This is a genomic window from Nocardioides halotolerans DSM 19273 (assembly GCF_000422805.1).
GTDB lineage: Bacteria > Actinomycetota > Actinomycetes > Propionibacteriales > Nocardioidaceae > Nocardioides > Nocardioides halotolerans.
Genome location: NZ_KE383924.1, coordinates 185,772 through 241,713 on the forward strand (window position 1 = coordinate 185,772; position 55,942 = coordinate 241,713).

Annotated in this window: 57 protein-coding genes, 2 tRNA genes and 1 other RNA gene (1 of these 60 running past the window's edge); 25 read left to right on the plus strand and 35 right to left on the minus strand. The window is 72.4% G+C overall.

All coding sequences use genetic code 11. From position 1 onward, the window contains the following. Window positions 1-682: 682 nt before the first annotated feature. A complete protein-coding gene (locus tag G514_RS0119390) occupies window positions 683-1,387 on the minus strand; it encodes a Fic family protein (RefSeq protein WP_245582276.1) in 705 nt (234 codons plus the stop codon). A 66-nt stretch (window positions 1,388-1,453) separates the two neighbouring features. Between G514_RS0119390 and G514_RS27880 the strand changes: the two genes are divergently transcribed. From G514_RS27880 to G514_RS0119445, 11 genes are all read left to right on the plus strand, one after another. Further along, window positions 1,454-2,308 (plus strand): class I SAM-dependent methyltransferase, encoded by an 855-nt coding sequence (locus G514_RS27880; protein WP_036565562.1) that lies wholly within the window; start codon window positions 1,454-1,456, stop codon window positions 2,306-2,308. Window positions 2,309-2,370: 62 nt separating this feature from the next. Beyond that, entirely contained in the window at window positions 2,371-4,065 is a 1,695-nt protein-coding gene (locus G514_RS0119400; protein ID WP_028653098.1) for an L-lactate permease, read from the plus strand. Window positions 4,066-4,093: 28 nt separating this feature from the next. Next, window positions 4,094-5,212 (plus strand): sensor histidine kinase, encoded by a 1,119-nt coding sequence (locus G514_RS0119405; RefSeq protein WP_342662596.1) that lies wholly within the window; start codon window positions 4,094-4,096, stop codon window positions 5,210-5,212. Beyond that, window positions 5,209-5,943 (plus strand): LytR/AlgR family response regulator transcription factor, encoded by a 735-nt coding sequence (locus G514_RS0119410; RefSeq protein WP_028653100.1) that lies wholly within the window; start codon window positions 5,209-5,211, stop codon window positions 5,941-5,943. The genes G514_RS0119405 and G514_RS0119410 overlap by 4 nt, the downstream gene beginning before the upstream one ends. Continuing rightward, a complete protein-coding gene (locus G514_RS0119415; RefSeq protein WP_028653101.1) occupies window positions 5,940-6,314 on the plus strand; it encodes a membrane protein in 375 nt (124 codons plus the stop codon). Before G514_RS0119410 ends, G514_RS0119415 begins: the two co-directional genes overlap by 4 nt. Next, a complete protein-coding gene (locus G514_RS0119420; protein WP_028653102.1) occupies window positions 6,311-7,792 on the plus strand; it encodes a sodium/solute symporter in 1,482 nt (493 codons plus the stop codon). The genes G514_RS0119415 and G514_RS0119420 overlap by 4 nt, the downstream gene beginning before the upstream one ends. Window positions 7,793-7,939: 147 nt before the next feature. Then, window positions 7,940-8,317, plus strand: coding sequence for a DUF485 domain-containing protein (locus tag G514_RS0119425; RefSeq protein WP_036565564.1), 378 nt, complete (start codon window positions 7,940-7,942; stop codon window positions 8,315-8,317). Further along, a complete protein-coding gene (locus G514_RS0119430; RefSeq protein WP_028653104.1) occupies window positions 8,314-9,924 on the plus strand; it encodes a solute symporter family protein in 1,611 nt (536 codons plus the stop codon). The genes G514_RS0119425 and G514_RS0119430 overlap by 4 nt, the downstream gene beginning before the upstream one ends. Before the next feature lie 127 nt (window positions 9,925-10,051). Continuing rightward, window positions 10,052-12,052 (plus strand): acetate--CoA ligase, encoded by a 2,001-nt coding sequence (acs, locus tag G514_RS0119435; RefSeq protein ID WP_028653105.1) that lies wholly within the window; start codon window positions 10,052-10,054, stop codon window positions 12,050-12,052. Between the two features lie 77 nt (window positions 12,053-12,129). Then, entirely contained in the window at window positions 12,130-13,302 is a 1,173-nt protein-coding gene (gene nhaA / locus G514_RS27885; RefSeq protein ID WP_245582277.1) for a Na+/H+ antiporter NhaA, read from the plus strand. 9 nt (window positions 13,303-13,311) lie between these two features. Beyond that, window positions 13,312-13,740: a phage holin family protein gene (locus tag G514_RS0119445; protein WP_028653106.1), complete on the plus strand. Its 429-nt coding sequence runs from the start codon at window positions 13,312-13,314 to the stop codon at window positions 13,738-13,740. A 206-nt stretch (window positions 13,741-13,946) separates the two neighbouring features. Here G514_RS0119445 and G514_RS0119450 read toward each other — a convergent pair whose 3' ends face one another. From G514_RS0119450 to G514_RS0119470, 5 genes are read right to left on the minus strand one after another with little or no spacing between them, the layout of a single operon-like run. Continuing rightward, window positions 13,947-15,131 (minus strand): MarP family serine protease, encoded by a 1,185-nt coding sequence (locus tag G514_RS0119450; protein WP_028653107.1) that lies wholly within the window; start codon window positions 15,129-15,131, stop codon window positions 13,947-13,949. Continuing rightward, complete coding sequence (locus tag G514_RS27890; protein WP_051247807.1) at window positions 15,128-15,853, minus strand: NUDIX hydrolase; 726 nt, start codon at window positions 15,851-15,853, stop codon at window positions 15,128-15,130. Before G514_RS27890 ends, G514_RS0119450 begins: the two co-directional genes overlap by 4 nt. Beyond that, window positions 15,850-16,464 (minus strand): TlpA family protein disulfide reductase, encoded by a 615-nt coding sequence (locus G514_RS27895; protein ID WP_051247809.1) that lies wholly within the window; start codon window positions 16,462-16,464, stop codon window positions 15,850-15,852. Before G514_RS27895 ends, G514_RS27890 begins: the two co-directional genes overlap by 4 nt. Next, entirely contained in the window at window positions 16,461-17,165 is a 705-nt protein-coding gene (nth, locus tag G514_RS0119465; RefSeq protein ID WP_028653108.1) for an endonuclease III, read from the minus strand. The genes G514_RS27895 and nth overlap by 4 nt, the downstream gene beginning before the upstream one ends. A gap of 9 nt (window positions 17,166-17,174) precedes the next feature. Further along, window positions 17,175-17,651, minus strand: a complete 477-nt coding sequence (locus G514_RS0119470; protein ID WP_028653109.1) for a CBS domain-containing protein — start codon at window positions 17,649-17,651, stop codon at window positions 17,175-17,177. A 106-nt stretch (window positions 17,652-17,757) separates the two neighbouring features. Between G514_RS0119470 and G514_RS0119475 the strand changes: the two genes are divergently transcribed. Further along, entirely contained in the window at window positions 17,758-19,035 is a 1,278-nt protein-coding gene (locus tag G514_RS0119475; RefSeq protein ID WP_028653110.1) for an ArsB/NhaD family transporter, read from the plus strand. Between the two features lie 121 nt (window positions 19,036-19,156). Beyond that, complete coding sequence (locus tag G514_RS0119480; RefSeq protein ID WP_028653111.1) at window positions 19,157-19,834, plus strand: Crp/Fnr family transcriptional regulator; 678 nt, start codon at window positions 19,157-19,159, stop codon at window positions 19,832-19,834. A 140-nt stretch (window positions 19,835-19,974) separates the two neighbouring features. Here the strand turns inward: G514_RS0119480 and G514_RS0119485 are convergent, their stop codons facing one another. The 8 genes from G514_RS0119485 to G514_RS0119520 form a co-directional block, all read right to left on the minus strand. Then, on the minus strand, window positions 19,975-20,895 hold the full coding sequence (locus tag G514_RS0119485; protein ID WP_051247811.1) for an endonuclease domain-containing protein: 921 nt from the start codon (window positions 20,893-20,895) through the stop codon (window positions 19,975-19,977). A 130-nt stretch (window positions 20,896-21,025) separates the two neighbouring features. Continuing rightward, window positions 21,026-21,838 carry an MBL fold metallo-hydrolase gene (locus tag G514_RS0119490; protein WP_028653113.1) on the minus strand — a complete coding sequence of 271 codons (813 nt, stop codon included), beginning with the start codon at window positions 21,836-21,838 and terminating at the stop codon, window positions 21,026-21,028. Further along, window positions 21,835-22,704 carry an NUDIX hydrolase gene (locus tag G514_RS27900; protein ID WP_157545040.1) on the minus strand — a complete coding sequence of 290 codons (870 nt, stop codon included), beginning with the start codon at window positions 22,702-22,704 and terminating at the stop codon, window positions 21,835-21,837. The genes G514_RS0119490 and G514_RS27900 overlap by 4 nt, the downstream gene beginning before the upstream one ends. A gap of 28 nt (window positions 22,705-22,732) precedes the next feature. Next, window positions 22,733-23,191 carry a RidA family protein gene (locus tag G514_RS0119500; RefSeq protein WP_028653114.1) on the minus strand — a complete coding sequence of 153 codons (459 nt, stop codon included), beginning with the start codon at window positions 23,189-23,191 and terminating at the stop codon, window positions 22,733-22,735. After that, window positions 23,188-23,346: a Sp36 family protein gene (gene sp36 / locus G514_RS30495; protein ID WP_157545042.1), complete on the minus strand. Its 159-nt coding sequence runs from the start codon at window positions 23,344-23,346 to the stop codon at window positions 23,188-23,190. Before sp36 ends, G514_RS0119500 begins: the two co-directional genes overlap by 4 nt. 30 nt (window positions 23,347-23,376) lie before the next feature. Beyond that, complete coding sequence (locus tag G514_RS0119510) at window positions 23,377-24,054, minus strand: VOC family protein (RefSeq protein ID WP_028653115.1); 678 nt, start codon at window positions 24,052-24,054, stop codon at window positions 23,377-23,379. A 35-nt stretch (window positions 24,055-24,089) separates the two neighbouring features. After that, on the minus strand, window positions 24,090-24,716 hold the full coding sequence (locus tag G514_RS0119515) for a CoA transferase subunit B (protein ID WP_028653116.1): 627 nt from the start codon (window positions 24,714-24,716) through the stop codon (window positions 24,090-24,092). After that, a complete protein-coding gene (locus G514_RS0119520; RefSeq protein ID WP_028653117.1) occupies window positions 24,713-25,501 on the minus strand; it encodes a CoA transferase subunit A in 789 nt (262 codons plus the stop codon). The genes G514_RS0119515 and G514_RS0119520 overlap by 4 nt, the downstream gene beginning before the upstream one ends. A gap of 47 nt (window positions 25,502-25,548) precedes the next feature. Here G514_RS0119520 and G514_RS0119525 point away from each other — a divergent pair, with 47 nt between their 5' ends. Next, the gene (locus G514_RS0119525; RefSeq protein ID WP_157545044.1) at window positions 25,549-26,709 is read left to right on the plus strand and encodes a hypothetical protein; all 1,161 of its coding nucleotides are present in this window, start codon (window positions 25,549-25,551) and stop codon (window positions 26,707-26,709) included. A 127-nt stretch (window positions 26,710-26,836) separates the two neighbouring features. Here the strand turns inward: G514_RS0119525 and G514_RS0119530 are convergent, their stop codons facing one another. Both G514_RS0119530 and G514_RS0119535 read right to left on the minus strand, forming a co-directional pair. Beyond that, window positions 26,837-27,403 carry a hypothetical protein gene (locus G514_RS0119530; protein ID WP_028653119.1) on the minus strand — a complete coding sequence of 189 codons (567 nt, stop codon included), beginning with the start codon at window positions 27,401-27,403 and terminating at the stop codon, window positions 26,837-26,839. A gap of 96 nt (window positions 27,404-27,499) precedes the next feature. Next, complete coding sequence (locus G514_RS0119535) at window positions 27,500-30,202, minus strand: AAA family ATPase (protein WP_084152243.1); 2,703 nt, start codon at window positions 30,200-30,202, stop codon at window positions 27,500-27,502. 13 nt (window positions 30,203-30,215) lie between these two features. Between G514_RS0119535 and bagA the strand changes: the two genes are divergently transcribed. The 4 genes from bagA to G514_RS27905 all read left to right on the plus strand — a co-directional run bounded on the left by bagA (window position 30,216) and on the right by G514_RS27905 (window position 35,643). After that, entirely contained in the window at window positions 30,216-31,256 is a 1,041-nt protein-coding gene (gene bagA, locus G514_RS0119540; protein ID WP_425411450.1) for an ATPase BagA, read from the plus strand. Beyond that, a complete protein-coding gene (gene bagB / locus G514_RS0119545) occupies window positions 31,253-32,446 on the plus strand; it encodes an ArsA family ATPase (RefSeq protein ID WP_051247813.1) in 1,194 nt (397 codons plus the stop codon). The genes bagA and bagB overlap by 4 nt, the downstream gene beginning before the upstream one ends. Before the next feature lie 402 nt (window positions 32,447-32,848). Next, window positions 32,849-33,142, plus strand: coding sequence for a WhiB family transcriptional regulator (locus tag G514_RS0119550; RefSeq protein WP_028653123.1), 294 nt, complete (start codon window positions 32,849-32,851; stop codon window positions 33,140-33,142). 347 nt (window positions 33,143-33,489) lie between these two features. Then, window positions 33,490-35,643, plus strand: a complete 2,154-nt coding sequence (locus G514_RS27905) for a transglycosylase domain-containing protein (protein WP_245582285.1) — start codon at window positions 33,490-33,492, stop codon at window positions 35,641-35,643. A 108-nt stretch (window positions 35,644-35,751) separates the two neighbouring features. On the opposite strand, the gene G514_RS0119560 is transcribed toward G514_RS27905, so the two are convergent. Next, window positions 35,752-36,210: a GatB/YqeY domain-containing protein gene (locus G514_RS0119560; RefSeq protein ID WP_028653124.1), complete on the minus strand. Its 459-nt coding sequence runs from the start codon at window positions 36,208-36,210 to the stop codon at window positions 35,752-35,754. A 26-nt stretch (window positions 36,211-36,236) separates the two neighbouring features. Between G514_RS0119560 and G514_RS0119565 the strand changes: the two genes are divergently transcribed. The 3 genes from G514_RS0119565 to G514_RS0119575 all read left to right on the plus strand — a co-directional run bounded on the left by G514_RS0119565 (window position 36,237) and on the right by G514_RS0119575 (window position 37,682). Further along, on the plus strand, window positions 36,237-37,175 hold the full coding sequence (locus G514_RS0119565; protein WP_036565567.1) for a metallophosphoesterase: 939 nt from the start codon (window positions 36,237-36,239) through the stop codon (window positions 37,173-37,175). A gap of 63 nt (window positions 37,176-37,238) precedes the next feature. Further along, a tRNA-Pro gene (locus G514_RS0119570) sits at window positions 37,239-37,312 on the plus strand. A gap of 118 nt (window positions 37,313-37,430) precedes the next feature. Beyond that, a complete protein-coding gene (locus G514_RS0119575) occupies window positions 37,431-37,682 on the plus strand; it encodes a hypothetical protein (protein WP_028653126.1) in 252 nt (83 codons plus the stop codon). Window positions 37,683-37,697: 15 nt separating this feature from the next. On the opposite strand, the gene G514_RS27910 is transcribed toward G514_RS0119575, so the two are convergent. After that, complete coding sequence (locus G514_RS27910) at window positions 37,698-38,066, minus strand: AsnC family protein (RefSeq protein WP_051247818.1); 369 nt, start codon at window positions 38,064-38,066, stop codon at window positions 37,698-37,700. Between the two features lie 244 nt (window positions 38,067-38,310). Between G514_RS27910 and G514_RS0119585 the strand changes: the two genes are divergently transcribed. Further along, entirely contained in the window at window positions 38,311-38,910 is a 600-nt protein-coding gene (locus G514_RS0119585; protein ID WP_028653127.1) for a hypothetical protein, read from the plus strand. 106 nt (window positions 38,911-39,016) lie between these two features. Here the strand turns inward: G514_RS0119585 and G514_RS0119590 are convergent, their stop codons facing one another. The 8 genes from G514_RS0119590 to ffs form a co-directional block, all read right to left on the minus strand. Continuing rightward, a complete protein-coding gene (locus G514_RS0119590; RefSeq protein ID WP_028653128.1) occupies window positions 39,017-40,084 on the minus strand; it encodes an aspartate-semialdehyde dehydrogenase in 1,068 nt (355 codons plus the stop codon). Beyond that, window positions 40,081-41,352, minus strand: a complete 1,272-nt coding sequence (locus tag G514_RS0119595) for an aspartate kinase (RefSeq protein WP_028653129.1) — start codon at window positions 41,350-41,352, stop codon at window positions 40,081-40,083. Before G514_RS0119595 ends, G514_RS0119590 begins: the two co-directional genes overlap by 4 nt. 46 nt (window positions 41,353-41,398) lie before the next feature. Next, on the minus strand, window positions 41,399-42,049 hold the full coding sequence (locus G514_RS0119600; RefSeq protein ID WP_245582278.1) for a DUF5063 domain-containing protein: 651 nt from the start codon (window positions 42,047-42,049) through the stop codon (window positions 41,399-41,401). After that, window positions 42,046-42,642, minus strand: a complete 597-nt coding sequence (recR, locus tag G514_RS0119605) for a recombination mediator RecR (RefSeq protein ID WP_028653131.1) — start codon at window positions 42,640-42,642, stop codon at window positions 42,046-42,048. Before recR ends, G514_RS0119600 begins: the two co-directional genes overlap by 4 nt. Before the next feature lie 15 nt (window positions 42,643-42,657). Further along, window positions 42,658-43,056: a YbaB/EbfC family nucleoid-associated protein gene (locus G514_RS0119610; protein ID WP_028653132.1), complete on the minus strand. Its 399-nt coding sequence runs from the start codon at window positions 43,054-43,056 to the stop codon at window positions 42,658-42,660. Between the two features lie 22 nt (window positions 43,057-43,078). Further along, entirely contained in the window at window positions 43,079-45,154 is a 2,076-nt protein-coding gene (locus tag G514_RS0119615) for a DNA polymerase III subunit gamma and tau (protein ID WP_028653133.1), read from the minus strand. Between the two features lie 51 nt (window positions 45,155-45,205). Then, entirely contained in the window at window positions 45,206-45,574 is a 369-nt protein-coding gene (locus G514_RS0119620) for a metallopeptidase family protein (RefSeq protein ID WP_028653134.1), read from the minus strand. A 61-nt stretch (window positions 45,575-45,635) separates the two neighbouring features. After that, an RNA gene (ffs, locus tag G514_RS30000) (signal recognition particle sRNA small type) lies at window positions 45,636-45,726 on the minus strand. A gap of 99 nt (window positions 45,727-45,825) precedes the next feature. Here ffs and G514_RS0119625 point away from each other — a divergent pair. Continuing rightward, a tRNA-Ser gene (locus tag G514_RS0119625) sits at window positions 45,826-45,914 on the plus strand. A gap of 16 nt (window positions 45,915-45,930) precedes the next feature. Here G514_RS0119625 and G514_RS0119630 read toward each other — a convergent pair. Further along, on the minus strand, window positions 45,931-46,467 hold the full coding sequence (locus G514_RS0119630; protein WP_028653135.1) for a P-loop NTPase family protein: 537 nt from the start codon (window positions 46,465-46,467) through the stop codon (window positions 45,931-45,933). A 40-nt stretch (window positions 46,468-46,507) separates the two neighbouring features. Further along, window positions 46,508-47,884, minus strand: coding sequence for a helix-turn-helix transcriptional regulator (locus G514_RS31220; protein WP_051247820.1), 1,377 nt, complete (start codon window positions 47,882-47,884; stop codon window positions 46,508-46,510). 110 nt (window positions 47,885-47,994) lie between these two features. Between G514_RS31220 and G514_RS0119640 the strand changes: the two genes are divergently transcribed. Next, complete coding sequence (locus G514_RS0119640) at window positions 47,995-48,612, plus strand: hypothetical protein (RefSeq protein ID WP_028653136.1); 618 nt, start codon at window positions 47,995-47,997, stop codon at window positions 48,610-48,612. Window positions 48,613-48,734: 122 nt separating this feature from the next. Next, window positions 48,735-49,283 (plus strand): DM13 domain-containing protein, encoded by a 549-nt coding sequence (locus G514_RS0119645; RefSeq protein WP_028653137.1) that lies wholly within the window; start codon window positions 48,735-48,737, stop codon window positions 49,281-49,283. Here the strand turns inward: G514_RS0119645 and G514_RS27920 are convergent. From G514_RS27920 to G514_RS0119680, 7 genes are all read right to left on the minus strand, one after another. Next, window positions 49,211-49,708, minus strand: coding sequence for a ribonuclease H family protein (locus G514_RS27920; RefSeq protein WP_051247822.1), 498 nt, complete (start codon window positions 49,706-49,708; stop codon window positions 49,211-49,213). The two genes, G514_RS0119645 and G514_RS27920, sit on opposite strands and share 73 nt — an antisense overlap. 35 nt (window positions 49,709-49,743) lie before the next feature. Beyond that, window positions 49,744-51,021: a S8 family serine peptidase gene (locus G514_RS0119655; RefSeq protein WP_028653138.1), complete on the minus strand. Its 1,278-nt coding sequence runs from the start codon at window positions 51,019-51,021 to the stop codon at window positions 49,744-49,746. Beyond that, complete coding sequence (locus G514_RS0119660; protein WP_028653139.1) at window positions 51,018-52,460, minus strand: type VII secretion protein EccB; 1,443 nt, start codon at window positions 52,458-52,460, stop codon at window positions 51,018-51,020. The genes G514_RS0119655 and G514_RS0119660 overlap by 4 nt, the downstream gene beginning before the upstream one ends. A gap of 5 nt (window positions 52,461-52,465) precedes the next feature. After that, window positions 52,466-53,824 (minus strand): type VII secretion integral membrane protein EccD, encoded by a 1,359-nt coding sequence (gene eccD / locus G514_RS0119665; protein WP_028653140.1) that lies wholly within the window; start codon window positions 53,822-53,824, stop codon window positions 52,466-52,468. 137 nt (window positions 53,825-53,961) lie between these two features. Beyond that, window positions 53,962-54,270 carry a WXG100 family type VII secretion target gene (locus tag G514_RS27925; RefSeq protein ID WP_051247824.1) on the minus strand — a complete coding sequence of 103 codons (309 nt, stop codon included), beginning with the start codon at window positions 54,268-54,270 and terminating at the stop codon, window positions 53,962-53,964. Window positions 54,271-54,298: 28 nt separating this feature from the next. Further along, on the minus strand, window positions 54,299-54,628 hold the full coding sequence (locus G514_RS27930; protein ID WP_084152245.1) for a WXG100 family type VII secretion target: 330 nt from the start codon (window positions 54,626-54,628) through the stop codon (window positions 54,299-54,301). Between the two features lie 125 nt (window positions 54,629-54,753). Next, on the minus strand, window positions 54,754-55,942 hold the 3' portion of the coding sequence (locus G514_RS0119680) for a ubiquitin family protein (RefSeq protein WP_028653141.1). 179 nt of this gene lie beyond the right edge of the window; only the last 1,189 of its 1,368 coding nucleotides appear in the window; the start codon falls outside the window, past its right edge — the gene reads right to left on this strand; it ends in the stop codon at window positions 54,754-54,756.

The following is a 55,942-nucleotide window of genomic DNA, read 5'->3' on the forward strand; positions in this document are numbered from 1 at the left end:
ACCCCGCGCCGGGTCGACCGGGTGCCTCCGCTGCGGAGATCTCGACAAGCTCGATCAGCGGTGGGCCAGTCCCAGTCCCGGCTCACGAGGCTTCGCGCGGGCGAGGCAGCCGCGCAGCGGCTGACGAGCCCGCCCACCCCACCCCGTGATGACGCAGCGAGGGCGGTGCGCGGAGGCCCCGGGGGATGGCGCCCCCTCGGAGCGTCAAGGGGCTTGGCCGCGGCGCGGCCGACGCAACGCAATGAGAGCCGGAGCCGCGCGCCGCGACGCCTGTCCTGAGGTGCGAGCTTGCGAGCCTCGAAGGGCGCCGCCCCAGCCCGAAGGGGGCGCCAGCCCCCGGGGCCCCACGACCGGCACCACGAGCGCAGACCCAGACCCACCACGTGCAGGTGGCACCCGGGGTTCTGGACCTCGAGTGCCACCGCTGACACGTGAACCCGGCTACCAGGCGTGCAACATCCAACTACTGCCGCGGAAGGTTTCCGCAGGCGAGCGCCCTCTGCGAAGGGTAGATCGCCGCGTGGGTACCCGGTTCACGTGCTGATCTGGAGTTCTCGTCCTCATGTCTACGCCGGATCGGCGGGACACTCAAGGCCTTGATATTCCGGGCGCAACGGAGGATCTTGAGAGGTGGGTGCGGCCTCCTCGGAGGCCGTTTCTGCTTGTGTAGAAGGCGATCCGGCTACTCAGCCTCGCGCCGCAGGGGGCTCGCCTCGGCCGCCGCGGCGTAGGCCTCGGCGGCGTAGAGGAGCCACGCGTGCACGCCGTTCGGGCCGCCGTCGCGGTAGGCGCGCAGGTTGGACTCGTACGCCGGCCGCAGCGCGAGGTGCGCCGCCTCGGGCACCGTCAGCGACTTCTCGTCGACACCGCGCGCGACCAGCACGAGCCGCTCGGCGGCGCGGGCGACGAGCCCGTTGTGGGAGGCGAACGGCGCCGCGGTCGCGAGGTCGGCGTGCACCACGGCGGCGAGCAACAGGGCCGGCACCGACGCCGGTCCGCTGAGCAGCCGCGCGACGCCTTGCAGCCGCTCGGCCGACGTCGCGTCGCGCGGGCGGCCGAGCCCGGCCTCGTCGACGGAGCCCGCGGCGGCCAGCGTGTGCAGGCGGGCCAGGGCCTGCAGGGGCGAGCGCGTCAGCGTCGGCGCCAGCCGCAGCAGTCCGGTCGAGACCCGCACCCCGTCCGTCGCGATCGAGTCGCCCGCGCCCGACCGCACCTCGACCAGCGACGACCCCGATCCCTCGAGCACCGCCGACGCGTGCGCGCCGCGCAGCAGCGACTCCGCCGTGGTCTCCGGCGAGGTGCGCCGCAGGCCCCGGTCGCGGAGCACCACGTCGATGCCGTCGCGCGCCGCGGCGAACGCCGACGGCACGCCCTCAAACGACGCCAACCACGCAAGGGGATCGTCGGAATGGCTCACGGCCGTGAGGCTATCCAGCGGGTAACTTGGCGAGTCATGAGCATCCACGACGAGGGCACGCCCCAGCCGGCCCGTTCCTTCGGCGGGGTCGCGGACGCCTACGACCGCGGCCGGCCCACCTACCCCCGTGAGGCGGCCGTGTGGCTGACCTCCGACCGGCCGCTCACGGTGCTCGAGCTGGGCGCCGGCACCGGCAAGCTCACGGCACAGCTGGTGGACCTCGGCCACGACGTGCACGCCACCGAGCCCGACCCCGCGATGCTCGCCGTCCTCTCGAAGCGCCTCCCCGACGTCCGCGTCTCGCAGGCCACGGCCGAGGAGATCCCCGCCGGCGACTCGTCGTACGACGTCGTGGTCAGCGCCCAGGCGTTCCACTGGTTCGACCCCGACAAGGCACTGCCCGAAATCGCGCGCGTGCTGCGGCCGCGCGGCCACCTCTCGCTGGTCTGGAACCAGCGCGACGAGCGCATCCCATGGGTCAAGCGGCTCGGCAGGCTCATCGGCAGCCAGGACCAGCTGCGCGACCCGGCCGAGGTGCTCGGGAGGAGCGCGCTGTTCGGCGAGGTCGACCAGGAGTCGTTCCGCTTCTGGCAGCTCGTCGACCGCCACTCGATCCAGGACCTCGTCCGCTCGCGCTCCGCGGTCGCCACGCTCTCCGCGCCCGAGCAGGAGGCCAAGATGGCCGAGGTGCTCGCGTTCTACGACGACTTCGGCCGCGGCATGGACGGCATGCAGCTGCCCTATACGGCGAGCTGCTTCCGCGCCGAGGTGCTCGACCGGGTGACGCCGACGTTGACCGACCGGAGCACCGGCAGCGAGGGCGGCGCGACCGGCGAGAACGTCGTCTCGGACGGGTCGTCGACCGACATGCTGCTCATCGACTTCCGCTAGGGGTCACGCGCGCGGTCACCCCGAGGGGTGTGACCGCGGCCACATCGGGCAACCGTCGGGTCATGTTCCAACAAGAACTGCAGCCCGTCGGTGACTCCCTCGCCCTGAGCGCACTGTGCGGAGCGCTGCCGCTGATCGCCCTCTTCGTGCTCCTGGGCGGACTCAGGCTCAAGGCCTGGGTCGCTGGCCTCATCTCGCTGGCGGTCGCGCTGCTGGTCGCCGTGACCTTCTTCGAGATGCCGGTCGACCAGGCGCTCCTCGCCGGCACCGAGGGCGCGGCGTTCGGCTTCTTCCCGATCCTCTGGATCGTCATCAACGCGATCTGGGTCTACAACCTCACGGTGTCGTCGGGGCACTTCGACGTGCTCCGGCGTTCGTTCGAGAAGGTCAGCCCCGACCAGCGCGTGCAGGCGATCATCATCGCGTTCTGCTTCGGCGCGCTGCTCGAGGCGCTGGCCGGCTTCGGCACGCCGGTCGCGATCACCGTCGTGATGCTGATGGCGATGGGCTTCCAGCCGATGAAGGCGGCCGTCGTCGCGCTGGTCGCCAACACCGCGCCCGTCGCGTTCGGTGCCCTGGCCACGCCGATCGTCACGCTCGGCACGGTGACCTCGGGCGCCGGCGACGACCCCGGCCTCAACACCGAGACGCTCGGCGCGATGGTCGGCCGGCAGACGCCGCTGCTCGCCGTCGTCGTCCCGCTGATCCTCGTGATCATCGTCGACGGCAAGCGCGGCGCGAGGAACGCTTGGCTGCCCGCGCTCACCTGCGGCGTCGCGTTCGCGCTGGCGCAGTACGTCGCCTCCAACTACATCTCCGTGCAGCTCACCGACATCATCGCCTCGCTGGTCGCGGCCGGCGCGGTCGTGCTGCTGGTGCGGGTCTGGCAGCCCGCGGAGGTGCTCACCGCGGACGCGGCCGACGTCCGCGAGCCGGTCTCCGTCGGCTCGGGTGGTACGTCGTCCGGCGGCGCGGCGGGCAACGACCTCACCGACCCCGACCACGTCGACACCCGCGCGGACATCCTGCGCGCCTACGCGCCGTACCTCGTGATCATCGCGATCTTCTCGATCACCAACATCACCGCGGTGAAGGAGCAGCTCGCGAAGGAGCCGTGGACCAAGGTCTTCGCCTGGCCCGGCCTCGACGTCCGCAACACCGCAGGCGACCCGGTGAGCACCACCAGCTTCGCGCTCGGCTGGCTGCCCGCCGCGGGCACCCTGATGATCATCGCCGGGCTGATCACCGCGCTGATCCTGGGCGTCAAGCCACGCGAGATGGCGCGGACCTACGGCAAGACCTACGTCGACCTCAGCTCCGCGATCGTCACCGTGATGGCGGTGCTCGCGCTCGCCTACGTGATGAACCTGTCGGGCCAGACCGGCTCGCTCGGCGCCTGGCTCGCCGGGGCGGGCAGCGCGTTCGCCATCCTGTCGCCGATCATCGGCTGGCTCGGCGTCGCCGTCACGGGCTCGGACACGTCGTCCAACGCGCTGTTCGGGGCGCTCCAGGTGCAGACCGCCGGCTCGGCCGGGCTCGACCCGGTGCTGATGGCGGGCTCCAACTCCTCGGGCGGCGTGCTCGGCAAGATGATCAGCCCGCAGAACCTCGCCATCGCCGCGGCGGCCGTCGGCCTCGCCGGCAAGGAGGGCGACATCTTCCGCAAGGTGATCGGGTGGAGCCTGCTGCTCCTGGCGCTGATGTGCCTGATCGTCTGGCTGCAGTCGACCGCGGTGCTCGAGTGGATGGTGCCCTGACGACGGGCTCGTCTGTGATGCTGGCTCCATGCCCATGCGCGTGTGGCAGCGGACGCACCTCGGCTCGGAGTCGGACCGCGCGACGTTCCGCACCCTGCACACCGCGTCGCTCGCCTCGCCCGCGCTCCGCGAGGGGCTGACCGCGGCCAGCGCGGAGCGGGCGGTGCGCCACCTGCGCGACCTGCTGGGCACGCCGGCGCTGGCGGTCACGGACACCGAGGGCTGCCTCGCGTGGGACGGCCAGGGCGACCACCACGAGGGCCAGGTCGGCGCGCTCGTGGCGAGCGCGGTGGAGAAGGGCCGCACCCAGTCGTTCGGACGCAGCGACCTGCCGTGCCAGGTGCCGGGCTGCCCGGTGCGCACGGCGGTGGTGAGCCCGCTGGTGGTCGAGGAGCGGATCGTCGGCACGCTGGCCGCCTTCGCGCCGTACCCCACCGCCGGCCTCGCCCTCGCCGCCGACGAGACCGCGCAGTGGGTGTCGGGCCAGCTCGAGCTGGCCGAACTCGACGCCAGCCGCACACTGCTGATGGAGGCCGAGGTCCGTGCCCTGCGCGCGCAGATCAGCCCCCACTTCATCTACAACTCGCTCAACGCCATCGCGAGCTTCGTGCGCACCGACCCCGACCGCGCGCGCTCGCTGCTGCAGGAGTTCGCGGACTTCACGCGCTACTCCTTCCGCCGGCACGGCGAGTTCACGACGCTGGCCGAGGAGCTGCGGTCGATCGAGCGCTACCTGCTGCTCGAGCAGGCGCGCTTCGGCGACCGGCTGTCGGTCAGGCTCGGGATCGCGCCCGAGGTGCTGCCCGTGGCGGTGCCGTTCCTGTGCATCCAGCCGCTGGTCGAGAACGCCGTCCGCCACGGTCTCGAGGGCGCCGCCGGCTCGGGCACGATCACCATCCAGGCGCACGACCGCGGCCAGGAGTGCGTCATCGAGGTCGAGGACGACGGCGCCGGCGAGGACCCCGACAAGGTGCGGCGCGCGCTGGCCGGCGACGTCAGCCTCGACGCGGTCGGGCTCGGCAACGTCGATGCCCGCCTCCGCGCGACGTACGGCGACGAGTACGGCCTGGTCGTCGAGACGGCACCGGGCGCGGGCACCAAGGTGACGGTGCGGGTGCCGAAGTTCGCTCCGGGGGTGAGCGCGTGACGCCCCTGCGGGTGCTGGTGGTCGACGACGAGCGACCCGCCCTCGACGAGCTCCAGTACCTCCTCCACCAGGACGACCGCGTCGGCGAGGTGGTCGCGTGCGACTCGGCCACCGAGGCGCTCCGGACGCTGCACGAGCGCGAGGTCGACGCGGTGTTCCTCGACATCCAGATGCCCGGGCTGACCGGGCTGGAGCTCGCCCAGGTGCTCAAGCGGTTCCGCGTGCCGCCTCCGGTCGTGTTCGTCACGGCCCACGAGGGGCACGCCGTCGACGCGTTCGAGCTGCGGGCGATCGACTACGTCCTCAAGCCGGTGCGCACGGAGCGGCTCGCCGACGCGCTGAGCAGGATCATCGAGGGCGGCGACCGGGCGCCCGCCCCGGTCGAGGACGTGCAGATCCCGGTCGAGCTCGGGGGCGTCACCCGCTTCGTCGACCGCTCCGACGTGACCCACGTCGAGGCGCACGGCGACTACGCGCGGCTGCACACCGGCGAGGGCTCCCACCTGATCCGGGTGCCGCTGACCACGCTCGAGGAGGAGTGGGCGGCCGCCGGGTTCGTCCGCATCCACCGCTCGCTGCTGGTCTCGCTCGGCCACGTCACCGAGATCCGCATGGAGTCCGGGCGCTGCACCGTGGCGGTCGGGCCGCGCGACAGCACGGTCGACCTCGTGGTGGCGCGGCGCCACACCCGCCAGCTGCGTGAGCTGCTCGGCCGGCGGGCGGGCTCGTGAGCGACCACCGGCCGGTCCGGGTCCGCGTCACCGGTCCCCCGCTGCGCCGGCACGCCCCGCGCGCCCGCACCGGCGACATCGACGAGCAGACCGCGCTCGGCGACGTCTTCCTCAGCAGCCTCCTGCGCGAGCAGCTCGCGCTCGCCGTGCGCATCCTGGCGCTGCTGGCGCTCACGGTCGGGTCGCTGCCGCTGGTCTTCCATCTCTTCCCCGGCCTGGCGGACGTCGAGGTGCTGTGGGTGCCGGTGACGTGGCTGCTGCTGGGCGTCGTCGTCTACCCGTGGCTGGTCCTGCTCGGCCTGCGGTTCGTGCGCCGCGCGGAGCGCAACGAGCGCGACTTCGCCCTTCTGCTCGAGGTGATGGAGGAGTGACCACCGACGGGGTCCCCGGGCTGGTCGCCCTGGTCGTGGTGAGCCTCGCCACGCTCGCCATCGGCACCTACGGCCTGCGGATCTCGCGCACGACCAGCGACTTCTACGTCGCCTCGCGCTCGGTCCGGCCCCGGCTCAACGCCTCGGCGATCGGCGGGGAGTACCTCTCGGCCGCCAGCTTCCTCGGCGTCGCCGCGCTGGTGCTCACCGCCGGAGCGCAGATGCTGTGGTACCCGATCGGCTGGACCGCGGGCTACCTCGTGCTGCTGGTGCTCGTCGCCGCACCGCTGCGCCGCAGCGGCGCCTACACGCTGCCCGACTTCGCGGAGGCCAGGCTGGGGTCGCGGCGGGTGCGGGCGCTCTGCTCGGTGCTGGTCGTCGCGATCGGCTGGCTCTACCTGCTGCCGCAGTTCCAGGGCGCCGGGCTCACGCTGACGGCCGCGGTCGACGCTCCCGAGTGGGTCGGCGCGGTCGTGGTCGGCGCGGTCGTCGTGCTCAACGTCGGCAGCGGCGGCATGCGCAGCATCACGTTCGTCCAGGCGTTCCAGTACTGGCTCAAGCTCACCGCCCTGCTCGTGCCCGCGGCGGTGCTGCTCGTGATCTGGGCCGGCGACGGCGCCCCGCACCCGTCCGGCGGCGGCCCGCGGTGGTCGCTCCCCCTCGGCGAGGGCGGCCAGGGCCTGTACACGACGTACTCCATCGTGCTCGCGACGTTCCTCGGCACGATGGGGCTGCCGCACGTGGTCGTCCGCTTCTACACCAACCCGGACGGGCGCGCCGCACGACGCACGACGCTCGTGGTGCTCGCGCTGCTCGGCGTGTTCTACCTGCTCCCGCCGGTCTACGCGGCGCTCGGCCGGGCCTACGGCGCGGACGCCGACGACACGCTCGTGCTCGAGCTGCCCCGGCTGATGCTCGACGGCCTCGGCGGCGACCTGCTCACCGGACTCGTGACGGCCGGCGCCTTCGCGGCGTTCCTGTCCACCTCGTCGGGGCTGGCGATCGCGGTCTCCGGCGTGCTCGCGCAGGACGTGCTCCGCGGCAACTACTCGGGCATCACCGCCTTCCGCATCGGCGCGACCGTCGCCGTCTGCGTGCCGCTCGCGGCGGCGGTGCTCGCGCCCGACCTGTCGGTCGCACGGGCCGTCGGGCTCGCCTTCGCCGTCGCCGCGTCGACGTTCTGCCCGCTGCTCGTGCTCGGCATCTGGTGGCGCGGGCTCACCCCCGCCGGAGCGCTCGCCGGGCTGGTCTGCGGCGGCGTGGGCGCGGGATCCGGCGTGGGCTGGACGCTCTACGACGGCGTCCCCCAGAGCTGGGTCGACGTGCTGCTCGGCCAGCCGGCGGCGTGGAGCGTGCCGCTCGCGTTCGCGGCGATGGTCGTCGTGTCGCTGCTCACCCGCGGCGCGGTGCCCCGCCACGCCGGCCGGTTCATGGTCCGTCTGCACACCCCGGAAGTGGTCCCGCTCGACCGGGGCTGACCCCGAGGTCAGGCCGCTCGTCGTACGAAATCGACCGTTCGGCGACCGCACGTCCCCACCCGGCGCATCCGGCGCGCGCACCCGACTGAGCAGCGCCCACCGCTCCTTACTGTGCGGTGCATCACATCGTTCTCGAGGGGGATCTTGATGACCACCGATGCATCGAACACGCCGGCGGCGCGTGACCAGGCCGCCCGGCACGATCCGTTCTACGACGAGCTCCACGACTCGGCGGACTTCGTGGAGCTGCGCCGCCGGTTCCGCAACTTCGCCTTCCCGGCCACCGCGATCTTCCTGGCGTGGTACCTGCTCTACGTCGTGATGAGCAACTGGGCCGTCGACTTCATGAGCAAGAAGGTCGTCGGCAACATCAACATCGCGCTCGTCTTCGGGCTGCTCCAGTTCGCGTCGACGTTCTTCCTCGCCTGGCTCTACTCGCGGTACATGAACCGCAACGTCGACCAGCTCGCGCGCGACGTCGAGCTCCGCTTCAACAACGAGAGCAACGGAGGTGCCGGACGATGAGCTCGGAGACCCTGGCCACGATCCTCTTCATCGTGGTCGTCGGCATCACCGTCGCGATCACGTTCTGGGCGAGCCGGCAGAACAAGAGCGCCGCCGACTACTACGCGGGCGGCCGCTCCTTCAGCGGGTTCCAGAACGGCCTGGCCATCTCCGGCGACTACATGAGCGCGGCGTCGTTCCTCGGCATCTCGGGGCTGATCGCGCTCGCCGGCTACGACGGCTTCCTCTACTCCATCGGCTTCCTCGTCGCCTGGCTGCTCGCGCTGCTGCTCATCGCCGAGCTGCTGCGCAACTCCGGCCGGTTCACGATGGCCGACCAGCTGGCGTTCCGGATGCGGCAGCGGCCCGTCCGGACGGCGGCGGCCACCTCCACGGTCGTGGTGTCGATCTTCTACCTGCTCGCGCAGATGGTCGGCGCCGGCGCGCTGGTGACGCTGCTGCTCGGCGTCGAGGGCGAGTTCGCCAAGGGCGTCACGATCGTGCTGGTCGGTGCGCTGATGGTCTTCTACGTCACCGTCGGCGGCATGAAGGGCACCACCTGGGTGCAGATCGTCAAGGCCGTGCTCCTCATCAGCGGCACGATCCTGATCACCGTCCTGGTGCTCGCGAAGTTCGACTTCAACCTCAGCGAGCTGCTCGGCGGTGCCTCGGAGCACACCGGCAAGGGCGAGGCGTTCCTCCAGCCGGGCCTCAAGTACGGCGCCACCACCACCAGCCAGATCGACTTCCTGTCCCTCGGCCTGGCGCTGGTCCTCGGCACGGCCGGGCTGCCGCACATCCTGATCCGCTTCTACACGGTGCCGACCGCCAAGGACGCACGGACGTCGGTCAACTGGGCCATCGGCATCATCGGCGGCTTCTACCTGATGTCGCTGGTCCTCGGCTTCGGTGCCGCGGCCCTGCTCGACACCGGCCCGGGCAGCCAGGTGGCGGCGACCACCGGTAACCTGGCCTCGCCACTGCTGGCCCAGGAGGTCGGTGGCGGTGACGGCACCGCCGGCGGCGCGATCCTGCTGGCGTTCATCTCCGCCGTCGCCTTCGCGACGATCCTCGCGGTGGTCGCGGGCCTGACCCTCACCTCGGCGTCGTCGGTCGCCCACGACCTCTACGCGACGGTGTGGAAGCGCGGAACGGCCACGGAGAAGGACGAGGTCCGGGTCGCGCGCATCGCGGCGTTCGCCATCGGCGGCATCGCGATCGTGCTGGCCATCCCGGCGCAGAAGCTGAACATCGCGTTCCTCGTGGCGCTCGCCTTCGCGGTCGCGGCCTCGGCCAACCTGCCGTCGCTGATCTACAACCTCTTCTGGCGGCGGTTCAACACCCGTGGTGCGGTCTGGGCGATCTACGGCGGCCTCATCGTGTGCGTGGGCCTGGTGTTCTTCTCGCCGGTCGTCTCCGGACCGGACACCGGGACGGCGCTGTTCGCGGACCACGACTGGTCGTGGTTCCCGCTCAGCAACCCGGGGATCATCTCGATCCCGGCCGGCTTCTTCTTCGGGTGGCTCGGCACGGTCACCTCGAAGGAGCCGGAGACCGCTGAGCGCTATACCGAGCTCGAGGTCCGCTCGCTCACCGGGGCTGGCATGGAGCGCGCCGCCATCCACTAGGCATCTCGGGGGTTCGGGTGCCGGAGGGCGTATACGTGGGGAGCGTCCTCCGGCACACGACTCGCGTCCAGGCGTGTCCTACTGTGGCGACAAGACGTAGCTCTGCGCCAGGACGAGGAGAGGTTCGTTGACCAGCACCGAGGAGACCCTGTCCAACCTGCTCAAGGAGGACCGACGCTTCGAGCCGCCCAAGGAGCTCGCGGCCGAGGCCAACCTCAAGGAGGAGGCCTACGCGCGGGCCGACAGCGACCGCGAGGCGTTCTGGGCCGAGCAGGCCGAGCGGCTGCACTGGGACACGAAGTGGGACCAGGTGCTCGACTGGTCGAACCCGCCCTTCGCGAAGTGGTTCGTCGGCGGCACCCTCAACGCGGCGTACAACTGCCTCGACCGCCACGTCGAGGCCGGCCTCGGTGACCGGGTCGCCCTGCACTGGGTGGGCGAGCCCGAGGGCGACAGCCGGTCGGTGACCTACGCCGAGCTCAAGGACGAGGTCTGCCGGGCGGCCAACGCGCTGACCGCGCTCGGCGTGGAGAAGGGCGACCGGGTCGCCATCTACATGCCGATGATCCTCGAGACCGTCGTCGCGATGCTGGCGTGCGCCCGCATCGGCGCGCCGCACACGGTCGTGTTCGGCGGGTTCTCCTCCGACGCGCTCGCGACCCGCGTCGTCGACTGCGGCGTGAAGGTGATCATCACCGCCGACGGCGGCTACCGCCGCGGCTCGGCCTCGGCGCTCAAGCCGGCGGTCGACGAGGCGCGCGCCAAGTGCCAGGACCGCGATGGGCACATCGTCGAGAAGGTGCTCGTGGTCAGGCGGACCGGGCAGGACGTCGACTGGGACGGCCCTGAGACGGGGGGGCCCGACGTGTGGTGGCACGACGTCGTCGAGCAGGCGTCGACCGAGCACGAGTGCGAGTTCTTCGACTCCGAGCACCCGCTCTACGTCATGTACACGTCCGGCTCGACCGGCAAGCCGAAGGGCATCCTGCACACCACGGGCGGCTACCTCACCGGCGCGGCGTACACCCACTGGGCGGTCTTCGACCTCAAGCCGGAGACCGACGTCTACTGGTGCACCGCCGACGTCGGCTGGGTCACCGGCCACAGCTACCTCGTCTACGGCCCCCTCGCCAATGCCACCACCGGCGTCATCTACGAGGGCACGCCGGACACCCCCGAGAAGGGCCGCTGGTGGAAGATCGTGCAGGACCACAAGGTCTCGATCTTCTACACCGCCCCGACCGCGATCCGGTCGTTCATGAAGCAGGGCCACGAGATCCCCGACCGCTACGACATGTCGTCGCTGCGCGTGCTCGGCTCGGTCGGTGAGCCGATCAACCCCGAGGCCTACGTGTGGTACCGCCACGTCATCGGTGGCGACCGCACGCCCGTGGTCGACACCTGGTGGCAGACCGAGACCGGCGCGATCATGATCAGCCCGCTGCCCGGCGTCACGCACGGCAAGCCGGGCTCGGCGATGATCCCGATCCCGGGCGTCTCCGCCGACGTGGTGACCGAGGAGGGCGAGTCGGTGCCCAACGGCTCCGGCGGCTACCTCGTGCTCACCGAGCCGTGGCCCTCGATGCTCCGCACGATCTGGGGCGACGACGACCGGTTCCGCGACACCTACTGGTCGAAGTACAGGAAGGAGGGCTGGTACTTCGCCGGCGACGGCGCCAAGAAGGACGAGGACGGCGACCTCTGGGTGCTCGGCCGCGTCGACGACGTCATGAACGTCTCCGGCCACCGGCTCTCCACCACCGAGATCGAGTCGGCGCTCGTGTCGCACCCGAAGGTCGCGGAGGCCGCGGTCGTCGGGGCGAAGGACGAGGACACCGGCCAGGCCGTGGTGGCGTTCGTCATCCTGCGCGACGAGGCCGGGGACGGCGGCGAGGACATCGTCGCCGACCTGCGCCAGCACGTCCGCAAGGAGATCGGCCCGATCGCCACGCCGCGCCAGATCATGATCGTCCCCGAGCTGCCGAAGACCCGCTCGGGCAAGATCATGCGGCGGCTGCTGAAGGACGTCGCCGAGAACCGCGAGGTCGGCGACGTCACGACGCTTGCCGACAGCTCGGTGATGGACCTGATCTCCGACGGGATCAACGCCGGCAAGGCCGAGGACTGAGCCGCCACCAGCCGTCCTCACGCCTCGGACGGCTGTTCGCGCCGTCGTCGTTCCTGGAGTCCTCGCGCGTCGCCGAGGTGCTGCGGGCCGAGACGGTCGGCGGCCTGCTGCTGCTCGTCGGCGCCGCCGCGGCGATGGTCTGGGCGAACTCGCCCTGGTCGTCGTCGTACGCCGACCTCCGCGACCTCACCATCGGGCCGCACTCGCTGCACCTCGACCTGACGCTGGGCGGCTGGGCGGCCGACGGGTTGCTGGCGATCTTCTTCTTCGTGGCCGGGCTCGAGCTCAAGCGCGAGTTCGTGGCGGGAGAGCTGCGCGACCCCCGCCGGGCCGCGCTGCCGGTCGCGGCCGCGGTGGGCGGGATGGTCCTCCCCGCGGTCCTCTACGTCGCCGTCAACGCGCGCGACGGCGCCCTGGGCGGCTGGGCGATCCCGACCGCGACCGACATCGCGTTCGCCGTCGCCGTGCTCGCCGTCATCGGCTCGCACCTGCCCAGCGGTCTGCGCACGTTCCTCCTGACCCTGGCCGTGGTCGACGACCTGCTGGCGATCGTGGTGATCGCGGTCTTCTACACCGACGAGCTCCACGTCGCCTACCTGGCGCTGGCGGCGCTGCCGCTGGCGCTGTTCGCGTGGCTGGCCCACCGACGGCTGCGCAACGCGTGGGTGCTGCTGCCGCTCGCCCTCCTCGCCTGGGGTCTCGTGCACGCGTCGGGGGTGCACGCGACCGTGGCCGGGGTCCTGCTGGGCTTCGCGGTGCCGGTCCTGCGTCCGGCCGAGGGCCGCGAGCACGGGCTCGCAGAGCACCTCGAGCACCTCGTGCGCCCGATCTCCGCGGGGCTGGCCGTCCCGGTGTTCGCGTTCTTCGCCTCCGGCGTGGACGTCGGCGGGCTCTCCGGCCTGGTCGACGCGCTGAGCGACCCGGTGGCCGCGGGCGTCGTCGCCGGCCTGGTCGTCGGCAAGAGCCTGGGCGTGGCGGGCTCGACCTGGCTGGTCGCGCGGTTCACCCGGGCCGAGCTCGACGAGGGGCTGACGTGGGTCGACGTCATCGGGATGTCGTTCCTCGCCGGCATCGGCTTCACCGTCTCGCTGCTCATCGGCGAGCTCGCGTTCGGCGCCGGCAGCATGCGCGACGAGCACGTCAAGGTCGCGGTCCTGACGGGGTCGGTGCTGGCTGCCCTCCTCGCCGCCGTCGTCCTCGGCGTTCGCAACCGGGCCTACCGACGAATCGAGGAGCGCAGCGGTGGGTAGTGTCGGACCATGGCCATCGACGCTGCGGGGAGCAGCCGGACCCCGGTGCGCGGGCCGGCACCCGACGACCCCACGATCGGGCGGCTGGTAGCCGACGCCACCCGCGACATCTCGACGCTGGTCTCCAAGGAGATCGAGCTCGCGAAGTCGGAGCTCAAGGTCAGCGTCAAGGCCGGCGGGCTCGGCATCGGGCTGCTCGCCGGTGCGGCGTTCATCGCCGTCCTCGGCGTGATCATGCTGTCGTTCACGATCGTCTACTTCATCGCCTGGGCGGGGCTCGGACTGCACTGGTCGTTCCTCATCGTGACCGGGTTCTGGTTCCTGGTCACCGCCCTGCTCGGCTTCATCGGCGTGAAGAAGCTCAAGCAGGTCGGCCCGCCCGAGAAGGCGATCGAACAGGGCCGCGAGATCCCGAAGGCGCTCAAGGGAAAGAGCTGACCCGCTCCGCCTCAGGGGCCGGAGCGCGGGGGTAGTTGGGAGCGCACTGGGAGCGTGGGAGCGCAGCGACCCGGTAGTTCCGAGCGCAGCGAGGCGCCCCGCGATCGGCCTCCGGGCCGTGGCGCCTGCGCCGCAGCGAGCGCCAGCGAGTCAGGCGCCGCGAAGCTGGCGCCACGGACTGGGGGCCGAAGCTCGCGGGGGTAGAGCTACCGCGCGCAGCCCTCGGTCGACTTCTCGGTGCCGCTGGTGCGGCCCTCCTCGGCCGCGTCGCGCACCTGGTCGGCGGTGAGGGCGTAGCCCGTGTCGTCGTCGGTGACCGAGGCGGCGAAGACGACCCCCACCACCTGGCCGGCGGAGTCGACGATCGGGCCGCCGGAGTTGCCGGGGCGGACCAGCCCGCGGATCGAGAACACGTCGCGGATCACGGCGCCGTCGCCGTAGATGTCGGGCGAGCGCAGCGTCTGCTTCGCGCGGATGCGGCCGGCCTCGATGTCGAAGGGCCCGTCCTGGGGGTAGCCGAGGATCGCGATCGAGTCCTTGGGCTCGGCCGGGTCGCCGTCCGGCGTGAACGGCAGCACGGGGATCGAGCCGCTGTCGAGCTCGAGGACGGCGATGTCGAGGTTGTGGTCGTAGAAGACGACCCGGGCGTCCATCGTGTCGTCACCGACCACGACCTGCGGGTCGTCGACGCCGGCGACCACGTGGGCGTTGGTCATGAGCCGGTCCTGGGCGTAGAGGAACCCGGACCCCTCGATGCCGCGGCCGCAGTCGTTGGTGCCGCGCACCTTGAGCACGCTGCCGCCGGCGCGCGTCACGTCGGGGTCGCGGAGCATCCGCCGGTCGCCGGCCTTGACGTCGACGATCCGCTCGGGTGAGAACGGCTCGAGGTAGCGCGGGAAGAAGCTGGTGCCGACCACCTCGTTGAACGCGTCGAGGACCCCGGCGGCGCGCTGCGGCAGCACCTCGTTGACCTTGGCGAGGACCGCGGAGCTCCGGACCATCGGGGTCACGCCGTCGATGCGCGATCCCGAGACCGCGACGCCGAGAGCCCAGGCGACGATCAGCACCGCGCAGGCGCTGAGGGCGGCGCCGCCGATCGCGTCGAGCGCGCGCACCGGCTGCCAGGTGATCCGGTCGCGCAGCTTGGCGCCGCCCCACTGCATCAGGCCCTGCCCCAACGACGCCGCCAGGATCACGATGAAGAGCGCGCCGAGCGAGACCAGCAGCGACGGGTCGGCGTCGCCCAGGGCGACCGGCGCGAGCCAGACGCCCAGGAGCCCGCCCAGCAGCAGCCCGGCGGTGGCGAAGGCGCCGGTGACGAAGCCCTGCCAGTAGCCGGACACGGCGTACGCCAGCACCAGCACGATGAGCAGCCAGTCGAGGAGGTTCATCGGCGTCGCCGGCGGTCGAACTCGGTGTTGGGCCGGACCGGTGGGCCCGGGCGACGACCGACCATCATGTACGCCGGCAGCTCCTGGTCGGGGGCGTCGGGGAGGTCCTCGATCCAGCCGAGGTACTCGAAGAGGCGGGCGATCACGCCCGCGGTGAACCCCCAGCAGATGACGTCCTTGTCGGGACCGATCAGGAAGCCGGGGCTGCGCCAGCCGCCGGGCCCGCCGACGGTGATGCGGTGCGCGGGGTCGCGCAGCTCGGCGATCGGGACGCGGTAGACCGCGTGCACCTCGTCGGCGGAGACCGCGTGGACGGCGCTGGGCTCACGCCACCAGGCGAGCACCGGCGTGACGGAGTAGTTGCTCGGCGGGAGCCACAACGGCGGCAGCTCCGCGAACACCTCCACCCCCGACGGGGTCAGGCCGGTCTCCTCCTCGGCCTCGCGCAGCGCGGTCTGCTGCGCGGTCTCGCCGGGGTCGACGGACCCGCCGGGGAACGACACCTGACCGGGGTGGGAGCGCATCGTGTGGCTGCGCTCGGTGAGCAGCAGGTCGGGGCCGTCGGGCCCCTCGCCGAACAGCATCAGCACCGCGCTGGCGCGGGGGTCCTCGTCCTCGGGCGGCATGAAGCGGGTCAGGTCGTGGACGGTGATCGAGCGCGCGGCCTCCTCGACCGGCCGCAGCCAGTCGGGCAGCCCGGGTCGGTCCGCCCCCGCCGTCACAGGTCGACCCCGAGGTGCTCGCGCACCAGGTCGGCGATCTGCCGCTCGGAGTCGAGGCCGCCGAACTCGACGTAGGAGATGGCGCCCTTCGCGTCGAGGAAGTACATCGCCGGCAGGCCGGTGCGGACCTTCGCGAACTCGTCGGTGCCCATCAGGTCGCCGCCGGGGTCGGCCAGCGAGGGGTAGGTCACGCCGCGCTCCTCGGCCGTCTGGAGGGCGCTGCCGGGGTACTGGTCCTGGAAGTCGATGCCGAGCACCGGCACCCGGTCGCCGTGGTCGTCGTAGAAGGCCTGGAGGGCCGGCATCTCCTTCTTGCACGGCTCGCACCCGGCGAACCAGAAGCTCAGCACCATCGGACCGGTGAGGCTCGCGAGGTCGACGGGCGTGCCTCCGCCGAGGCACTCGAGCGTGACGTCGGGCAGCGCGCCTCCGCCGGGGCCGGGCCGGCAGTCCTCCATGCCGGTCTCCGCCTTGAGCGCCCGCAGCTCGGGAGTGTCCACCTCGACCTTGCTCGGACCGGGTCCGGGGATGAACGGCGTCTCGTCGTCGTCGCAGGCGGCGAGGGTGCCGACGAGCAGCGCGGCGGCGAGGACCGCCACGGCCTTCCTCACGCGCGTCCTTCGGTGCGCAGCAGCGTGGCGGCGGTCTCGGGGTCGGTGGGGCCGGCGCCGTACGACGGGCACCAGCGCGCGACCGGGCAGGCCCCGCAGGCCGGCTTCTGGGCGTGGCAGCAGCGGCGACCGTGCCAGATCAGGTGGTGGCTGAGCAGCACCCAGTCCTTCTTGGGGAACAGCGCACCGACGGCGTGCTCGGCCTTGACCGCGTCGGTCTCCTCGGTCCAGCCGAAACGGCGCGCGAGCCGGCCGAAGTGGGTGTCGACGGTGATGCCGGGGATGCCGAAGGCGTTGCCGAGCACGACGTTGGCGGTCTTGCGACCCACTCCCGGGAGCTTGACGAGCTCGTCGAGCGAGCGCGGCACCTCGCCGTCGTGGTGCTCGACGAGGTAGGCGCTCAGCTTGAGCAGCGACTCGGTCTTGGCCCGGAAGAACCCGAGCGGACCGACGATCGTCTCGAGCCTGTCGCGGTCGCCGGCGGCCATGGCGCGCGCGTCGGGGTAGGCGGCGAACAGCGTGGGGCGCACGGCGTTGACCCGCTTGTCGGTCGTCTGGGCGCTGAGCACCGTGACGACGAGGAGCTCGAAGGGGTTGTCGAAGTCGAGCTCGCAGCGGGCGTCGGGGTAGGTCTCGCCGAGCACCCGGTTGATCTTGCGCGCACGCCGCACGAGCGTGGTGGGCGCCTGGGCCACGGTCACGGCGCCAGCCTACGGTCCGCCCTCGACATCGCTCCTCGGCAGGATCCTCCCGAGGAGGTCGTAGACGCTCACCGCGCCCAGGAGGGCGGCCTTCTCGCCCTTGCCGTCGAGCACGGCGACGAGCGGGGACCGGTTGGCGGCCATCATCGCCGCGATCTCGAGCACCGTGTCGTCGTCGTTGGCGACGGGCAGCGGCGCCCGGTCCTTGGGCACCAGCTCCTCGACCGTGTGCTCTGCGAGCGTGTCGCAGATGGCGTCGGAGAAGCCCTCGTCGAGCACCCGGGCCAGGGTCGGGTCGTCCTGGATGTAGCTCGGGATCAGGGCCCGGAGCACCTGCGACCCCGGGAGCACGGCCAGCGGGTGGTCGCGCTCGTCGACGACGATCAGCCCGGGCCGGTTGTGCTCGGTGAGCAGGCGTGCGGCGGTCAGCGCGTCGGTCTCCATGCGGACGGTGGGGTACGGCACGGCGAGATCTCGGGCCTTCACCGGGTCGAGGCTAGTCGGCGGGACCGGCGACCTTGCCTCTACAGTGGGGCGCGGTGTGCCGGGAAGTCTGGTCGGCGAGGTAGTCAGTCACCCCGAACGGAGCCTCGTGGACGCCACCCTCGCCGTCGCCGTCTTCATTGGCGCCTACGTCTTCCTGGTCGCCGACCGGGTGGATCGCACCAAGGTCGCCCTCGTCGGCGCCGGGTTGATGCTGCTCCTGCACGTGACCGACTCGGGGTCGGCATTCTTCAGCCCGGAGAGCGGCATCGAGTGGGACGTCATCTTCCTGCTGCTGGGGATGATGGTCATCGTCTCGGTGCTGCGGCGCACGGGCGTCTTCGAGTACGTCGCCATCTGGTGCGCGAAGCGGTCCCGCGGCAAGCCCTACCAACTGATGGTGCTGCTCGTCGTCCTGACCGGGGCGGCGTCCGCGATGCTCGACAACGTCACGACGATCCTGCTCATCGCCCCGGTGACGTTCCTCGTCTGCGACCGGCTCGCGCTGCAGCCGGTGCCGTTCCTCATCGCCGAGGTGCTCGCCTCCAACATCGGGGGCGCGGCCACGCTGGTGGGCGACCCGCCGAACATCATCATCGCCAGCCGAGCCGACCTCTCCTTCAACGACTTCCTGGTCAACATGGCGCCCTGGGTGGTCGTCCTGATGGCCGTGCTCTGCCTCATGTGCCGGTTCCTCTTCCGCTCCGCGTTCGTCTTCGACGCGGAGCGAGCCGAGGCGGTGATGGCGCTGGACGAGCGGGAGGCCATCAAGGACCGCGGACTGCTGGTGAAGTCGCTCGTGGTGCTGGCGCTGGTGGTGGCGGCGTTCGTCCTGCACCCGGTGCTCCACTACGAGCCGTCGGTCGTGGCCCTGCTGGGCGCCGGCCTGCTGATGCTGATCACCGACGTCGAGGTCGGCGACGCGCTGGCCGACGTCGAGTGGTCGACGCTGGTCTTCTTCGGCGGCCTGTTCGTCATGGTCGGCGCGCTGGTGGAGACGGGGGTCGTCGCCGACATGTCGGAGACGCTGGCCGACGCGACCGACGGCAAGCTCGGGCTGGCCTCGATGACGCTGCTCGGCGGCTCGGCGGTGCTGTCGGCGATCGTCGACAACATCCCGTACGTCGCGACGATGTCGCCCGTCGTCCTCGGTCTGGCCTCCACCATCCCGGGCGACGACCACGCGCTGTGGTGGTCGTTGGCGTTCGGGGCCGACCTGGGCGGCAACGCCACCGCGGTCGGTGCCTCCGCCAACGTGGTGATGATCGGGCTGGCCCGCCGGGCCGGCCACCCGATCGGCTTCTGGGAGTTCACCAAGTACGGCCTGGTGGTCACCGTCGTGACGGTCGCGCTGACCGCGCCGTACATCTGGCTGCGCTACCTCTGAGCGACCACACCTGCGGGTGCGGGCGCGACGGGCCCGGCGATGCCGGTTGTTCCTGTGACCCATCCCACTGGATAGGATTCCCACGGCTCGGCACCGAGCGAGCCGTGAGGCGGAGGATCCCGTGGACAACGACGTGCTTCGTCAGGCACCGCTCTTCAGCGCGCTCGACGACGAGGCGGCGACCGCGCTGCGGTCCTCGATGGGCGAGACGCGGCTGCGTCGCGGCGACGTGCTGTTCCACGAGGGCGACTCGGGCGACAAGCTCTACGTCGTCCTCGACGGCAAGGTGAAGCTCGGCCGCACCTCCTCCGACGGCCGCGAGAACCTGCTGGCCATCCTCGGTCCCGGCCAGATGTTCGGCGAGCTGTCGCTCTTCGACCCCGGGCCGCGCTCCGCGACGGTCACGGCGGTCACCGACACGACGTTCGCCTCGCTGTCGCACGAGGACCTCCTGCGCTGGCTCGAGGGTCGCCCGGTCGTCGCCCGCGGCCTGCTCACCCAGCTGGCCGGCCGTCTCCGCAAGGCCAACGACGTCGTCGCCGACCTGGTGTTCTCCGACGTGCCCGGCCGCGTCGCCAAGGCCCTGCTCGACCTCGCCGACCGCTTCGGCCGCACCGCCGACGACGGCGTGCACGTCCATCACGACCTCACCCAGGAGGAGCTCGCCCAGCTGGTCGGCGCCTCCCGCGAGACCGTCAACAAGGCGCTGGCCGACTTCGCCTCCCGCGGCTGGCTGCGCCTGGAGCCGCGCTCCGTCGTGATCATGGACGTCGAGCGGCTGGCCCGCCGCGCCCGCTGACTGCGCGCTCTGCCCGTCAAGCGGGCCTGACAAACCCGACCAAATCAGCGCAAAGGCGCTGGATCGGTCTGGTTTCACGCGTGAAACACGACCCATCGGGCGCGATTGCGCTGATTTGGTCTTAGCGGCGGCCCCAACGTTCAGGCGGCGAACTCGCGACGCCACGTGTCGTTGATCGGTGGTACGTCGCCCCAGCCACGAAGGATCAGGTGGCGGCGAATCTGCTGCAGGGTCGCTTCGGGAGTCACGTAGATGTCTTCGGCCTCGTACGGGAGGATCAGGTAGCCCTCGGGCTCGAGCTCGCTCGCCCTCGCCTCGTCCGAGGCGCGCTGCGCCTCCTTCCGGTGGTGCCGGCCGTTGTACTCCACCACCAGCTTGATCCTCGGGTAGCAGAGGTCTAAGCGACGCCTCCACGACCCGTCCTCGTGCACCAGCACGAGGTTCACCACGGGCTCCGGTAGACCGGCAAGGACGATCAGCATGCGCAGCCGCGTCTCCATCGGAGAGTCGACGCCCTTACGTACGTATTCAGCGGCCCTCCTCGCGGCTGCGGCGTAGTAGTCGCTGCTCGCTCGCGCCGCCTTGAGGAGTCGCGCCGGCGCGATCCGGTAGCGCCGCACGATCGCGTCTCCCAGGACCACCAGGTCGACGAGGGAGAGGTGCCCGGCCATCTGGAGGAACGTCGTGATCGGGTCGGTGACCGGGATGTCGCGCACGACCATCACGCCTCGTTCGCGGATCGTCACGTGCGGTTTGATCCAGGGCCGGTATCGACGGTCCTCCTTCTCCCGCACGGTCACGTGCTCGAACGGGTTGTCCGGCACCGGGAGCCCCAGCACCCGAGCGGCACTCCAGTGGCTCGCGAAGGCGCCCTCAGGATGGATCATCAGCGCAGCGCGAACCCGCGAGTCGCTGTCGTCTTGATCTCGGTCGACGAAGACCGCCTTGACGATCTCTCGAAACCGCGCACCTTTCAGCGCACTCCGACCTCCACCGGCCGCGAGGTACTCCGCGCGCGTGAACGGACGATCGAACTGGACCAGCTTGGGCTTCTTCCGCATGCAAACGATCTGCCCGCTCCAAGGCGGTCCTGACGGTCATCCACAGGGCACTTTCAGCGCAATTGCGCTGGATCGGTCTTGTTTCACGCGTGAAACCAGACCAATCTGGCGCGATTGCGCTGATTTGGTCTTAAACCGGCCGCTCCGCGAGGTAGGCGAGCTGGGCGCGGACCGACCACTCGGCGGCGCCCCAGAGGGACTCGTCGACGTCCTGGTAGACGATCTCGACGACCCGGCGGGGCAGGTGGTCGTCGTCGGGGTCGGGTACGGCGACTCCGAGCCGGGCGAGTGCGGACTCGACCTGCCCGAGGCGCTGGCGGCGGTGGACGAGGTAGTACTCCAAGGTGCCAAGGGCGTCGTCGAGCACCGGGCCGTGAGCGGGCCAGATCGTGGCGACCTCGCCGGACGCGGCGAGTGACCTCATCCGCTCGATGGACTCGAAGTAGGCGCCGAGCTGGCCGTCGGGGTGGGCGACGACCGTCGTGCCGCGGCCGAGCACCATGTCGCCGGACAGCAGGGCCCCCTCGGCGGGGACAACGAAGGACACCGAGTCGGCGGTGTGGCCGGGGGTGGTGACCACGCGCAGGCGGAGCCCGTCGACGTCGATCACCTCCTCGTCGGCGAGCGGGTCGCCGTCGAAGCAGTACGCCGGGTCGAGGGCCCGGACCGGGCAGTCCTTGCGGGTCGCGAGGTCGACCGCGACCTCGGAGTGGTCGTAGTGGTGGTGGGTCAGCAGGACCAGCGCGACGTCGCCGGTCTGCTCGTCGAGCTCGTCGACGTGACCGTCCTCGATCGGGCCCGGGTCGACGACCACCGAGCGCGAGGCGCCGGGCTCGGTCAGGACCCAGCTGTTCGTGCCGTCGAGCGTCATCAGGCCGGGGTTGGGCGCGAGCAGGCAGCGCGCCCGCTCCCCGAACGACCCGCCGGCCCAGGGCTCGCTCATGAGCCCGCGCGGCCCGCGAGCACCGACCGCAGGTGGTCGGGGATCGACAGGGTCCAGCCCTCCTCGAGCGGCTCGATCGCCGGCATGTGCATCTGGACCGTCCGGCCCTGCGCGGCGTCGACGACCTCCGCGGGCGAGCCGTGGCCGGCGACCTCCAGCGAGGTGAGGTACGTCGGCGGCAGCATCAGCATCTCGCCGCGCTCGGCCATCGCCACCGCGTCGGCCGCCGGCAGCCACGTCACCTCGGAGGACTCCGACGACACGTCGCGGGTCCGCTGGCCCTCGGGCAGCAGCGCGACGAAGAACCACGTCCGGTAGCGCTTCGGCTCGAAGATCGGCGTCAGCCAGGCGCCCCACGCGCCGAGCAGGTCGGTGCGCAGCACCAGCCCCCGGCGGGTGAGGAACTCCGTCATCGCCAGCTCGCGCGACTCTAGCGCCGCGCGGTCGGCCTCCCAGTCGGCACCGGTCGTGTCGGCGACGACCTCGTGGGCGTGCGGCCCGGCCAGGAGCACGCCGGACTCCTCGAACGTCTCGCGCACCGCCGCGCACACCAGCGCCCGCGCCATCTCCTCATCGCAGCCGAGCCGCGTGGCCCACTCGGCAGGCGAGGGCCCGTCCCACGCGACGTCGCGGTCGAAGTCGCGCGGGTCCACGCCACCACCGGGGTAGACGAACATGCCGCCCGCGAACTCCATCGAGACCTGCCGCCGCAGGTAGTAGACGGCCGGCCCGTGCGCCGAGGGTCGCAGGAGGATCACCGTCGCCGCGTCGCGCGGCTCGACGGGCGCCCGGCGCCCCTCGTCGTACTCCCGGGCGACCTCGACCAGGTGGTCCGGCAGCGGGACCGGCGGGATCGGGACCCTCATGCGAGGCGACGTCGGGTCGGGCGCGAGGTCACAGCTCGACGATGACGTCGACCTCGACCGGGGCGTCGAGCGGCAGCACGGCGACGCCGACCGCGGCCCGGGCGTGCACGCCCGCGTCGCCGAAGACGTTGCCGAACAGCTCCGACGCGCCGTTCGCGACCTTCGCCTGCGCGGTGAAGTGCGGCGCGGACGCGACGAAGACCCCGACGCGGACGATGCGCCTGACCAGCGACAGGTCGCCCACCTCGGCGTTGATCGCCGCGATCGCGTTGAGCGCGCACTGCTGCGCGCACGCGTAGGCCTCCTCCTCGGTCACCTCGACACCGACCTTGCCGGTGGCGAGCAGCTCGCCCGAGCGCATCGGCAGCTGGCCGGAGGTGAAGACCTGGTCGCCGCTGCGCACCGCGGGGACGTACGCCGCGACCGGCGCCGCGACCTCCGGGATCGCGAGGCCGAGCTCGGCCAGCCGCTCCTCGGGGGTGCTCATGAGGCGAGCGGGCGCTTGAAGTAGCCGACCAGGTTCTCCGGGTTCATGCCCGGCGCGATCTGCACGAGCTCCCAGCCGTCGGCCCCGAAGTTGTCGAGGATCTGCTTGGCCGCGTGCGTGAGGATCGGCGCGGTGAGGTACTCCCACTTGGTCATGCTCGGCACCCTACTCGCGAGCGGAGGAGGTCAGTCGCGGGGCGTGAACGCGCAGAACTCGTTGCCCTCGGGGTCGGACATGATGGTCCAGTAGACGTCGCTGTCGCGGGCTCGCAGGACGTGCGCACCGGCGTCGAGGAGCGGCTGCAGGTCGGCGACGTCGACGTCCCAGTGGATGCGGTTCTTGACCGTCTTCGGCTCGGGCACCGAGACGAACACGAGGCTCTCGAACGGCACGCCCGGCAGCCCGTCGAGCCATGCCCAGCCCTTCTCCTTGTCGCCGCCGAGCTCACCACCGAGCACGCCGTGCCACCACTCGGCGACGGCGAACGGGTCGACGCTGTCGACGACGATCTCGTAGAGCCGGTAGTCGGGCACCTTGCGGCGGGTGAACACGCACAGCTCACCGCCCTCTGGGTCGCGCACGACGTCCCAGGCGAAGGAGGCGGTGTCGAGCGGGGTCGCGCCGCGCGCGAGCACGTCGTCGGTGCTCGCGGCGTGGACGTCGAGGTGCACGCGCTGCTTGACGGTCACCGGCTCCGGCACCCGGTTGACCCAGATGGCGTGCTGCGGCGTCAGCCCGTCGAGCCGGACGTCGCCGTCCTCGAGCCTGGTCACCTCGAGCCCGAGCGTGGGTCCCCAGAAGTCGCCGACGGCGAACGGGTCGACGGCGTCGATGCAGAGGTCCTTGAACGTCGCGATGGCCACCCGCACAACCTAGGCGGCCGCGCCGACACCTGGCCTCAGACGAGCTGGGGCTCGGTCTTCTCCCGCGCCTCGTCCTCGGTCACGCCCGGCGCGAGCTCGACGAGCGAGAGGCCGGCGGGGGTGATGTCGATGACGCACAGGTCGGTGATGATCCGCTGCACCACGCCGCGGCCGGTGTAGGGCAGCGAGCACTCCTCGACGATCTTGTAGGACCCGTCGCGCGCGACATGCTCCATCAGCACGATGACCCGCTTGGCGCCGTGCACGAGGTCCATCGCCCCGCCCATGCCCTTGACCATCTTGCCGGGGATCATCCAGTTCGCGATGTCCCCCTTGGCCGAGACCTGCATCGCGCCGAGGATCGCGGCGTCGATCTTGCCGCCGCGGATCATCCCGAACGACGTCGCGGAGTCGAAGAACGACGCACCGCGACGCAGCGTGACGGTCTCCTTGCCGGCGTTGATCAGATCGGGGTCCTCCTCACCCTCGAACGGGTAGGCGCCCACCCCGAGGATCCCGTTCTCCGACTGCAGCACCAGCTCGACGTCGTCGGCGACGTAGTTGGGCACCAGCGTCGGCAGCCCGATCCCGAGGTTGACGTAGGACCCGTCGGTCAGCTCGGAAGCGGCCCGGGCCGCCATCTCCTCGCGCGTCCAGCTCACGAGCCCGCCCCTTCCTGACGCTGCCTCACGGTCCTCTTCTCGATCCGCTTGTCGGCCGCCTGCTCGGGTGTCAGCGCGACGACGCGCTGCACGAACACCCCCGGCGTGTGCACGAGGTTGGGGTCGAGCTCGCCGGGCTCGACGAGCTCCTCGACCTCCGCGATCGTCACCCGCCCGCACATCGCCGCGAGCGGGTTGAAGTTGCGTGCTGAGTCGCGGTAGACGAGGTTGCCGTGCCGGTCACCCTTCGCGGCCCGCACCAGCCCGTAGTCGGCGACGATCGCCTCCTCCAGCACGAACTCCTTCGGCCCGTCCTTGGTCTCGAACGTCCGGGTGTCCTTCGGCGGGCTCGCCAGCACGACGTTGCCCTCGCTGTCGTAGCGCCACGGCAGACCACCCTCGGCGACCTGGGTGCCGCCGCCGGTCGCGGTGTAGAACGCCGCGATCCCCGAGCCGCCCGCCCGCATCCGCTCCGCCAGCGTGCCCTGCGGGGTCAGCTCGACCTCGAGCTCACCGGAGAGGTACTGGCGCGCGAACTCCTGGTTCTCCCCGACGTACGACGCCACCATCCGCCGCAACCGCCCGGCCCCGAGCAGCATCCCGAGGCCCCACCCGTCGACCCCGGCGTTGTTGGACACCGCCTCCAAGTCACCCGTGCCCGCCTCCAGCAGCGCCGCGATCAGCACCGAGGGGATGCCGCACAGGCCGAACCCACCCACCGCGATCGTCGCGCCGTCGGGGATGTCCGCCACCGCCTCGGCAGCGGAGCTCACCACCTTGTCCATGACCACGCACCGTAGTCCCCCGCGCAGATTGCACTTAGGGTGCCCGGGTGAAGGCACGCCCGACGTTCGCTGCCATGACCGGCGTGCTGGCCACGGTGCTGACCACGGTGCTGGCCGTGGTCCTGCTGGCACCGGCCGCGCAAGCGGCTCCGACGCTGCCACCGCCGTCGTTCGGTGGCCTGACCATGGTGTGGGACCTGCCCATCAGCTACCCGCGCCAGGTCCCCCTCGCGGGCAGCGGTCAGACCACCAGCATCTCGGTGGTCGTCCTGTCCGACCAGCCGGTGACGATCAACGCCCGGAGCGACGACGACGGGCTGCAGATCATGGACCCCCAGCGCACGTTCGGCGCGCTGACCGTCCCCACCACCGTGACGTTCCAGGTCTCCGCGCTCAGCCCGGGCTTCCACCCGTTCTCGGTGCAGATGGACGGGAGCGTCGGCCCGCCCTTCCACAGCGTCGGCGTGCAGTACTCCGCGTGGACGAGCGGGTCGCCACTGCCCGAGGGGCCCAGTGAGGGGTCCCGGCTCGCGGTCTACGGCTACCAGGCGCCGGGCTCCGCGCCGCAGCTCCTGACCTTCGCGTCGCGCGACTACGCCTACCTCGGCCTGCCTGCCCGCGGCCGGCCGAGCTGCACGCAGGAGGGCGCCGGCTGCATCCCCTACTGGGTCGACCCCGGCCCGGCGGCGACCGTGCAGATCGGCACCGGCATCGTCGGCGCCTTCCACCGCGGCGGGTTCTACACCGATGGGCTGGTGCCTCCCGGACCGACGACGGGCACGCCGTTCGGCCGCCACGACTTCATCAACCCGCTCTACTTCATGGAGCCCCGCACCGGCCTGAGGGGGACCTACGCGTACGCCGACCGGTCGCGCACCTCGGGGCTGACCCGCCAGAAGGTCACGTTCCTCAAGCGCGCCGGCGAGCTCACCGGTGACTACCGCCTGACCTACGCCTACGCCGGCGGCAGGAAGCACGAGCTCCGGGGGACCTTCCGGGTCGACAGGTCCGGCGGCATCACGTTCCGCAACGCCCGCGGCCGCGTCGTCCAGCGCGGGACCGTCCTCGGCGTCGGTCGTGCCCTCCCGTGCGCGATCAAGGGCACCTGCCGGTCCGGCGAAGGGGCCGGCAAGCGCGGGATCTGGCTCGTCCTCAGCGGCCGGAAAGGCACACGTCCCGACGGCAACCTCCTCCACGTCGTGCGCTGACGCGGCGACGGCGCGCCGGGCCACCGCATCTCACGGAGGCCCGACGCGCCGTCCCAGGGACCGCGAACCACCGACGCGTGAGCCCGCGTCCCGGTCCGGGGTCGTGCCGCACCAACGAGTGGCGTCCTCAGGGCCGGTCGAGGCAGAGGATCACGACGGAGAAGTTGTCAGCCACGCCGTGCTTGTTCACCCGCACCTTGAGGCTGTTCGGCGGACCCGCCGTCGGGAACGACTCGACCATGTCGGAGGTCGCGGAGAGGTTCGCCGGCCCGCCGGTGAGCAGGATGTCGCCGGGGTCGCAGCTGATGATCTGCGCGGCCGTGCCGTCGCCCAGGTCGGTGCCGGGGGCGACCGCCGACTCCTTCTGCACGACGGTCCCGCGGAGGTACGACGAGGCCGGCGTGCCGCCGAGCGATGCCGCGTCGGGGACGGTGTCGAGCTTCGACTCGTCGATGTCCGCGCCGGTGAGGGCGTTGACGGCCACCTGGTCGGTGCCGACGGCGCCGGCGGCGAGGTCCGCGGCGCGGACCTGGCCGTTCTTGATCGACTTGCTGACCACGGTGTTCTTCGCAACGGTCTTCGCGAGGGTCTTCCCCGAGGTCGCCGCGAGTGCCGTGCCGCCGGTCAGCACGACCAGGAGGGCGAGCAGACCGAGGAGCTGGGTCCGCAGGAGATGGGTGAGTGAGCGCATCATGGAGCTGTCCTTGCGTCGGTGCCAGCGCCCGATGCGCTGACCTGCGACGACGCTAGGAACGCGGCCGGGAGCCCTCAATCGAGGAAAACCCCGGCGTTATCGGCCGAGCTCCCCGAGCCGGACCGCGAGCTGGGCGCGCGAGCGGACGCCGAGCTTGGCGTAGGCGCGGGTGAGGTGGGCCTCGACCGTGCTGACCGAGACCTGCAGCTGGCGGGCGATCGCCTTGTTGGGCAGGCCCTCGGACGCCAGGCGCGCGGTCTCCAGCTCGGCGCCGCTGAGCTCGCCCTCGGCCGCCGGACGCCGCCCGCCCACCCGCTCGAGCTCGCCGCGCGCCGTCCGCGCCCAGCCGGCCGCGTCCAGGGCGTCGAACAGCTCGGCGGCACGGGCGAGCTGGTCGCGCGCCAGGCCCCACTGCCGCTGCCGGCGCAGCGCGGAGCCGACGACGAGATGGGCGCGGGCTGCGTCGTGGGCCAGCCCGAGCGCACCCAGGTCGGCGGCCACGCCGTCGACGGTCGCGGCCGCCTCCGTGGGCGCGAGCGCCCCGTCCAGCAGGTCGAGCAGGACCCGTCCGCGAGCGGTCATGGCCGAGCCCCACGGGTGGCCCTGCTCGACCGACACCTCGTCGAGCCAGGCGAGCACGGTGCGCGCCTCGTCGGTGCGGCCCAGCACCGCGAGCGCCTCGACCAGCTCGGGCGCGACCGGGAACATGCCCGGCTCGCGGACCCCGGCCGCGACCACGTGGTCGAAGACCGCGCGCAGTCGGGCGGAGGCGTCCTCCGGGTCCCCCGACTGCAGCGCCGCCATCGCGAGCGCGCGGTCGGCCTCGAGCCGGATCCACACGTGGCCGAGCGCGTCGGCCCGGTCCCGGGCCTCGAGGGCCCACGCGCGGGCCGACTCGGGGTCGCCGTACCTCACGTCGATCTCGGCACGCAGCAGCTCGAGGTCCGGGGTCTCGCGCATGGTCAGGTCGAGGTCCTCCTGCGCCGACGCGAACTCACGCGCCTCGGCCAGGCGGCCGCTGCGGACGAGCACGTCGGACAGGCTGACCGTGAGGAGACTCGCCTCCTGGTGGCGCCCACCCTCCTCGGCCGCCGTGATGGCGTCGCGGACGAGCCGCTCCGCCTCGGCCATCTCCCCCCGCCAGATCAGCCGCTTCCAGTACGCCGGACCCTCGGCCGGCCGCGGCTCCTGCCCGCTGTGCACGAGGCACCAGTTGACCGCGTCGCTCAGGTTGCGCCACTCGCGGTCGCCGGGCCGTCCGGGGCCGCTCTGGTCGAGCGCCATCGCCTCGTCCGCCCAGGCCCGCGCGGCCCCCACCCCGGACACCCTGATGCCGGCCGCGATGACGGACCTGACCTCCAGCGCCCGGCTGAGGACGTCGCGGTCGTCGCCGCACTCGGCCAGCGCCCGCTCGACGAGCCGCTCGGCGTGGTCCACGCTCCCCCACATCCCGTCCAGCAGCATCAGCAGGGCGTGCCCGCGCTCGGGTCCGGGCGGGATGTGCTCGATCTCGGGCGCCAGGACGTCCGTCAGGCGCTGCGCCTCGCCGGCCGAGGCCAGCCGCGACGCCAGGTCGAGCACCCGTGCGACCCGCGCCGGCGACCCCGGCGGCGTCCTGGCCAGCGCGAGCTCGGCGAGCCCGAGCGCCGTCTCGGCTGCGCCGCGGTCGCCCGCCGACGCGGCGCCGTCGGACAGCACGGCGGCGAGCTGCTCGTCACCGCCGGTCGACACGAGCGCGAGGTGCCGCAACCGTCGTTCGGGCGAGGTGACCACCTCGGCCAGCCGCCGGTGCAGCTCCCGGCGTCGCTCCGGCGTCGCCTCGTCGCGCGCAGCCGCCGCGAGCATCGGGTGCCAGGGCCGGACCCGTCCGCCGTCGGCGAGCCCGAGCACCCGCGCTGCCACCGCCGTCTCGACGGCCTCGAGCCCGGCGAGCTCGACCAGCTCGGTCTCGGTGAGGTGGGGGTCCACGGCGACGGCGAGGAGCAGCGTGCGCTGGTCGGGCGGCAGGTCGCGCACGCGCAGGCCCAGGACGGAGGCCACCTCGGTGGGGAGGTGGAGCAGCTCTCCCGTCGCGGGGACGCCGCGGTCGCGCAGCACGCGTCCCAGCTCGAGCACGAAGAGCGGGTTGCCCGCGGTCTGCTCGTGCAGGAGCCGCACGAGCCGCGGCCGGAGGGTCAGGCCGAGCTCCTGCCTGAGCAGCCGCGCGACCTCCTCCACGCCCAGCGGCTCCGGCTCCACGTCGGTCAGCCCGCGCCGGGCCAGCGTCGCCTCCAGCGAGGTGCGCTCGACGCCGGCGCGGCGGGTCAGCACGAAGCGCACCCGCGCACCGCCGAGGCGGCGCGCCGCATGGGTGAGAGCCTCGAGCGACGCGACGTCGGTCCAGGGGACGTCGTCGACGCACACGACGACGTCGCGGTCGCGGGCCAGCCCGGAGAGCAGGTCGTGCACGCCGACGTTGACGGCATGCGCGTCGAGGGGCGCGTCGGCGAGCTCGTGCAGCAGCGCCACGCCGAGGGCCGCGCGCACCGGCTCCCGCAGCCCGGTCGGCGCGAGGTCCACGTCGCGGAAGAGGTCCACGAGGACGGCGAAGGAGTGCCGCCCCTCCCCCTCGCCCGGTGTGGCCCGCAGCACCGTGGCTCCGCGCTCGGCGGCGCGCTCGGCCGCGTGCTCCCAGAGGGCCGTCTTGCCGCGTCCGGCCTCGCCGGTGAGGACGAGGCCCGCGGCCGACGGGTCGTCGAGGAAGCGCTCGACCAGCGCCGTCTCACGTGCGCGGCCGACCAGGGCCACCCGGCGTCCCATGCACGCACGGTAGTTGCGGATCGGTACTCGTACACGGCCTAGAGTCGGACTCGTGAGCTCCGACTGGCCGGGCGTGCGCCTGCACGTCGTGACCGGCAAGGGGGGCACCGGCAAGTCCACGGTCGCCGCGGCGCTCGCGCTGGCCCTGGCCGCGCAGGGCAAGGACGTGCTGCTCTGCGAGGTCGAAGGACGCCAGGGCATCGCGCGGATGTTCGACGTAGACCCCCTGCCGTACGCCGAGCGCCGGATCGCGACCGGCCTGGTCAGCAACGGCGCGCCCGCGGGCGTGGTGCACGCGCTGCACATCGACGCCGAGTCGGCGCTCATGGAGTACCTCTCGATGTACTACCGGCTCGGCCGCGCCGGCCGCGCCCTCGACCGCTTCGGCGTCATCGAGTTCGCGACCACCATCGCGCCGGGCGTGCGCGACGTGCTGCTCACCGGCAAGGTCTACGAGGCGGTGCAGCGCAACAGCCGCAACAAGGGCGCGATCGACTACGACGCGGTGGTGCTCGACGCGCCGCCGACGGGCCGGATTACGCCGTTCCTCAACGTCAGCGACGAGCTGGCCGGGCTGGCGAAGGTCGGGCCGATCAAGAACCAGGCCGACACGATGATGACGCTCTTCCGCTCGCCGCGGACCGCCGTGCACTTCGTGACCGTGCTGGAGGAGATGCCGGTCCAGGAGACCGCCGACGGCATCGCGCACCTGCACGAGGCCGGGCTGCCGGTCGGCGGCGTGGTGGTCAACCAGGTCCGCCCGCGCGACCTCCGGGTCAAGGACCTCGCCGCCGCCCGCAAGGGCGGGCTCGACCGAGGAGCGATCCGGTCCGACCTGGAGGTGGCTGGCGTCGAGGTGACCGACGGGCTCGTCGACGGCCTGCTCGACCAGGCCCGCGACCACGCCATCCGCCGGGCGCTCGAGGACGCGCAGCGAACCCTGGTCAAGGGCATGGGCGTGCCGTCCTACGAGCTGCCCCGGCTGTCGGCCGGGATCGACCTCGGCAGCCTCTACGAGCTGGCCGCCGCCCTCCGCGACCAGGGCATGGCATGACCCGGACCCACCCGCGCGTCGGTCCCCTGGTGGCGCGAACGGCGGCCGCCCCCCTCGACGTCGACGCGCTCCTTGACGACCCCGGCACCGGCATCATCGTGTGCTGCGGCTCGGGGGGCGTCGGCAAGACGACCACGTCCGCCGCACTCGCGCTGCGGGCCGCCGAGCGCGGCCGGAAGGTCGTCGTGCTGACCATCGACCCCGCCCGCCGGCTGGCCCAGTCGATGGGCATCGAGGCCCTCGACAACACCCCGCGGCCGGTCGCGGGGCTCGTCGGCGCCGCGGACCACGGCGGCTCGCTCGACGCGATGATGCTCGACATGAAGCGGACCTTCGACGAGGTCGTCGAGGCTCAGGCGAGCCCGGAGAAGGCCAGGCAGATCCTCGAGAACCCCTTCTACGTCGCGCTGTCGTCGTCGTTCGCCGGGACGCAGGAGTACATGGCGATGGAGAAGCTCGGCCAGCTCCAGCGCGACGCCCAGGCGGCCGGCACCTACGACCTGATCGTCGTCGACACCCCGCCCTCGCGCTCGGCGCTCGACTTCCTCGACGCTCCGGAGCGGCTGTCGTCGTTCCTCGACGGACGGTTCGTGCGGCTGCTGCTCGCACCGGCCCGCGGCCCGGCCCGGATCATGACCGCCGGCCTCGGACTGGTCACCGGTGCCCTGTCGAAGATCCTGGGCGGGCAGTTCATCACCGACCTGCAGACCTTCGTCGCGGCGCTCGACACCGTCTTCGGCGGCTTCCGCGCCCGCGCGCAGCAGACCTACGCGCTGCTCCAGGCGCCGGGGACGGCGTTCCTCGTCGTGGCGGCGCCCGAGGCCGACGCGCTCCGGGAGGCGGCGTACTTCGTGGAGCGCCTCGCGGAGGACCGGATGCCGCTGGCCGGCCTGGTGGTCAACCGCGCCAGCCCGCCGCCGCAGGGCGAGCTCTCGGCGGACGAGGCGATGGCGGCGGCTACCCGGCTGCGGCGCGACGGGGCCTCGGCGACCGCCCCGCTCACCGCCGGGCTGCTGCGGCTGCACGCCGACCGGCAGCGGATGGTGGAGCGCGAGGCGGCCCTGCGCGAGCGGTTCGCCGCGGCGCACCCGAGCGTGGCGACGGCCGTGGTGCCGGCGCTGGCCGGCGACGTGCACGACCTGGCCGGGCTCCGGGTGGTCGGGGAGCTGCTGGCCGACCAGCCGTCCTGACCGGTCGCGCCGGTCGGACTTCCCCCGCGCTTTCCTCAGCGCTTGCCCAGAGTTGCCCGCTGACGGGCTCCCCCAGTGGTCCTCCCTAGGGTCGCCTCGGGTGCAGGGTCCTCGAGTGGGACAGGTGTGGCGTGCGCAACGCCGACACGCCTCCGAACAGCGATTTCTGGGCGTATCGCCGCGGACCGCTCGTCATTTCGGCCTCCCCCCAAGGGGGCCCATGGTCCCGAATGACTAGTCATTTCGGGCTATGGAGGTCGAAGCGTTCACCCGTACTCGCTCGCGCCCCATTTTCCTAAGTTTCTACTCACGGGGAGGGAACGCTCGGGCCCCCGGGACAGGCGCCCAGCAGCACGCAGGGCCGAACAGAATTTTGTATCTCGGAGATGGCAGGGCAGAGAAATGTGGATCGAGGACTGGACCCCCAGCGCGGCGTGCCGGAAGGCACAGCCCGACGAGCTCTTCGTCCGTGGTGCCGAGCAGAACAAGGCCAAGCAGCTGTGCACCGGATGCCCGGTACGCACCGAGTGCCTCGCCGAGGCGCTCGACAACCAGATCGAGTGGGGCGTGTGGGGCGGCATGACCGAGCGGGAGCGCCGGGCGCTCCTGCGTCGCCGCCCGAACGCCTCCTGGCGGGCCGTCCTCGAGGCCGCCCGCATCAAGGCGGAGCAGAAGTCGCACGAGATCTCCGCCTGACGCACCACACGCTCATCCCCACAACTGAAATCCCCCACAGCTCCTGACTCGCGTCAGGACAGCTCGCGGCCGGTTGACGCCCTTCCCTGAGGGCCTTCAGCCGGCCGCCAGCTATTTGTCGTGATGATGTTCCGACACATGAGCCGCGTATGGACGTCATTGGAGCGGTGGGAGCGCAGCGACCCGGTCTGTCCGAGCGCAGCGAGGCGCCCCGCGATCGGCCTCCGGGCCGTGGCGCCCGCGCCGCAGCGAGCGCCAGCGAGCGAGGCGCCGCGAAGCTGGCGCCGCGTACTGGGGGCCGAAACTCGCGGGGGTAAATGGTCGGTCACTATCCTGTGCGTGTGTCCATGCCCCGCCACGAGCGGCTTCCGGCGTACCGTGTGCTGTCCCACCTGGTCGTGATGGCCGCGGTCGCGGCCGTGCTCGGGGTGGTCGTCGCGGGTCTGGCGATCCCGTTCGCGGGCCTGGCCGGCATCGGGGCGCGCAACGTGGCGCGCACGATGGACAACCTGCCCGAGGAGCTCAAGACCGAGGACCTCTCGCAGCGGACGACGATCCTCGACGCCAACGGCAACCGGCTCGCGTCGTTCTACGACCAGAACCGCACGACCGTCCCGCTGAAGAGCATCTCGCGGAACATGGTCAAGGCGGTCGTCGCGATCGAGGACTACCGCTTCTACCAGCACGGTGCGCTCGACCTGAAGGGCACGCTGCGCGCGCTGGTGACCAACCAGGCCAACGACGGCGTCGTGCAGGGTGGCTCGTCGATCACCCAGCAGCTGGTCAAGCTCACGCTGGTCAACCAGGCCCGCACCAAGGCCGAGAAGAAGGCCGCCACCGACGACACCTACGCGCGCAAGCTCAAGGAGCTGCGCTACGCGATCGCGCTCGAGCAGAGCCACTCCAAGGACTGGATCCTCGAGCGCTACCTCAACACCGCCTACTTCGGCGACGGCGCGTACGGCGTCCAGGCGGCGGCGAAGCACTACTTCAACGTCAACGCCCGCGAGCTCAACCTGCGCCAGTCGGCCCTGCTGGCCGGGCTCGTCAAGAACCCCAGCGGCTACGACCCGACCAACTCCCCCGACCGGGCGCTGGAGCGGCGCAACGTCGTCCTCGACCGGATGGCCGAGCTCAACGCGATCCCTCGCGAGAAGGCGGAGAAGAACAAGCTGAAGGACCTCGGGCTCGACGTCCAGGAGGTCAGCAGCGGCTGCGTCAACTCCACCGCGCCGTTCTTCTGCGACTACGTGCTCTCCTACCTCCTCCAGGACCCCCAGCTCGGCGCCACCGTCCAGGAGCGGAACAACCTGCTCAAGAACGGCGGCCTGACGATCAAGACCACGATCGACATGACCGCCCAGCGCGACGCCGACAACGCAGTGGCCGCGCACGTCAACCCCACCGATGGCGCCATCGGCGCCCTGGCGATCGAGCAGCCGGGCACCGGCAACGTCGTCGCCCTGGCGCAGTCGCGGCCGATGGGCAACCGCAAGAAGCTCGGCCAGACCTACGTCAACTTCACCGTCCCCAAGGAGTACGGCGGCGCCAACGGCTTCCAGCCCGGGTCGACGTTCAAGGTCTTCACGCTCGCGGCGGCGCTCGAGCAGGGCCTCCCGCTCGACACGCAGTTCGACTCCCCGTCGCCGATGACCTTCGACCAGGCCGACTTCACCAACTGCCCGGGCGAAGGGTTCTTCGGCGGCGAGTACACCGCGAACAACTCGACCGGCACCGGTTGGTACAACATGTACTCCGGCACCCGGAACTCGGTGAACACCTACTTCCTCCAGCTCGAGCAGCTGACCGGCGTGTGCGCACCCTTCGAGCTCGCGACGGAGCTGGGCGTCAAGCTCACCGACCCGAAGGCCGAGCGCTACCCGTCGTTCACCCTCGGCATCGCGGACGCCTCGCCGCTCGAGATGGCAGAGGCCTACGCGACGTTCGCCGCGCGCGGCCTGCACTGCGCCTCCCGCCCGGTGACCCAGATCCTCGACTCCGGGGGCAACGTGCTGCTCGACTACGAGCCCCAGTGCACGCAGGTGCTGCCGCAGAACGTCGCCGACGCGGTCAGCAACGTGCTGCGCGGCGTGATCGAGGGTGGTTTCGCGTCCGCGCAGGCCCTGTCCACCGCGGCGGCCGGCAAGACCGGCACCACCCAGGAGCAGAAGGCGGTGTGGTTCTGCGGGTACACCACGCAGTACGCCGCGGCCGCCACCATCGCCGGCATCGACTCACTGGGCAGACCCGAGTCGCTGGTCGGCAAGACCATCGACGGCAGCTACATCTCCTCCGCATCGGGCTCGGGGTTCGCTGCGCCGATCTGGGGCGACGCGCTCAAGCCGCTGACGGCGGGCCAGCCCTACGAGGACTTCGTCTACCCGGTGGGCATCGAGGGTGTCGGCGTCACCTCGGCCAGGCCGCCCAAGCCCCCGAAGCCGCCGAAGGGCCACGGCGGTGGCCATGGTGGAGGCCACGGCGGGGGTCACGGCGGTCGCTGACGGCGCCAGTCGAGGAGCGTCGTGCGCCGGTCCCGGCAACCGATGAGCTCAGGCCGATCCCTGCCCGGGCCTCGGAGCGTTCGACTCGTTCCTCACTCCCGGAGGAGTTCACCCGAGCTGGCGGCGTACCTCCGCGGCGACGGCACCGCCGTCGGCCCGGCCCTTGACCTGCGGCTGGACGACGCCCATCACCTTGCCCATCGCCTTCATGCCCTCGCCCGCCGCGCCCGTCTTCTCGATGGCGGCGGTGACCAGGGCGCTGATCTCGTCGGCCGAGAGCTGCTCGGGCAGGTAGTCGGCGATCACGGCGGCCTCGGAGCGCTCCTTGTCGGCCATCTCGGCCCGGCCGCCGTCGTCGAACGCGGTGGCGGCCTCGCGGCGCTTCTTCGCCTCGCTCGACAGCACGCCGATGACCTCGTCGTCGCTGAGCTCGCGCGCCTCCTTGCCGGACACCTCGGCGTTGGTGATCGCGGTGAGCACCATGCGCAGCGTCGAGGAGCGGGTGGTGTCGCGGCCCTTGATGGCGGCGGTGAGGTCTTCGCGGAGGCGGTCCTTGAGGGTGGCCATGACCGCGATTGTGGCAGCCTTGTGGGATGTCCTTCCTCCGAGTTGCGGGCGGGGTGGCCGGTGGGGTCCTCGGCACCGGCGCCGTCGCGGGGGTTGGGCTGACGGCGTACGCCGCCTGGGAGGCTCGCCAGTACACCCTGCGCAGGGTCGAGGTGCCGCTGCTGCCCGCCGGTGCGCGGCCGCTGCGGGTGCTGCACCTCAGCGACATCCACATGACGCCCGGCCAGCGGCGCAAGCAGGAGTGGCTGGCGGGCCTCGCGACGCTGCGCCCCGACCTCGTCGTCGACACCGGCGACAACCTGGCCCACGCCGCCTCGGTGCCGGTGGTCCGCGACGCGCTCGGGCCGCTGCTCGACGTGCCCGGCGTCTTCGTGTTCGGCTCCAACGACTACTTCAGCCCGACGCTGCGCAACCCGCTGCGCTACCTGCTGCCCGACGACGGCCGGCGCAACACCGCCGCGGCGCGGCTGCCGTGGCCCGACCTGCGCGACGCGTTCACGGCGTCCGGGTGGGTCGACCTCACCAACCGGCGGGAGGTCGTCAAGGTCGGCGAGCTCTCCTTCGCGTTCGCGGGCGTCGACGACCCGCACCTGCGCTACGACCGACTCCAGGACGTCGCCGGCCCGGCCGACCGCGACGCCGACGTGCGGGTCGGGGTGGCGCACGCGCCGTACCTGCGGGTCCTCGACCAGCTCGCCGCCGACGGCTACGACGCGATCCTCGCCGGCCACACCCATGGCGGCCAGGTGTGCCTGCCCGGGGTCGGCGCGCTCACGACCAACTGCGACCTCGAGCCCGCCCGGGCGAAGGGCCTGCACCGGCACCCGGCCGCCTCGCGCGACGGCGATCCTGGCTCCGCGTGGCTGCACGTGTCGGCCGGGCTCGGCACCTCGCCGTACGCCCGGATCCGGGTCGCCTGCCGCCCGGAGGCCACACTGCTCACGCTGGTGCCGCGCAGCCGCTGAACCGATTGGGGAACCCCCCGGCTGCTCCGGTATGCTCCGGACCTTGTGAGCCCGGCTCACAATCGGGCTGTGGCGCAGCTTGGTAGCGCGCCTCGTTCGGGACGAGGAGGCCGCAGGTTCAAATCCTGTCAGCCCGACTCTTCGCTCGTCGGCTCCCGGTCGCTCCGCGGCCGGGAGCCTTCGCCGTCTCTGGGGATATGCCGGACAGCCGGGCCGCCGACCCGCGACACTGGCGGGCGGAAGGGTGGTGACTCGATGACGCTCGCAGACATCGTGGTGGACCAGCTGGTGTTCCTGCTGGCGGCGCCGGAGGACGTGCTCGACCAGGACAGCGGCGTGCTGGTCCTGCAGGACGTCCTGTCGCGCCTCGAGGCGGTGCCGGCCGAGGACCGCGCAGGGCTTCGGCACGTCGCCGAGGCGCGCCTGGCCGGCGGACAGCACCCCGCGGAGATCGAGAGCGCGCTGCGCGAGCTGGTGCTGCTGCTCGACGAGATCGCGGCGGCCTGAGCCTCCGCGCGGTGGTCAGACCGTCAGGGACGGGTCGGTAGCCGAGTCATTGGCCGAGTCATTGGCCGAGTCATTGGTCGAGTCGGCGCTCGCGGGGCCGTCCTTGGTCGGGTCGACGACCCGGCTGAAGCGCTCCCAGGCGGCCTGCCGGGACACACCGAGGGCCTTGCCGATCTCGGCGTAGGAGATGTGCCGCTCGCGGATCCGGGCCACCCAGAGCCGCAGGTAGCGGTCGACCTGGCCCGCGGTGGCCGCGATGAGCGGCAGCCGGGCGAGCATGTCGGCGTCGGACATGGAGTCGTCGGTCCAGCCGAGGACGCGCTGGCTGGCGTTCTCCGGCGCCGCGAACGCCTCGGAGAACGACGAGAGGCAGTCGGTGCACATGAGGGCGCCAACACCGGCGGCGTACCGCGTCTCGTCGGCGCCGCTTCTTCCGCAAAATGAGCATGACCAGGCAGTCGGCTCGAAGTCCATCAAAGCCCCCCTTGGACGAACTCAGCGGTGAGAGCCTAGCCAACCGCCGTGTCAATGCCCCATCGGGCATGTGCGCCAGGTGGACTGGTCCAGTCCGGAGTCATGCCCGGATTGGCAGGACGTCAGGCACCGGTGGGTCTGAGAGACTTCCTCCATGTCCGAGGATCGCGACGGGAGCTCGCCGTCCCTGGAGCCCCCGTCGCTGTTCGGCCGCAAGCGCAGGAAGCAGGCGCCCGCGCCGGAACCCGTCCCTGCGCCGGTGATGGCGCCGGCCGACCCGGACACGATCTTCGACGACACCAGCGAGCCCACGCCGATGCCGGAGCCCGCGCCGGTCGCGGAGGCGGTCCGCGAGCCCCGGCCGCCCCGCGACCCGTGGCTGGGCGGTGCGCCTGCGGCGGCGCTGACCGGGCTGCTCGTCGGCGGCCTCATCGTCGCGGCGACCTGGGCCTCGCTGCGGCTGTGCACCGAGGTCAAGGGCACCTCGTCGTGCGGTGACCAGGGCTTCTTCCTGCTGGTCGCGATCCTCGTCGTGGCGGTGCTGGTCGGCATGGTGGTGCTCCGCCTCGCGCACGTGCCGGAGCCCGGCAGCACCAGCTTCCTGGCCGTCGGGCTGCTGAGCGTGGCGACACTGCTCTTCCTCGTCGGCTCGATCTTCGAGTGGTGGATGGCAATCGTCATCCCGCTCGTGTCCGTGGCGACGTTCCTGGCGGCGCACTGGGTGGCCAGCACCTACATCGATACAGAGAGCTGAGCCGGCGCTGGCTGTCCCGGCGGCCGCCGGGGGCGTCGAGTGACCCATTCGGCAGATTGGGAACGCTCCCACACCTGCACATCAGGTCACTCGACGGCAGACAGGGTCACTCGACGGCAGCCGACGCGACGACCAGCTCGGCGATCTGGATGGTGTTGAGCGCGGCGCCCTTGCGCAGGTTGTCACTGGAGACGAACAGCGCGAGCCCGCGGTCGTCGGGGACGCCGGGGTCCTGTCGGATCCGGCCGACGTACGACGGGTCCTTGCCGGCCGCCTGGAGCGGCGTCGGGATGTCGCTCAGCTCCACCCCGGGCGCGGCGGCGAGCAGCTCGCAGGCGCGCGCGGGGGTCAGGGGCCGCTCGAACTCCGCGTTGATCGCCAGCGAGTGACCGGTGAAGACCGGCACCCGCACGCAGATGCCGGAGACCGGCAGGTCGGGGATGCCGAGGATCTTGCGGGACTCGTTGCGGAGCTTCTGCTCCTCGTCGGTCTCCTCGAGCCCGTCGTCGACGATCGAGCCGGCCAGCGGGAGCACGTTGTAGGCGATGGTGCGGGCGTACTTCTCGGGCTCGGGGAACGCGACGGCCTCACCGTCGTAGGCGAGCTCGCGGGCCTTGTCACCGGCCGCCGCCACCTGGGCGGCGAGCTCCTCGACGCCGGCGACGCCGGAACCGGAGACCGCTTGGTACGTCGACGCGATCAGCCGCACCAGCCCGGCCTCGTCGTGCAGCGGCTTGAGCACCGGCATCGCGGCCATCGTGGTGCAGTTGGGGTTGGCGATGATGCCCTGCCCGGCCGCGATGACGGCCGCGGCGTCCTGCGGGTTCACCTCCGAGACGACCAGCGGGATGTCGGGGTCCTTGCGGAAGGCGCTGGAGTTGTCGACGACGATGACGCCTGCGTCGGCGAACTTCTGCGCCAGCGCCCGCGACGTGGTGGCGCCCGCCGAGAACAGCGCGATGTCGAGGCCGCTCGGGTCGGCGGTCGAGGCGTCCTCGACGACGACGCTCTGTCGACCCTGGGGACCGTCGTAGGGCAGGACGGTGCCGGCCGACCGCGCGGAGGCGAAGAACCGGACGTCGCCGACCGGGAAGCCGCGCTCGGCCAGGATCTGGCGCATCGCGACACCGACCTGCCCGGTGGCGCCGACGATGCCGACGTTGAAGGTGGTCATCGGCCGGTGCCTCCGTAGACGACGGCCTCGACCTCGTCGGCGTCGAGGTCGAAGGCGCTGTGGGTGGCGCGCACCGCGTCGTCGACCTGGCCCTCGTCGACGATGACGGAGATCCGGATCTCGGAGGTGGAGATCATCTCGATGTTGACGCCCGCGGCGGCCAGCGCCGAGAAGAACTTCGCGGTGATGCCCGGGTGCGAGCGCATCCCGGCGCCGATCAGCGAGACCTTGCCGATCTGGTCGTCGTAGATCAGCTTGTCGTAGCCGACCTCGTCCTGGATCTTCGCGAGCGCGGACATCGCGGTGTTGCCGTCGGCGCGCGGCAGCGTGAACGAGATGTCGGTCAGGCCGGTCGCGGCGGCCGAGACGTTCTGGACGACCATGTCGAGGTTGACCTCGACGGAGGCCAGCGTCTCGAAGATCCGGGCGGCCTCGCCGACCTTGTCGGGCACGCCGACCACGGTGACCTTGGCCTCGCTGCGGTCGTGGGCGACTCCGGCGATGATGGCCTGTTCCACGGGTTCTTCTCCCTCGGGGACGGGGACGATCCAGGTGCCTTCCTTCTGCGAGAAGGACGAGCGGACGTGGACCGGCATCTGGTAGCGGCGCGCGTACTCGACGCACCGCAGGTGCAGGATCTTGGCGCCCGACGCCGCCATCTCCAGCATCTCCTCCACCGAGATGCGGTCGAGCTTGCGGGCGGTCGGGACGATGCGGGGGTCGGCGGTGAAGACACCGTCGACGTCGGAGTAGATCTCGCACACCTCGGCCCCGAGCGCGGCGGCCAGCGCCACCGCGGTGGTGTCGGAGGCGCCGCGGCCCAGGGTGGTGATGTCCTTGGTGTCCTGCGAGACGCCCTGGAAGCCGGCCACGATGGCGATCGCGCCCTCGCTGATGGCCTGCTCGATCCGCCCCGGCGTGATGTCGATGATCTTGGCCCTGCCGTGGGCGGAGTCGGTGATCACGCCCGCCTGCGAGCCGGTGAACGACTTCGCGGTGTGGCCGAGCGCGGCGATGGCCATCGCCACCAGCGCCATCGAGATCCGCTCGCCGGAGGTGAGCAGCATGTCGAGCTCGCGCGGCGGCGGCAGCGGCGTCACCTGCTCGGCGAGGTCGCGCAGCTCGTCGGTGGTGTCGCCCATGGCCGAGACCACGACGACGACGTCGTGGCCCGCCTTGCGGGTGTTGACGATGCGCTGCGCCACGCGCTTGATGCCCGCGGCATCAGCGACGGACGAGCCACCGTACTTCTGGACGACGATTCCCACCCGACGAGTCTAGTTTGGGGCGGCTCGGGGCAGTGGTGCGCAGCGGCTACGTGGACACCTCGGTGGGGTCCGCGGACCCCTCGCCCAGGATCTCGGCGGCGACCGCCACGACTTCGTGCTCACCGGTGAACTCGGCGTCGAGCCGGTCGTGGGCGACCACCGACAGCAGCGCGTTGAGCGCGACCCCCGCGAGGTTGCCCCACGAGGAGACGTAGGAGAACTGCCACCACCACAGCGCCTCGGCGAGGTCGCCCTCCTGGAAGTGCCGCAGCCCGGTCTCCAGGTCGGAGGCGATGCTGGTGAGGTCGTCGGAGAGCTGGCTCTCGACGACCTCGGGGACATAGGGGTCGAAGACGTAGCTGTAGGTGTCGAGGTTGTCGAGCATCCCGGCCAGCCGCAGCCGCATGTCGTCGAGGTCGGACTCGGGCCCGACGTCGGGCTGGTACTTCTGGCGCGGCTCGAAGTCGCGCTGTGCGCCGAGCCTGGCACCCGCCAGGGAGATCTGGCTGATCTCGAGCAGCAGCAGCGAGATCGCGGGCCCGACGTCGCCCTCGCGCGCGATCTCGCGGAGCGCGAGCAGGAAGCTCGCGAAGGAGTCGGCGATGCTCTGCGCGAAGTCCTCGTCCTCGCTGGTGAGGACCTCGCGTGCCACCTGCCCGTCGTCCGGGGGTACGTCGTTGGTCGGCACATCGTTCACTGGGCGCTCCGCCTTCCCGCCAGGGCTCGTCCGAGGGTGACCTCGTCGGCGTACTCCAGGTCGCCGCCGACCGGTAGCCCGCTGGCGAGCCGGGTCACCGTGAGGTCGAGGTCCTTCAACATACGTGTGAGGTAGGTGGCGGTCGCCTCCCCCTCCAGGTTGGGATCGGTCGCGAGGATCAGCTCGGTGACCGTGCCGTCGGAGAGCCGCATCATCAGCTCGCGCACGCGCAGCTGCTCGGGGCCGATGCCGTCGATCGGCGAGATCGCCCCGCCGAGCACGTGGTAGCGGCCCTTGAACTCGCGCGTGCGCTCGATGGCCACGACGTCCTTGTACTCCTCGACCACGCAGAGGACGGTCAGGTCGCGCCGCGGGTCGCTGCAGATCCGGCACAGGTCGGCCTCGGAGACGTTGAAGCAGATCGAGCAGAACTTCACCCGCGCCTTGACCTCGATGAGGACCTCCGCGAGGCGGCGTACGTCGGGCTCCTCGGCCTGCAGCAGGTGGAAGGCGATGCGCTGGGCGCCCTTCGGCCCGACGCCCGGCAGCCGGCCGAGCTCGTCGATGAGGTCCTGGACCACGCCTTCGTACATGGGGGTGGTGGACCGCTAGCCGGAGAAGCCGAGCTGGCCCGGCGCGGACGGCGGGCCGCCGGGGCCGCCCATGCCGCCCATGCCCCCGGCCAGCGGGCCGAGGGCCTCGGTCGCCATCGCGTCGGCCTTCGCCTTCGCGTCGCGGTAGGCGGCCACGACCATGTCGCCGAGGTCGGCGAGGCTCTCGGCGTCGTCGGCGTCGAACGAGCCCGGCGTGAGCGTGACGCCGGTCAGCTCGCCGACGCCGTTGACCTTGACGGTGACCGAGCCGACGCTGCCCTCGACCTCGGTGTCGTGGAGCCGCTCCTGCGCCTGGGCGAGCTGCTCCTGCATCTGCTGCGCCTGCTGCAGCAGGGAGTTCATGTCGAAGCCGCCGGCGCCGAGCGCCTCGAACGGGTTTTGGCCCTCGGTCATGGTCGGTGCCCTTCGGTGGTCGTCATGAGTGCTTGATCTCCTCGATCGTCGATGCGCCGAGCTCGCGGGCGAGCAGGTCCTCGCTGCCGAGGTCGTCGGGGTCGGCGTCGAGGTCGTCGCGGCTGGCCACGGCGTCGGCGGCGGCCAGCTCGTCGGTGCGCGGGGTCTCGGCGCCCTTCGGCCTGGTCTGCTGGATCGCCTCGCGGGCGGCGGCCCTTGCCGCGCTCGGGTCGGGCGTCTCCGGTCGCGCCTCGTCGTCGGCCGCCCACGCGGGCGGCGCGTCGGGCGCGTCGGTGGCGGCCGGCTCCGGCGCGGGCTGGGCTTCTGACTGCGCCACGGGCGCGGGGTCGGTCGCCGCCCTGGTGACGACCGGTGCGGCCTCGGGCTGGGCGCCCGGGTCGACGATCGTCTCGATCTTCCAGTCGGCGCCGACCACGTCGATCGCGGCCTGGTGGACCACCTCGGCGCAGCCGCTGGACACGAAGCTGTCGCGCGCGCCGGCGTTGGCGAACCCGAGCGTGAGCACGTTGCCGTCGAGGCCGACCACCTGGCAGTTCTGGGTGAGGTGGATCCAGGCCATCCGGCGACGGGTCTTGGTGGACTCGACGACGTCGGGCCACAGCAGGCGGACGTCGACCAGGCTCAGGCTGCTGCCGCGGACCGGGGTCGGCGTGGGCTGGGCGGGCTGGGGGGTGGGCTGGGGCGAGGGCTGGGGCGTGGCCTCGGGAGCACGCTCCGGCTCGGGCGGCGCCTCGGCGGCGGGCTCGGCAGCGGGCTCGGCAGCGACCGGCGCGGGGGCAGGTGCGACGGGCTCCGGCGCGGCGACGGTGTCGGCCATCGCCGCCGGCGCCGCGGCTGCGGCGGGGCGGTCCTGGGCGGGAGGCGCCGTCGGAGCCGGGGCCGCGCTGGCGGCCGCGCTCGGGGTGCCGGTGATGGCGGCGCGGCGCTCGAGCCGGTCGAGGCGCGCGGCGAGGCCGTCGGTCGTGTGGTCGGCGCCGGGAAGCAGCACCCGGGCGCACAGCAGCTCGAGCAGCAGCCGCGGCGCGGTGGCTCCGCGCATCTCGGTGAGGCCGGTGGCGAGGATGTCGGCGGCCCGGCTCAGCTCCGTCGCGCCGAACCTGGCCGCCTGGGCGACCAGCCGGTCGGCGAGGTCTTCGGAGACGTCGATCAGGCCGCTCGCGGTGGCCCCCGGGACGGCGGCCACGATCACCAGGTCGCGGAGCCGCCGGAGGAGGTCCTCGGTGAAGCGGCGCGGGTCCTGGCCGGTCTCGACGACCTTGTCGACGACGCTGAACACCGACGCACCGTCACCGGCTGAGAACGCGTCGACCACCTCGTCGAGCAGCGCGTCGGGCGTGTAGCCGAGCAGCCCCGAGGCCAGCTCGTGGGTCACCCCGGCAGGGCCGGCGCCGCCGATCAGCTGGTCGAGGACCGAGAGCGTGTCGCGGGCCGAGCCGCCGCCCGCGCGCACGACCAGCGGCAATGCGGCGGGCTCGATGGCGACGCCCTCCTTGCGGGCGAGCTCGTCGAGGTAGGAGGACATGAGCCGCGGCGGGATGAGCCGGAACGGGTAGTGGTGGGTGCGCGAGCGGATGGTCGGGATGACCTTGTCGGGCTCGGTGGTCGCGAAGATGAAGCGGAGGTGCTCCGGCGGTTCCTCGACGAGCTTGAGCAGGGCGTTGAAGCCCTGGGTCGAGACCATGTGGGCCTCGTCGATGATGTAGACCTTGTACTTGCTCCTGACCGGCGCGAAGAAGGCCTTCTCCCGCAGGTCGCGCGCGTCGTCGACGCCGCCGTGGGAGGCCGCGTCGATCTCGATGACGTCGATCGACCCCGACCCGCCGCGGGCCAGGTCGCGGCAGCTGTCGCACTCGCCGCACGGATCGGCGACCGGCGCCTTCTCGCAGTTGAGCGCGCGCGCCAGGATGCGCGCGCTCGTGGTCTTGCCGCACCCTCGCGGGCCGCTGAAGAGGTAGGCGTGGTTGACGCGGTTGCCGGCCAGCGCTGCGCGCAGCGGCTCGGTGACGTGCTCCTGGCCGATGACCTCGGCGAAGGTCTCCGGCCGGTAGCGGCGGTAGAGAGCGAGAGGGGACTCCATTTGCCCTGAACCCTAGTTGCCGCCATCGACACCCGAAAGGCGGCTGTCCCGTCAGTACCAGCCGTACGCGCGCAGCTGCTCCTCGCTCAGGCCCAGGGCGTGCCCGACCTCGTGACCGAGCACCTTCAGCACCCGCGGGCCGACCTCCTCCACGCTGCGGCAGACGGTCAGGATCGGCAGCCGGTAGAGCGTGATGACGTCGGGCAGGGAGCCGGGCACCCTGCCGCCGGTCCTGGTCGTGGCGATCCCGCGGAACATCCCGAGCAGCAGCGTCCCCGGCTTCGCCTCACCTGGCTCGGGCAGCTCACGCACGACGACCGCGATGTGCGCCACCAGCGCGGCCGCCTCGTCAGGGAGCTGGTCGAGCGCGTCGCGCACCAGCTCGTCGAAGGCGTCGGGGGGCACGAGGCTCGGGTCCACCCCACGATCCTGCCCGGCGCCCGGAAGCGCATCGACGTACCGCGGGCGGGCCCGAACATGAAGAGGCCCCCCGCGTACCCGGCAGAGCTTGCCGACCCTTGCTGCCTTCCGGCCCTGGGGGAGTTGAGCTAGGTGCCGCCACACGGGGGGTTGCGACGAGTGTAGGTGAGCGCCGCGCGGGGCTCCAACGCGACGGTTCGATGGCGGTTCCGATTCGGTGGCCCCACGACCCGGCCGGTACTCTCCTGCGCGGAGGATTCGCCTAGTGGCCTATGGCGCTCGCTTGGAAAGCGGGTTGGGTTAACAGCCCTCGCGGGTTCGAATCCCGCATCCTCCGCCACTGCTCAGCGACCGGGTCACGGATCCGGCACCCAGTCGAGCACCGCGTGCAGCAGCTCCTCCGGCCTCGCCGCGCTGTCGAGCCGCAGCACGGGCTGCCGGCGCTCGCCGAGCCACCTCTCGTGCGCCACCAGGCTGCGGCCGTCGAACACCGGGTCGTCATAGCCGCGCGCCCACTCGAGGAAGACCTCCCACGCGTCGGCGTCGAAGGGGCGATCCGCACGCCGGTGCACCTCGCGGGCCTGAAGGCGCCGGATCCGCTCCTCGGGGTCGAGGGCCAGGAACACGATCGCGTCGCACTCGTCGACGACCGCGTCGCCCCACCCGATCATCGACCCGGACAGCACCCACGCCTCGCGGGGGACGAAGACGCTGCGCATCAGCGACAGCCGGTCGCCCTCGGGCCGCTTCTCGACGTACGGCGGATCGGTCGGCACCCAGAAGTAGTCGTCGGCGTCGGCGTGCGGCACCGACCAGTGGTTCGCCAGCGCCCGAGCGAGCGTGGTCGTGCCGGACCCGCTGGCCCCCAGCACGTGGAGTCGGCACCGTCGCATGTCGCCATTGTCGCGGGCCGGCCTGCGGGCCTGCGACGGCTCACAAGCGGATCGGCTGTTCCGCGGCGCGGACGTACTGCAGGGCCGCGAGCACGCGCCTGTTGCTGGCCGAGTCGGCGTGCAGGCCGAGCTTGGCGAAGATGCTGCCGACCAGCGGCTCCACCGTCTTGACGCTGAGGTGCAGCTCCTCGCAGATCGCGGCGTTGGAGAGCCCGCGCGAGATGAGCTCGAGCACGTCGTGCTCTCGCTCGGTGAGGCCGTCGAGGTGGCCGGCGCGCCGCTCGGCCGCGATGGCCTCCGTCAGGCTCAGGTGCTCGAGCACGAGGGCCGCTTGCCGGGCGAGGTCGTCGAGCAGCCGCTCCTCGGCACGCGAGAGCGGGTCCGCGCGCGAGACGACGAGCGCACCCCTGACCTCCTCATCGCGACAGACCGTCCGCAGGGCCGCCCACGGGCCGGCGGACAGCGAGGCGAGTGGGCCAGGCGGCGGCTCCGGGCCGCTCTCGGGCCAGAGACCGACGGCGTGCATGCCGTCCTCGCCGCCGAGCCACACCGAGGCGCTGGTGGCGCGCAGTGCCTCGGCGGTCGCGCGAGCCAGCGCCGCCGGGAGCTCGCGTGGGTCGCCACCGCTGCGCGAGAGCCACGTGAGCGCGGAGTACGCCGCGGCGTGCTGTCCGTGCACGATGGCGAGCCCGGCGGCCACGGGGATCAGCGGCGTCGTGAGCAGCCCCGCCCGGGGCGAGCCGGCCACGACGAGTCCCACCACAAGGGCGACCGCGGACACCGAGACGGCCGCGAGGAGCCAGCCCAGCTGGCGGGCCGCCTCGCCGGACCGCCAGCGGACCACCAGCACGACGACCCACAGCAGCTGCAGGAGCACGAACGACGGGTTGGTCACCCCGTCCCAGAGGGTCGAGACCAGGGCGGGCGACCCGCCGTGGATCGGGTGCCTCGTCTCGACGCCGGACGCCGCGTAGCCCACCGGCCAGCCCGCCGACAGGACCGTCGAGAACGCGGAGACGGCGACGACCGCACCCACGACCGGCCGCCACCGGCTCGAGGGCGGGCGGCCGTCGGGGAAGCAGACCACCCACACGGTGACCAGGCAGATCACCACCGGCACCAGCCACGTGCCGACCCACGCCCACCAGCGCACCGAGCCGCCGGAGTCCGCGTGCGCGACCTGCCGCCCCAGGAACATCACCGCCTCGACCGCCCCGACGACCAGCAGCAGCCGGCCCTCGAGGTGGCCGGACCTCTGGTGGAGGACGTAGACGCCGACCGCCGTGCACGAGAGCGCGAGCAGGCCGTTGTGGAGGTTGGGCAGCCACCAGCCCCTCGCCAGCCCGACGGTGACCAGCACCAGCACCACGCTGAGCGTCAGCACCGGCACGAGGCCGCGCAGGGAGGGGCGGGACACCGAGGAATCGTGACACCCACCGGCCTCTGAGTCAGCAGGGGAAACCCTGCTCGCGAGGTCCAGGGGTCTCCCCGTGGCGCGACGTCCGCCGTCTCCCGAGGCTGGCCGGCATGACCACCACCGCACCTGACATCACCCACGCCGCGAGTCCGGAGGAGCGGCTGCTCACCGGCTCGCTGCTCGTGGCCCCCGTGGCCTACCTGGCCGCCGACACGACGTACGCCGCACGCGGCTGGGACGACGGCACCGCCGGACTGCTCGCCGTTCTCGCCTCCATCGCCTACGGTCTGGTGTTCCTCCGCGTGGCCGGCTGGCTGCGGCCGGCCGCGCGGCTCCGCGCGGCGATCGTCGTCGTCGGCCTGGTCGGGATGTCCGGCGCCGTGGCCTACGGGTTCGACGCCATCCACCTGTCCCTGGGCGACACCGAGCTCGTCGACCGGGCCGGGGCGGCGACCCTCATCAAGCCGCTCGGGCTGTTCTTCCCCCTGGCCCTGGGCCTGGTCGGCGCGGCGCTCGTCCGGCTCGGCGCCCGCTGGCAGGGCGGCCTCGTGCTGGTCGCCGCCCTCGTCTGGCCGGTCGCCCACATCGGCAACGTCGCCCCGCTGGCCGTCGCCGTGAACATCGCGCTGGTCGCCGGCCTCGGCACGCTCCTCTGGCAGCTGCCGGTGGCGGAGGGCGACTCGCGCGACAAGCCCGGGAGCGACCTGCACGCGGCTCGGCGGGGATAGTCCGTGACGTGTGGGTTGCGGAAACGCTGGCTCCGCAGACCCAAACGTCAGGGACTATCCCGCCCCTGCCCCGGAGTCGCCGCCCCGGTGTCACGTTTGCGGTGCTGGCACGACTGCACCCCATGAGGCGCAGGTGGTGGGTCGCGGGGCTCGCGGTCGTCCTCGTGGTGGCAGGCGGCTACTGGTTCCAGCCGTGGCGGCTCGTCACCACCCGCGAGGTCGACGAGCGGCTGCCCGCGGTGGCCGGTCCGTCGTCACCCGGCAGCACCGCCACCACGAGCACGGAGCCGACGTCACTCGAAGCCGCCCCGACCCCGGTGGCGCCGGTCGAGCTCCTGCGCGGGCGGTTCGTCAGCCATGAGCACGGCACGAGCGGACGGGTCCGCGTCGTCGGCCAGCCCGACGGGCGTCGGCTGCTCGCGATCGAAGACCTCGACACCTCCGACGGTCCGGACCTGCACGTCTGGCTCACCGACGCCGAGGTCACCGACGACGGCTGGCGGGTCTTCGACGACGGGAGGTACGTCGACCTCGGCGAGCTGCGCGGCAACAAGGGCAACCTGGTCTACGAGCTGCCCGCCCGCGTCGACCTGGCCGACTACCAGAGCGTGTCGATCTGGTGCGAGAGGTTCTCGGTCTCGTTCGGAGCCGCGGCACTCACGCCCGCCTGACGGCTCGCCTCGACCGCCAGCCGGTCGACGAAGTCGTTCATCTCGTGCCCCGAGTGCCCCTTGACCCACTGGAAGGCGACGTCGCCGCGCTGCGCGACCAGCGTGACGAGCGGCTCCCAGAGGTCGCGGTTGGCGACCGGCTTCCTCGCCGACGTGACCCAGCCGCGGGCCTGCCACCCGGCGTACCACCGGTCGCGGAAGCAGTTGACGACGTAGGTCGAGTCCGACACGACCAGGAGCGGCCCCGACAGCGACCGCACCGCCTCGAGCGCCGCCCGGATCTCCATCCGCTGGTTGGTCGAGGGGTTCTCGGTGCCGGAGGCGAACTCCTCGGTCGAGAGCGCCCAGGCCCAGCCGCCGGGGCCGGGGTTGCCGGAGCAGGCGCCGTCGGTGAACACCGAGCGGGCGCCGGCCGGCACGGCCATGTCGGCAGGGCGGGGGCGGGAACCAGGACGGGGCATCAGCGGGAGACAGTACGCCGACGGCGCGCCAGCACCGGACGCAGGAGCAGGGCGAGCAGCAGCGTGCCGCCGCCGGCCAGGCCCCACCACACCGCGTCGTCGCGCGTCTGGGCGAGGACGTCCTCGGGCTCGTCGGGCACCGAGAGCAGCTGCGGCTCGTGCTCGACGGTGCCTGCCCCGACCTCCGTGCCGTCGTCGTCGACCTGCATCGGCCGGGTCAGCGCGTCCATCGCCTGCACCTCGCCGGCACCGACGAGGGTGTTGGGGACGTCGGGGCGCCCGTTGGCGGTGGTGAGCAGGCGCCGCACGGACGCCGCGATCGACTCGTCGCGCGCCGACTGGAGCAGGGCCAGCACGCCGGAGACCTCCGCGGCGGCGTAGGACGTCGCGGGGTCGGCCAGGAGGCACGACTCGCCGCGCAGCGAGTAGGACACGCCGCCCGCGGTGGGTGCGGCGACGTCGGTCGTCGAGTTCTCCAGCACCCAGCTCGTGGGGTCGGGGTTGCTCGACCCGGCGGGGGTGGCGTTGACGCCGAGCACGTGCTCGAGGTCGGCTGGGTGGATGTACGGCGCGGCGTCCTCGCCCGCGGCGTGCGCCTCGAACGACGCCGGCAGGTCGCTCGGCAGCTCGGAGGACCGGTTGCCGGTCGGGGCGACCACCACCGCCCCGAGCTCCCAGAGCCGGGCGATCCTGGCCTCGATCTCGGGGTCCTCGGGGATCGCGAGCGACATGTTCACGATCCGGATGTCCAGGGTCGGCACCGCGGCGATCACGGCGTCGAGGCCCTCGCGCAGGTTGTCGACCGTCATCGGCGACTCGGTGCTGTCGGGGGCGGTCGACGCGTCCGGCTCGTCGTAGACGCGCACGTCGAAGATGCGCGCCCACGGCGCGATGCCCACGGGCCCGCCGCCGGGCCGGGCCCGTCCCGCGATCAGGCCCGCCACCGCCGTGCCGTGGTAGTAGACCGGCTCCTGCTGCTTGACGCCGGCCCGGACCGGCTCGCCCGCGCGACGGATCGGAGCCGAGCTCGCGACGCCGGAGTCGATGACCGCGACCGTCACGCCCTCCCCCGGCTTGACGCGCAGCTTCTTCAGCCGTGCCAGCGCGTCGTCGACGCCCATCTCCTGGAGCGGCAGGCTCGGCGCGCTCGTGGCGAAGTGCGTGGTGTCCTGCAGCGGGATGGCCTGGCAGTCGGCCTCCACGCCGTCGTCGGCGACCGCGGCCGGGCACACGACGAGCGAGGCCGTCACCGCGGCGCCGGCGAGCGCGAGCCTCACGTCGGCGGCTTCCGGCAGTCCTCCGACGACTGCGGCTGGCCCGGCTGGTTGGCCGGCGGGCACAACGCCGCGCTCGTCGAGAGGGCCACGCCCTCGTCGAACAGCCCGGCCCACTCGTCGGGCACCACGGGCGCGGTGCTCTCGTCGTAGCCGAGCTTCTCGAGCGTGATGGGACCGCCCACCAGCGGGTAGGCCTTGCCGAGGGGGTCGATGACGATCGTGGAGTCGCTCTCGGTCTCGTCCCAGGTGCCGACCTGGACGAACGCGCCGCGGCCGCGGTCGAGCGAGACCGTCCGCTGGGCGGCGGCGATCTCGCCCTCGGCGCCCGCCTCCGGCGACTCGGCGTCCGCGGTCGGCGAGCCGGCCAGCCACACCCGCGGAGCCTGGCCCGCCGCGACGTCGAGCTGCGCGCAGGGGGCCGAGTTGAGCGGCCCGAGCGCCGTGTCGGGCCAGTGCGCACCGGTGTAGGTCGTCTCGGCGTACGACGCGGGCAGGCCCACGCCCTCGAGCAGGCGGGGGCCGTGCTTGAACGACGAGTTCTCCAGCACCGCGAGCGCGAACGGGTCCAGCGGCTGCCAGCCGCCGTCGATCACCATCGCCGCGCGGTCGCCGTCGACGACGTAGTCGCCGACCCGCGCGTCCGGCACCGGGGCATCGACCGCCTTCCGGCCGAGGTGGGGCAGGTCGAACCCGCCCGGCCCGATCTCGCCGCCCTCCGGGAACAGCGCGAGCCACTGCGCCGGCACGTCGATCGCCTCGACCTTCTGACCGAGGCCGTAGTCGATCAGGAGGTTGTCGCCCTCGGACTCGGCGATCGGGTAGCGGTAGGCGCGCTGCTCGCGAGCCTCGCGGCTGCTCGAGGTGGCGATCAGCCAGTAGCGCTCCGCGCTGTGCACGACGATGGCTGCGCTCGTGGTCGGCGTGACCCGCTCCTCGTCGGACACGTCGACGGCGATGCCGACGTCGTCGTTCGTGCACGCGGTCCAGCCCGTCTGGATGAACTGCCGCGGCCGCGGCAGGGTCTGCGGCGCCCCCAGGATGCCGATCGGGATGCCGGGCGTCTGCTCGTCGACGACCTCCTGGTCGACGGAGGTGGCCTTCACGTCGGCACCGAGGATCAGCTGCGCCGAGGTGATGTTGATGACCGGGATCAGCTCGGGCGGGTCGTCCTCCTCGAGGATGACGTACGTCGCCGGCTGGTCGCCCCGCGTGACCACCAGCCCCACGCGGTTCCAGTCCTCCGGCGTGCGCGCGGAGAGCACCGAGGCGATCGCGGCACCGGCGACGAGGAGCACCGCGAGCGCGAGCCCGCCGACCACGGTGCGACCGGGGCGCGACGGCTCCACCTCGCGCCCGCCCGGTGCGCCGGAGAGGAACGCCGTGACGAGCCGGCGCCGCGAGAACGAGTAGGCCTCGACGAGGTCCTTCTTGGTGGCCATCAGGATCAGCTCTTGATGGCGGAGTAGATGCCGGTCGCGAGCACCACCAGCGGCAGCAGCGCGAGGAGCGAGACGGTCTCGGCGAGGTCGCCGAGCCGGCCCCGTCGCAGCGACGAGGTCGTGGGCACCAGCGTGAGCGCGAGCAGGGCGGCGCCGGTCGCGGCGAGGGTGACCGCGACGGTCGGGCGCCAGTCGGGGTGCATCCACAGCAGCGAGACGGCGATCGACCCCAGGCCGAGGATGCCCGAGCCGAGCCCGACGAGGACCTCCTGGCCGGTGCGGTACTGGCGGGTCCGCAGCATTACGACCAGGCAGGAGACGACCGCCAGGAGCGTGCCGGAGAGGCCCAGGCTCACGGCGAGCGGCGCGACCAGCACGAGCAGCAGGCCGACCGTCGCCGAGGTGGCGACCAGGATCTGGTGGGCGAGCCGGGCGTCGGAGCGGACGCGCGCCGGGTCGATCTCCTCGGGGTCGGCGGTGATGTCGGCCGGGGCGAACAGCTGGTCGACGTGCGTGCTGGTGACGCCGAGCGCGAGCCAGGGGAAGACCGAGCCCGCGAGCACCACGACCGCCAGCGCCGTCGTGAGCACCACCGCGGGGTCGAACGAGCCGGCCCGGGTCAGCAGCCCGGTGGCGAGGAAGATCGCCCCGACCACGACCGGCGGCAGCGCGAGCGTGCGCCCTTCGCCGAGGCCGACGACGCAGATCAGGGCCGCCACCAGCGCCCCGCCGCCTGCGCACGCGACCGGGAGGCCGAAGAAGTCGCCGTCCTCGCGCAGCACGAGCATCAGCCCGGCGAGCGCGGCGTAGAGGCAGCCCATCCAGGCCACCACCACCGCGGCCTCGGGCTCGTGCTGGGCCCGCGAGAGCACGATCGCGCCGGCCACCAGCGCCATCGCCACGACCGCGGCGGCGACGCCCGCCAGCAGCGAGGTGTACTGGATCAGCAGCGCGACAGCGCCGAGCGCCATGAGCAGGCCCGCCGCCGCGAGGGCGGTACGCCGACCGGAGGCCGGCGCCCACGGCTGCAGGTCGCGCTCGACCACGTCGGTCATCGCCTCGACGACGTCGTCGTAGATGCGCGGCGGTGCCTCGTCGACACCCGCGGTGACCGTGAGCAGGCCGCCGTCCTCGACCCCCTGGGTGATCAGGCCGGTCTCGGGTGCGAGCTCGCGGCCGTCCGCCGTGACCACGCGGTAGCCGCCGTAGGCGGTCGCGGCGTCGAGGAGCCCGACGCTGCGAGCCAGCTCGGGCACGAGCTCGGCCAGTGGCACCGAGCCGGGCAGCACGAGGTCGACCCGGCGGGTGCCGGACGAGACGCTGACCCGCACCAGTCCCGACGTGCTGACCGGTGCCTGACTCATGTGACCTCCCGAATGGTGACGAACGGGACTGTAGTGCGGGGAGTACCCGCCCTCCTCACACGGCAGGAGGACCGGCGCCGGGCGCCGGTCCTCCGAGGTGTCGTGCGACGTGTCGTGCGAGCTGCGGTGCTCCAGGCTCAGCCGATCTGGAACGAGTTGGCGCCGCGCATGTCGGCCGAGTGGTAGTCCTGGTTGGACTGGCCCACGGTCGTGCCGGTGTCGTTGAGGAGCTGCATCATCTCGGCGATCGCGGTGTCCCACTTGCGCTTCGCGTCGACGTAGGCCGTCTGCGCGTTACCGGACCACTCGCTCTGCAGCGGGGCCAGGTCGCGCTCGAGGTTGTTCATGCGGTCGTCGATGTCCTTGACCATCTTGTAGAGATGGTCGGTGACCTCCTGGAGGCCACCGTGGTTGACGACGAGGCCGTCGAAGCCACTGCTGGTCATGTCTCTCTCCTTCGTCCTGTCGTCCGGGTCAGTACTGCTTCACGCCGTCGAGGCGGCTGTGGTTCTTGTTCATGTTGTCCGACTGCGCCTGGTCGGTGTTGATGTTGTCGCGCTCGGTCGAGGTCAGCGCGGCCTCGAAGTCGTTGAGGGCGCGGACGATGCGGTCCTGCTTCTCGGTCCAGGCCTGGTGCAGGCCGAAGAAGGCCTTGCCGCCCTGGCCCTGCCACTTGCCCTGGTAGCCGACGATCGTGTCGGACATCGTCCGCGAGAGCCGGTCGAAGTCGCTCTTGGCGTTGGCAACCATGCCCGCCGCGCGTGACAGCGTCCGGTCGCCTGCCTTCATCTCTGGCGTCGCCATGTCGCCTCATCCCTTTCCGTGAGCGGCATGTCGAAGCCACCCGAGTCGTGTGTGCGATGTGTGCTGCCGTGCGCCGGATCGTCAGTGTGACCCGGACAACCCCGTTCTCCCCGCGAGCCGGACCCCTAAACCCGGAACTTGATTTCCCACAGGGTCCGGAAGAGCCCCGACGCGACGACGAGCGCGGCGATCGTCCCGGCGCCGGCGAGGCCCTCGGCCACCTCGGCACGACGCGACCACCAGGCCGAGCGCCAGCCGCGGCCGGTCGCCACCGCCACGACGACGAGGAGGACGGCGAGCAGGATGCCGGCGATGCCCACGGCGATGCGCTGCCCCGGGTCGACGACGTCGAGCAGCACGACGGCGAGCGCGGCCCAGCAGCTGAGCCCGGCGCCGCGCAGCAGCGCGCGCGCGGCGGGGTGCCGGTAGCTGCGCGCCGCTAGCAGCAGCGCCGCTCCGGAGAGCCCGACCATCACCCGCGCGCCGATGCGGTCGACGGGCAGGTCGGCGGTCTTCAGCAGCATCGGGGCCGACACCGCGACCACCGCCCACACGCCCGCCGCCGACGCGGTGACGATCCGCGCACCGCGGGCCGCGACGTGGGCGACCGCGCTGGGCGGCACCATCGTCCGGCCGCGCCGTCCGGCCGGCCGCTCGCGGGCGGACCAGGCCGTGACCGCCAGGCGCTCGAGGTCGATGAGGAACTGATCGGGCACGTCGACCGCCATCGCCGGCACGAAGCGCGCGGCCAGCGTCGCGGCGAGCAGCAGCACGCTCCACACGACGCGCGGGTCGGCGTGCAGCAGCGCGCCGGCAGCCGTGACGAGGAACAGCCCGACACCGACCACGATCCAGACGCGCAGCGCCTCGTCGCCCTGGACGTCGAGCGCACGGGCGACGCCGGCCGCGACGGCCGCGACCAGCGCGGTGACACCGACGACCGTCGGGAGCCGCTCGGTCTCCGGCTCCCAGACGACGGCGAACGCCGCGGCGGCCGCGAAGGCGGGCGCGGCGACCATGCGGTGCGCACTGAGCCGCCCGACGGGCAGGACGCCCAGGAACGCCGAGAAGCCGAGGAGACCGACCGTCAGCCGTCCCTCGTCGCTGTCGAGGCCGCCGACCCGGGCGCCGAACCAGCCGGCCAGCCCCGCGACGGCTACGGCGACGGCGAACCAGGTGACCGAGAACGGACCTGGGGGCGGGGCGTCCGCCTCGACGGCCACGTGGTCGCCGGCGTGCCGGCGCACCGCGCCTCCGGCGGCCAGGACCTCTCCGCTGCGGATGCCGAGGTCGGCCATCGACGCGCCGGGTTCG

Excerpts from the sequence above, each read along its gene's own strand:
- G514_RS27880 (WP_036565562.1), top strand. The coding sequence starts at position 1,454 with ATGAGCATCCACGACGAGGGCACGCCCCAGCCGGCCCGTTCCTTCGGC.
- G514_RS0119400 (WP_028653098.1), top strand. The coding sequence starts at position 2,371 with ATGTTCCAACAAGAACTGCAGCCCGTCGGTGACTCCCTCGCCCTGAGC.
- G514_RS0119405 (WP_342662596.1), top strand. The coding sequence starts at position 4,094 with ATGCCCATGCGCGTGTGGCAGCGGACGCACCTCGGCTCGGAGTCGGAC.
- G514_RS0119425 (WP_036565564.1), top strand. The coding sequence starts at position 7,940 with ATGACCACCGATGCATCGAACACGCCGGCGGCGCGTGACCAGGCCGCC.
- G514_RS0119430 (WP_028653104.1), top strand. The coding sequence starts at position 8,314 with ATGAGCTCGGAGACCCTGGCCACGATCCTCTTCATCGTGGTCGTCGGC.
- G514_RS0119445 (WP_028653106.1), top strand. The coding sequence starts at position 13,312 with ATGGCCATCGACGCTGCGGGGAGCAGCCGGACCCCGGTGCGCGGGCCG.
- G514_RS0119450 (WP_028653107.1), bottom strand. The coding sequence starts at position 15,131 with ATGAACCTCCTCGACTGGCTGCTCATCGTGCTGGTGCTGGCGTACGCC.
- G514_RS0119485 (WP_051247811.1), bottom strand. The coding sequence starts at position 20,895 with ATGCGGAAGAAGCCCAAGCTGGTCCAGTTCGATCGTCCGTTCACGCGC.
- G514_RS0119490 (WP_028653113.1), bottom strand. The coding sequence starts at position 21,838 with ATGAGCGAGCCCTGGGCCGGCGGGTCGTTCGGGGAGCGGGCGCGCTGC.
- G514_RS27900 (WP_157545040.1), bottom strand. The coding sequence starts at position 22,704 with ATGAGGGTCCCGATCCCGCCGGTCCCGCTGCCGGACCACCTGGTCGAG.
- G514_RS0119500 (WP_028653114.1), bottom strand. The coding sequence starts at position 23,191 with ATGAGCACCCCCGAGGAGCGGCTGGCCGAGCTCGGCCTCGCGATCCCG.
- sp36 (WP_157545042.1), bottom strand. The coding sequence starts at position 23,346 with ATGACCAAGTGGGAGTACCTCACCGCGCCGATCCTCACGCACGCGGCC.
- G514_RS0119520 (WP_028653117.1), bottom strand. The coding sequence starts at position 25,501 with ATGGACAAGGTGGTGAGCTCCGCTGCCGAGGCGGTGGCGGACATCCCC.
- G514_RS0119530 (WP_028653119.1), bottom strand. The coding sequence starts at position 27,403 with ATGATGCGCTCACTCACCCATCTCCTGCGGACCCAGCTCCTCGGTCTG.
- G514_RS0119535 (WP_084152243.1), bottom strand. The coding sequence starts at position 30,202 with ATGGGACGCCGGGTGGCCCTGGTCGGCCGCGCACGTGAGACGGCGCTG.
- bagB (WP_051247813.1), top strand. The coding sequence starts at position 31,253 with ATGACCCGGACCCACCCGCGCGTCGGTCCCCTGGTGGCGCGAACGGCG.
- G514_RS0119550 (WP_028653123.1), top strand. The coding sequence starts at position 32,849 with ATGTGGATCGAGGACTGGACCCCCAGCGCGGCGTGCCGGAAGGCACAG.
- G514_RS27905 (WP_245582285.1), top strand. The coding sequence starts at position 33,490 with ATGCCCCGCCACGAGCGGCTTCCGGCGTACCGTGTGCTGTCCCACCTG.
- G514_RS0119560 (WP_028653124.1), bottom strand. The coding sequence starts at position 36,210 with ATGGCCACCCTCAAGGACCGCCTCCGCGAAGACCTCACCGCCGCCATC.
- G514_RS0119565 (WP_036565567.1), top strand. The coding sequence starts at position 36,237 with ATGTCCTTCCTCCGAGTTGCGGGCGGGGTGGCCGGTGGGGTCCTCGGC.
- G514_RS0119575 (WP_028653126.1), top strand. The coding sequence starts at position 37,431 with ATGACGCTCGCAGACATCGTGGTGGACCAGCTGGTGTTCCTGCTGGCG.
- G514_RS27910 (WP_051247818.1), bottom strand. The coding sequence starts at position 38,066 with ATGTGCACCGACTGCCTCTCGTCGTTCTCCGAGGCGTTCGCGGCGCCG.
- G514_RS0119585 (WP_028653127.1), top strand. The coding sequence starts at position 38,311 with ATGTCCGAGGATCGCGACGGGAGCTCGCCGTCCCTGGAGCCCCCGTCG.
- G514_RS0119590 (WP_028653128.1), bottom strand. The coding sequence starts at position 40,084 with ATGACCACCTTCAACGTCGGCATCGTCGGCGCCACCGGGCAGGTCGGT.
- recR (WP_028653131.1), bottom strand. The coding sequence starts at position 42,642 with ATGTACGAAGGCGTGGTCCAGGACCTCATCGACGAGCTCGGCCGGCTG.
- G514_RS0119610 (WP_028653132.1), bottom strand. The coding sequence starts at position 43,056 with ATGACCGAGGGCCAAAACCCGTTCGAGGCGCTCGGCGCCGGCGGCTTC.
- G514_RS0119615 (WP_028653133.1), bottom strand. The coding sequence starts at position 45,154 with ATGGAGTCCCCTCTCGCTCTCTACCGCCGCTACCGGCCGGAGACCTTC.
- G514_RS0119630 (WP_028653135.1), bottom strand. The coding sequence starts at position 46,467 with ATGCGACGGTGCCGACTCCACGTGCTGGGGGCCAGCGGGTCCGGCACG.
- G514_RS0119640 (WP_028653136.1), top strand. The coding sequence starts at position 47,995 with ATGACCACCACCGCACCTGACATCACCCACGCCGCGAGTCCGGAGGAG.
- G514_RS0119645 (WP_028653137.1), top strand. The coding sequence starts at position 48,735 with ATGAGGCGCAGGTGGTGGGTCGCGGGGCTCGCGGTCGTCCTCGTGGTG.
- G514_RS27920 (WP_051247822.1), bottom strand. The coding sequence starts at position 49,708 with ATGGCCGTGCCGGCCGGCGCCCGCTCGGTGTTCACCGACGGCGCCTGC.
- G514_RS0119660 (WP_028653139.1), bottom strand. The coding sequence starts at position 52,460 with ATGGCCACCAAGAAGGACCTCGTCGAGGCCTACTCGTTCTCGCGGCGC.
- eccD (WP_028653140.1), bottom strand. The coding sequence starts at position 53,824 with ATGAGTCAGGCACCGGTCAGCACGTCGGGACTGGTGCGGGTCAGCGTC.
- G514_RS27925 (WP_051247824.1), bottom strand. The coding sequence starts at position 54,270 with ATGACCAGCAGTGGCTTCGACGGCCTCGTCGTCAACCACGGTGGCCTC.
- G514_RS27930 (WP_084152245.1), bottom strand. The coding sequence starts at position 54,628 with ATGGCGACGCCAGAGATGAAGGCAGGCGACCGGACGCTGTCACGCGCG.